This is a genomic window from Proteus mirabilis ATCC 29906, from assembly GCF_000160755.1.
Lineage (GTDB): Bacteria > Pseudomonadota > Gammaproteobacteria > Enterobacterales > Enterobacteriaceae > Proteus > Proteus mirabilis.
In genome coordinates, this window is record NZ_GG668577.1 from 1 (window position 1) to 57,671 (window position 57,671).

Consider the following 57,671-nt stretch of genomic DNA (forward strand, 5'->3'; position numbering starts at 1 on the left):
CCCATGTAGCAACTTTTTATTTTTTTCACTATAAAACACTAACCCTTTATTAAAATACATTCATAAATGTGCTGGTTGTTGTCGTTCAACTTTGGACGCAACAATTGGCATGTTGAGCCGTTCTTTATATGCGACACCTGAAGTAGCCAAATCGACATTGATTTTGTCTTTTTCTTCTTGAGATAAGTTTGCGAGGTTCATAACGGATCCGGTTAGTTTTTGGAGAGTATAGCAGGGTGGGAGAATTTAACAGAAAACACACTCACTAAAACTTGTAATATATTGATTTATTTGTCTGGTATTGTCATGTTTTGTCGTGTTTTTTCTTATTAATTATATCATGGTTAAATTGTAAATAATTGATTTTAAAACAATAGCTTGATTTAAGTCTGCTTATTGGATTATAGTAGGTCAATATGCGTTTTGCTTTGAGGAAAAAATGACCATGAATGAGGCAGATGCCCGCCCAACGAACTTTATTCGTCAAATTATTGACGAAGATCTGGCTACCGGGAAACATAATAGTGTCCATACCCGTTTCCCTCCTGAACCTAATGGCTATCTTCATATTGGCCATGCAAAATCAATTTGCTTAAATTTTGGTATTGCACAAGATTATCAAGGTAAATGTAATTTACGTTTTGATGATACGAATCCAGTAAAAGAAGATGTTGAATATATCAACTCGATTCAAAAAGACGTTCAGTGGTTAGGTTTCCAATGGGATGGTAACGTTCATTACTCCTCTGACTATTTTGATCAACTGTATCAATATGCGATTGAGCTGATTAACAAAGGCTTGGCTTATGTTGATGAGTTGAGTGCTGAAGAAATTCGTGAATATCGTGGCACACTCAAAGAGCCAGGAAAAAATAGCCCTTATCGCTCTCGTAGTGTAGAAGAAAACTTAGCGCTATTTGAAAAAATGCGTGCGGGTGGCTTTGAAGAGGGGAAAGCGTGCCTACGTGCGAAAATTGACATGGCATCACCATTTATTGTCATGCGTGATCCTGTTCTTTACCGGATCAAATTCGCTGAACACCATCAAACAGGTAACAAATGGTGCATTTATCCAATGTATGATTTTACCCATTGTATTTCTGATGCATTGGAAAATATCACACATTCTTTATGTACTTTGGAATTCCAAGATAACCGTCGTTTATATGATTGGGTGTTGGATAATATCACTATTCCTTGCCACCCTCGTCAATATGAGTTCTCACGTCTTAATCTTGAATATACCGTCATGTCTAAGCGCAAGCTAAATCAGCTTGTGACAGAAAATATTGTTGATGGTTGGGATGATCCGCGTATGCCGACAATTTCTGGCTTACGTCGTCGTGGCTATACGGCTGAGTCAATCCGCGAATTCTGTCAACGTATTGGTGTGACCAAACAAGATAACAACGTGGAAATGGCATCATTAGAAGCTTGTATTCGTGATGATTTAAACGAAAATGCACCTCGTGCGATGGCTGTTATCGATCCGGTACGTTTAGTGATTGAAAATATGCCAGAAGGTGAAGAGATTTTAACTGCGCCAAATCACCCAAATAAACCAGAAATGGGAACTCGTGAAGTACCATTTAGCCGTGAAATTTATATTGATCGTGCAGATTTTAAAGAAGAAGCCAATCGTCAATATAAACGTCTGGTATTAGGTAAAGAAGTCCGTCTGCGTAATGCTTATGTCATTAAAGCAGAACGAGTTGAAAAAGATGAACAAGGTGAAATAACCACTATTTATTGTACTTACGATCCACAGACGTTAAATAAAGATCCGGCTGATGGTCGTAAAGTAAAAGGGGTGATCCACTGGGTCAGCATTCCACATGCTATTCCAGCAGAAATTCGTCTTTATGATCGTTTATTTAGCGTACCGAATCCTGGTGCTGAAGAGGATTTCTTATCAACCATTAACCCTGAATCATTAGTGATCCGTCAAGGTTTTGTGGAAGCAAGCTTAAAAGATGCGGCTATTGAAAAAGCGTATCAATTTGAGCGTGAAGGTTACTTCTGTGCTGATAAGCTTTCGACAGCGGATAAACTGGTCTTTAACCGTACTGTTGGTTTACGTGATACTTGGGCGAAGATTTCGAAACAAGGTTAATACGCTCTGTTTTAGTGGCGTGTAATATCACTAAACTCACATCTTAATAAAATGCTCGATAATAATTTATCGAGCATTTTTTATTTATCAAATAAGTTTGTTTTTATTGACCAATAATTATTATTTTTTATTTTTTAATGTGAGTTTCTATAGCTATTATTTGTATCAATTCTTATTTACGTTGTGTTAAATTATTAACTTTTGTCATCATCTTCTTCTTTTATTTCATATGATTATATTGAATTTGTCTATAATAATAAAAATGTGAACCATGACACATATTTTTCTTTTCTAAAAAAGTTTATTAATTAATACGACTAATAATTCTTTTCTATAAAAACGAAACATTATCATATTAGGTGTGATAATTTTCTTTTTTAATATCAATATATTAAAAAATATTTACGTTCTACTTGTCCCTCATTGACTAAAGAAAAAATATGAAACTGTAATTAAGTAATGTGCCCTTGGTCATATTTTGATAAAAATTCTTTTTTTTAGGTTGATAATTCGCGTCGCGAAAAATAAGCTGTTGTTAACCTAATTTTAGGTTTTTTCCCCATTTGGGGTTTTATATTTGGAAATAGGCGTTGGTGCTTATTTCTTTTTTAGTCAAAGTCAAAGAGGAAACAATGCTATGGTTATGCAACATGCTAAACCAGGCAGGGTGGCACTTGCCGTTATGGGCGCATTGCTTGTAACTGCACTACCTGCGAAAATGTCTTATGCTGAAGGATTTATTGATGACTCAACCCTGACAGGGGGGATCTATTACTGGCAACGTGACCGTGATAGAAAAGAGTTAACACCAAACAGTCCTGATTACGGCAAATATAAAGCCAATTTACACCACTCTACCTTTAACGCTAATCTTGATTTTTCTTCTGGTTATCTGGGTGATTTTTTTGGTATTGATTTAGCTGCTTTTGGTGCTGTTGAACTTAACAACAGTGGGCCAGCTGCACCTAATGAAATAGGATTTAGTGATGCAAAAAGTCGCTGGGATGAAAAATGGACAGGTGATCGCAGTGGCGTGAGTATTTATAAAGCTGCTGCTAAATTTAAATTAGGCCATTTCTGGGCTCAAGGTGGATATATTCAACCTAAAGGGCAAACATTATTACGTCCTCATTGGAGTTTCTTACCTGGTACTTATCGCGGTGCAGAAGCGGGCGCTGTATTTGATTTCGATAAAAATGGTGAACTCTCTTTCTCATATATGTGGACTGATGAATATAAAGCGCCGTGGTATCGGAATATGTACAATTTCCGTAAGGCAGACTTAGAGACAAATATCAGTTATTTACACTCTTTTGGTGCCAAATATGATTTTAAAAATAGCTTAGTATTAGAAGCCGCATTTGGCCAAGCTGATGGTTATATTGATCAATATTTTGGCAAAGTTTCTTACGATTTCCCTATCGCAAATAATACATTAAAAACCTCTTATCAATTCTACGGTGCAAAAGATAAAGTCACTGGAGGGGGAATTAACGATGTTTATGATGGTTTGGCATGGTTACAAGCATTCACTTTAGGCTATACCTACAATGTATTTGATTTTAAAGTTGAAGGTACTTGGGTTAAAGCAGAAGGTAACCAAGGCTACTTTTTACAACGTATGACGCCGGGATGGGCAACCTCGAATGGTCGTTTAGATATCTGGTGGGATGGTCGTTCTGATTTTAACGCCAATGGTGAAAAAGCATTATACGCGGGAGTGATGTATGATCTAAAAAATTGGGATCTACCGGGCTGGGCGATTGGTACTTCCTATGTGTATGCTTGGGATGCAAAACCGAGTAGTAACCCTATTTATGACCAAAGTAAACGTATTAGAGAAAGCGCATGGAATGCCGACATCATGTATACCGTTCAAGAGGGGAGAGCGAAAGGTACGTTATTTAAACTCCACTACACTCGTTATGATAACCATTCCGATATACCAAGCTATGAAGGTGGTTTTGGTAATATCTTCCAAGATGAAAAAGACGTTAAATTCAATGTGATCATGCCATTTACGATTTTCTAAATAACAATAAGGATAAAGTGTATTTATTACGCTTTATCCTTAATAGTTTGAGAGTGTGATAGGAGTAAAACATGATTAAAAGCACAAATATCATGATAATAAATGGTCACCCTGCATCTGTTGTTTATGGATCAGAAATAAGTGCATTCCGAGGACAATTTTTAGATGTCAAGGGGTATTGTGACTTTGTTGCTGATAGTATTGAAGGGTTGCAAAAAGAAGGCGCAATTTCCTTAGCTGAATTTATTGAGACTTGTACTGAAGAGGAGATCGCACCTTTTAAAAGTAGAAGATAAGCTGAAAGTATTTACACTACGCTATCCTGCTTGGTTAGAGGCGATATTGAATGCTACGGTTGCTGCCCATGATATTTCAAAATGTAGTAAATCTTTACCAATAAAAAAGGAACTGCAGGCAGTTCCTTTTTTTACTGAGATATTATCCAGAATGATTACTTCTCATCATGTGCGTGGCTATCTTCTTTACAATTACCTGCGGCGCAGTGACCATATAAATACAGGCTATGATTGGAAAGTTTGATGCCATGGCGTTCAGCGATATTTCTTTGACGAACTTCGATAGCATCGTCAGTAAACTCGATAACTTTACCACAATCAAGGCAAATTAAGTGATCATGGTGATGTTGTTGAGTTAATTCAAATACTGATTTACCACCTTCAAAATTATGTCGGGTAACAATACCAGCATCATCAAATTGGTTTAAGACGCGATAGACTGTTGCCAGACCAATCTCTTCGCCGATATCGATCAGTTTTTTATAGAGATCTTCAGCACTGACATGATGGCACTCAGGATCCTGGAGCACTTCCAAGATCTTTAAGCGAGGAAGTGTAACTTTTAACCCAGCATTTTTTAACGCTTTATTATTGTCGGTCATGCGGATTTAATCCTGTTGCTAATGGTGAATTTAATATGTGCTCACAAAATACTGTATATATTCATTAATACATAGGGTATTTAATAACCTTAATGATTATAGGCATGATATTAAAAAATAAACACCCCACCTATCACACTATCTTAGCACACCATTGAATAATTATCATTCTCAATATTAAGAATTTATATTATCCCAGAATTTCGTCAAGGCTCATCTCTTCTTTGATCTGAGCAACCCAAGCGTCAACACGCTCTTCAGTTAATTCTGGTTGGCGATCTTCATCAATCGCAAGGCCGATAAAGTGATTATCATCAGCAAGACCTTTAGATGCTTCAAAATGATAACCTTCAGTAGGCCAATGACCCACAATGACTGCGCCACGAGGTTCAATGATATCACGAATAGTTCCCATTGCGTCACAGAAGTATTCTGCATAGTCTTCTTGGTCACCACAACCAAATAGAGCAACAAGTTTACCGTTGAAATCAATATCTTCTAATGTTGGGAAAAAGTCATCCCAATCGCATTGTGCTTCACCATAATACCAGGTAGGAATACCTAGTAATAGAATATCAAATGCTTCGATGTCTTCTTGACTGGATTTTGCGATATCATGAACTTCGGCATTATCCGCGCCTAATCTTTCTTGAAGCATTTTGGCAATATTTTCAGTGTTGCCGGTATCACTGCCGAAGAATATTCCTATGATTGCCATAAAGTGAGATAACCTCTTTTATTCTCTTTGTCTGTATTTTTGAACAATTACCAGTAAAAGATAAACATCATGTTTTCATAATTGAAAACTAAAGCACTATTTTGACGAAAAGAGCAGGGTAATTCTGTCGAATTTGTGTGATTTTCCTGCTGATTTTTTTAGCTTTGATGTTTTTTTAACGCATAAGTTTGTGCGAGTTGTTCTAGTAATATTTCTTCAATAAGCTCACTACGACTGACATTTTTTGCGCTCGCAAGCTCATTAAGCGCATTGACAGCATCCTCATTTAATTTCAACTCAACCCGACGTAATCCATTGACACGATCGCGTCGTAATTGGTTTCGTTTATTAATTCTAAGCTGTTCATCCCGAGAAAGCGGGTTTGTTTTAGGTCGCCCAGGTCTGCGTTCATTTGCGAACAAATCCAGTGTGGTGCGATCAGTTTGTTCTTTTGCCATAAATTTTGCTGTGAAAGGGCGTATACCAATGACTCAATATGAAGCGCCCAATAATACCCCACATATCGGCGTATCGCTACTGCTTCCTGTGTTTAACCTATTGTCATTTGGTCTTTTTATCAACAATAACAGATTTAAGAGCAATAATTGTACGCTATAAAATAGTATTGCTGGTGATTTATAACCAACAAAGGAACATTATACTGTTTTGGCTAAGAAGCGACGAATGGCCTTAATTACTGTTTCTGGTTTTTCAGAATGCACCCAATGTCCTGTATTGGCGACAACAAAGGCGGTTGCTTGTGGAAATTGGCGAGCAATATTATCGCGATATTCATCTAAAATATATGGGGATAGTCCACCACGTATAAACAAAACAGGATGATGCCAAGCAGGCACCTCTTGCCAACCAATAATATCGGGGTAAGCCTGTTTGATTGCGGGTAAATTAAATAACCATTCACCTTTTTTAAATGATTTAAGCAGAAATTGGATAACGCCGTCTTCCTCAATAAAAGGGCGCATAATAGCAATAGCTTCTGTACGTTGTGTGACGTGAGCTTTAGTGACAGCTTCAAGGGCTGCAAAAATTTTATCATGACGACGAACATTATAAGCAACAGGAGACATATCAATAACTACGATACGTTCAAGGCGAAGAGGTGCGAGAGCGGTCATTGCCATTGCAATTTTCCCTCCCATTGAGTGACCTATAACGATTGCTTTTGCGATATTTAAGCTATCAAGCAGGGTTAATACATCTTGTGCCATATCGTGATAGTGCATACTTTCACTATGAGGAGAATGCCCATGGTTGCGCACATCAATTTGTATCACGGTGTGGTCTTGACGTAGATCGCGACCTAGTACGCCTAGATTATTGAGATCACCAAAAAGCCCATGGATCAACACAATAGGTAAATTGTTTATCGTTGCTGTTTCTGGTTGATGTATTTGATAGTTTAATAATGCATTGAGTTTCATATTGATGACCAAAATTAAGTCTATTTTTTCCTTATGATGACATGTGCAATCATATTAGCCAACTTGTTGTCTTTTTCGGAATATGAGATAAAGTTAATCTAACAAGAGATAGTGTAATTTATTATATTCTGAGAAAATAGAATAATATAGATTATTATTCCAAATTTAACGGGTAAGATAAAATTTTGATATAGCTCAATAAGGATAAGTCAGAGTTTTATATTATTTTAATTGCTGATGTGAAAGGGCATTGAAGAAGATGTCAACTCTATTCTATGGCAATAAATTCAAAGAATAGAAGATGATACAGATAGAAACAATAGGATAAATACCTAGCTTAAAGTTTAAAAAGATTAATTCTTTAATGAATACGCTTTAAGTTATTGAAATTTTACCTATTTTGTTTTTAAAGATTATATCTTATAATCCTAGTCACTTTTTTTTGAAAATAGTACTGGGTAGCAATGAAAAAGATAGAAATTGATGACGAACTTTACCGCTATATCGCTAGCGAAACTAGACATATCGGTGAAAGCGCTTCAGATATTTTAAGGCGTCTATTGAAGCTTGATGCCAAACAGCCCGTACAGCCAGTCGTTGTCACTGAGTCAGTACAAGCGCCTGTCGTTAAACAGGATGCTGATCTTAAGCCTGTCGCACCAGCAAAAAATCCGGTCCGTGAAATGCGTGAACTGCTGTTATCTGATAGTTATGCAGAGAAAACAAAATCAGTTGATCGTTTTTTACAGATCCTGTCTACATTATATAGCTTAGATAGTGCTACTTTTACTCAATCTGCTGAAACAGTACATGGACGCACGCGAATTTATTTTGCCGGTGATGAAAAAACATTGCTCGACAGTGGACGTCATACAAAACCTCGCCATATTCCCGGTACGCCATTTTGGGTTATTACCAACTCAAATACTGAGCGTAAAAGAACTATGGTACAAAGCATCATGCAGGATATGCAATTCCCTGCCAATGAGATTGATAAAGTGTGTGGAACTATCTAAACACTATTGTTAATTGATGCATTGCAAAGGCTTTCGTTTAAAGCATGATTGTGATGTAAAATAGGAGAAGATTTGTGGCAATCCATTCAAGAGCTGGGCAACATACTCGTCAAAGCGATCTGATTAATGTAGCGCAATTAACCGCACAATATTATTCACTAAAACCGCAAGCAAATCAGAATGCTCATCGTGTGAAATTTGGTACATCGGGTCACCGAGGCAGTGCCAAACGTCATAGCTTTAATGAAGCACATATTCTAGCAATTGCTCAAGCTATTGCTGAAGTCCGAGCTAATAATGGTGTAACGGGGCCTTGCTATGTAGGTAAAGATACCCATGCATTATCTGAGCCTGCTTTTATTTCGGTTTTAGAAGTGCTTGCTGCAAATAAAGTTAACGTGATTATTCAAGAGAATAATGGTTATACCCCAACGCCTAGCGTTTCCTTCTCTATTTTAACTTACAATCAAGGGCACCAAGACATTGCTGATGGTATCGTCATTACACCATCACATAATCCTCCAGAAGATGGGGGGATAAAATACAATCCATCAAATGGTGGGCCTGCTGATACTGATTTAACCTCTGTGATTGAAAAACGCGCCAATGAATTATTGGAAAATAATTTATCGGGGGTTAAACGTCTTTCTTATGATGATGCATTAGCGAGTGGTTATATTCACGAGCAAGATTTAATTATGCCTTATGTTAAAGCGTTAGGTGACGTTGTTGATATGAAGGCAATTAAAAAAGCGGGTTTGAAATTAGGTGTCGATCCACTGGGTGGTTCAGGAATTGAATACTGGAAACGCATAGGTGAATATTACGAACTTGATCTTGAGTTGGTAAACGATCAGGTGGATCAAACTTTCCGCTTTATGACATTAGATCATGATGGTGTGATCCGTATGGATTGCTCATCACCTTGGGCAATGGAAGGTTTATTGCAACTGCGTGATAAATTTGACTTAGCTTTCGCCAATGACCCTGATTACGATCGCCATGGTATTGTCACTCCTTCGGGCTTGATGAATCCTAACCACTATTTAGCGGCAGCGATTAATTATCTTTTTCGCCATCGTCCTCAGTGGTCAAATGAGGTAAAAGTGGGTAAAACACTCGTCTCTAGCGCGATGATTGACCGAGTCGTGGCTGATTTAGGTCGTGAACTTGTTGAAGTACCTGTCGGCTTTAAATGGTTTGTGCAAGGTCTATTCAGTGGCGAGTTTGGTTTTGGTGGTGAAGAGAGTGCGGGGGCATCATTCTTACGTTTTAATGGTAAACCGTGGTCAACAGATAAAGATGGTATTATCTTATGTTTACTGGCTGCTGAAATAAAAGCGGTAACAGGTAAAGATCCACAACAACATTATAACGAGTTAGCGCAGCGTTTTGGCTCTCCAAGCTATAATCGTATACAAGCATCTGCAACTCATGAGCAAAAAGCGTTGTTGTCACGATTATCACCAGAAATGGTCACCGCAAATACCTTAGCAGGTGATCCTATTACTGCGCGTTTAACTCACGCATCTGGTAATGGTGCTGCTATTGGTGGTTTAAAAGTGATGACCGATTATGGTTGGTTTGCCGCTCGTCCTTCTGGAACCGAAGAAGCGTACAAAATTTATTGTGAAAGCTTCCGTGGCTCTGAGCATCGCGAATTAATTGAAAAAGAAGCCATTGAAATTGTTAATAATGTTTTTGCCAGTAAACAATAAACTAAATAACTTAGTCGTATAATTTATTTATCACCAAATAGAATACACTCTACCTATAGGTGGAGTGTATTTTTTTAATCATAATAACTTTTAGATCACAACATTGATATCCATCATTGATGATTGATTTAGAATTGAATAAAGAGCGGATAATCAATGCAAAATAATTATGTGTTACGCAGTGTGCGTTATATGTTAGATCTTAGCGATGGTCATATTGTTGATATAATGAAACTGGCGGATTTCACCGCGACTAAAGAGCAAGTCAATCAGTGGTTAAAAAAAGACGATGATCCTGCCTTTGTTGAGTGTGATGATATGGCCTTGGGACATTTTTTAAATGGGCTTATCTTTTATCGTCGTGGTAAAGATGAAAAATATCCTACTCCAGAAGTCGAAAAACGGATAACCAACAATATTATTTTAAAGAAATTACGTGTTGCCTTTGAATTAAAAGACATGGATATGATTAACATTTATGAACTAGCGGATTTTCGCGTTTCTAAGCCTGAACTTAGCGCGATATTTCGTAAGCCAGGACATAAAAACTACCGTAACTGTGGCGATCAACTGGTGAGATACTTTCTGAAAGGGTTAACTGAAACCTTACGTGGCAAAGGTAAAGCGGTGAAGAAATAAAATTAGAGTATTTTATGCTATAAAATTATCTAGTTACTGAATGATACCCCAAAATTGATTTTCTGATTTGGGGTATTTTTTTATGGTATTAACTGGCAAATGAATAAATTTATTGCTAATGTAGTATTACTAAGTAATACAATGTAGGAAGGGTTTATGGCACGAGTAACGAGTGTAACTTTAGGTGAACACTTCAATGATTTTGTGGGCTCAATGATTAATTCAGGGCGTTATGGAAATACCTCTGAGGTTATTAGAGATGCTTTGCGTATGATGGAAATCAGAGAAGAACGACTCCAATTGGTTCGTAAAATGGTACTAGATGGTGTGAATTCACTAGAAAGTAAAAATGACATGGATGATATTTTTGCAAGAGCTGAAAAGGACTTAAATGTATAAACTTTCTCAATTAGCAGAAGAAGATATTTATCAAATTGCTCGTTATACTATTCAACAATTTGGAGTAACTCAGGCAAAAAAATATCATAATGATTTAAAACAGACATTTGAGCTACTAGCTAAAGCACCTTGGATTGGACGAGAATGTAATTGGGTGTGTAATGGTATGAGACGATTTGAGTTTAAAAAACATTCAATTTATTATCTACCAAAAAATGATACCTTATTTATTACTCGTCTTATTCATCATTCAATAGATGTTGATTTTGTTGATTTTCCTAAATAAATATTTCATTACTTATTACCAAATATATTGTCCAGTCATATATCCTTTAGTGCTGATATAGCATTATTGGATACCTTATCTCCCTTTTCTTGTTTTGATTTTCTCTTTTTTATCATTCAATCGCGAAATTATTTACTATAACCGTAATTCAATAAAGTATTAGTTTGCTTTGTTAATAGGTTTTTTGTTTTTGTTTCAATTTTGTTTCATTTTTATTTCTATTGTGAAATTTAATTACACTACAAGCAAAATAAAGGTGATTTTTCGCACAAAATAAGTGGTCTGATCAGTAGTAAAATTTCATCAAATGAGGTAAAATTTCAGCATCAATTCATTTTATGCAGGAGAACACTATGCCAGCTTATAACGAATACACTAAAAAACATGTTTTAGCCCGTCGTACTGGTGCGGTAGCGCTAGGTATTGTGGCATTTCCTGTTATGGTTTTTCATCCTAAACGCGCTCAGTTTTATAGCTATTTACATCGTGTATGGTCTAAAACAAGCAATAAGCCAGTTTGGTTAGCTAAATCAGAAATGGCATTAACTAGCCATAAATAACAGAAAATTCCATTTAACGCCTGTTGAAACAGGCGTTATTTTTTCCCCTTCTTCAAACCCTTTTTAACGTGTTATCACGTGTATTTTTCACTGTTCTATTTATTCTCTTATTTTAAGTTACAATAAAGGTTATTCACTTTGAGAAGTGCTAATTAATCTATTGTTATTTATCACATATGTACACTACGCACTGTGGCGCCGTGATAACAAGGAGAAACAGGATATGAAAAATACTGATCTAGAATTAATTATTAATGAAAAGCTAAGTATTGAGAATTTTCACGACTACGCACCTAATGGTCTTCAAGTAGAAGGGCGCCCTCATATTCAAAAAATAGTGACAGGAGTAACGGCTTGCCAAGCTTTACTTGATGAAGCGGTACGTTTAAATGCAGATGCTGTATTAGTTCACCATGGTTATTTTTGGAAGAATGAGCCAGTTGTTATCCGTTCAATGAAACGCAATCGCTTAAAAACCCTACTATGTAATGATCTCAATCTATATGGTTATCACTTACCTTTAGATGCCCATCCTATTTTAGGTAACAACGCTCAATTAGCGTTAAAAATGGGCGTAAAAGTTGAGGGTGAGATCGAGCCTTTAGTGCCGAAAGGGATTTTTGATCTACCTGTCACAGCCAATGAATTAAAAACACGACTCGAAAAAGCCTTACAGCGTAATGTGCTTCACTGTGGTGACAATGCACCAGATGTTATTCGCCATATTGCTTGGTGTACTGGTGGAGGACAAGGATTTATTCAACAGGCGGCAGAGCAAGGTGTTGATGCATTTGTAACAGGAGAAGTCTCAGAGCAGACGATTCATATAGCAAGAGAAATGGGCGTGCATTTTTTCGCTGCTGGGCATCATGCTACCGAGCGTTATGGTATTAAAGCATTAGGTGAATGGTTAGCACAAACTCACCATTTAGATGTTACTTTTGTCGATATTGATAATCCTGCCTAAACCCAGTTATTGCTATTCTATAAGCTATCTCTCTTATTAACTAAGTGAGATAGCTTTTTATTTAACAACAACCTTGAAATTTATTCATTAAGTTGAATGGGTAGCGGGCTTTGTAATTGTTGCAGATTATCACATAGCCAAATTAACTGTAATAAAGCTTGAGAGTCACGAGCAGTTAAAGCGAGATAACGAGTTAATTGGTTAGCTATTAATGTCATACCTAAATCGTCAGCAATTTGTTTGCTTCTCTCTAATTGCTCTTTTTGCATTGCAGAAAGTTGTTCTCGCCCTGTACATGCTTGGGCTTCCAATACGGATAAAATGGGGCGACAAAATTTTTGTGCAAGGGTTGGTTCACTGTGATGCATTGCCGTTTGTCGCTTACGTTTAGCCATATATTCTTGAATATGACTAATAAAACCAGACTGTTTTTTCTTACGGGGAAATTGGTCAAAATCGAGATAAAACATTTCAATGCCTTGCTCTGTTTTGATCCAAATGGTGGTGGGTAATAAATCGATATTGAAATCACGTCGAACAGGTTGCACGGTGATCGCAACGATTTCTAATTCTCGTTTAGTGAGAAAACGTAATTCTTCTAAATTATTTTGCGTTTCGCCTTCCCAATAAAGGCGCAAAAAGGCCGAATTTCCATTATTATCTACCACTTCCCAAATAACACACTGCTCTACTTCATGCCAAATTAAGGGATTATAGCTTTTGATATGTAAAACCAGAGGGGAAAGAAATCCTTCTGGTTGATCCGTAAAATAATTGGGTAAATCTTGCCAGTTATGAATACCTAATTCTGTTTGTAGTTGATGATAATCTGTGACATCAAGAAAATCGGTTTGATTTTGCGCAAAGCTATCGCCAATAGTAGCTAGTTTCCCTTCATCAGAAATACGAGGCGCTTGTAATAAGAAAGGTCGGCGCATGAGCTTATCTGCAGTTTGTTTCCATAACGATAAACTATGCCAAACACTATAGCGATTAAATAGGGTATCAAGTTGATTAGGGCGAGCTTGTGTCGCTTGTAAAAATTGTTTTGCTTCTTTATCCCAGAAAGTAAAAGTTGTGCCTAATGCGCCACTTTGTGCTGTCCACCAATGTGCATCAATAGGAATAAGCGCGAGACTGGTTTTTTTATCATCATATTGACGGCGAAGTTGTCCTCGTAATGTTTTTAATTGTTCAGGTGTCGCATAAGATAGCTGGAAAAGATAGGCTGAGATATGAGCTAATAGACGTAAGACATTGCTTTCATCCATAGTGAAATGTCTTTCTGCTAACCGCTTGACTTGAGTACTTAATGTTCGTAAATAAGAGGCTAAACGAGGTAAACCCTCGGCACGAGCAGACATATTAAGTAAATGTAATTGCGTTGCGCTACTTAAACTAATGTGTGATAGCCCTTGACGTAATAGATCACCAATAAATTGTTCAATAGTATTAATAAGGGCAATTTCTTCATCATTCAGTGGGCGTTGTGAAGATTTTAAGGGAATTAAATCTTCAGGCCACGTCCAAGGCTGTGTATTTTGCTCAAATATTTTCGCGACAATCGCAAGATGAAAAGCTTTTTTCTGAGAGCTAGAAAAAGGGGATAACATGCCATCGTAACCACTTGCTTGTAAGAAAATGACCGGTTCATCAACATCAGGGAGTTGGATTTTTAGCTGGGTTCCTGTGTCTTCTAGAACTAAGGTTTTATCTTCCCATTGTTCAATTAAGTTAATCGCAGTCCGACAGGCGGGTTTACCTGCTTTTTTGATGAGTAACTCGGGATCAAGCGTAAATAAAGAGGGTAATAAAGGCGGTGTTTCAACAGGCGCTATAATTTTTTCTGCTGATGTTTCAATGGGATTATTAATATCATCAGTCGAATTGTTGTTGGCTTGTAACCATAAAATAGCGGCTAAAATATGTTTGCAACAACCTGCTGCGGAACAATCACAACTGGCTTGCTGAATGCCTGCTTCATGTAAAACGACTTTTTGCCCATCACTGCTAAATTGCCCTGTATTTGCATCAGTAACAGAGACTTTTTCGTTATCAACATCTTTTCTTGCGCGTCTTAATAATCCGGCATTAGCAAAGACGGTAAGCGCATCTTCATCATAATGAAAATAAACGGTCTGCCAACTCATTGCATTACCTCTGCTAGCCACTGTGCGAAATGTTCTGGGGTTAAAGCTGCAACTTGCATACCTCTATCGGCGAGTTTTTGTGCGATAGTTGAGTCATAAACCGGTTGAGCCTCATCATCTAGTGCTGCCAGTCCTAATAACTTAACTTGTTGGCTATTGAGACGTTGTGTGCAATCTAATAATCGGGTTAATGATCCCCCTTCTTCAAAGTCACTGATAAGCGAAATAACAGTACGCTTAGGGTTGTTAACTAAGCTTTCGCAATATTGCATGGCACTAGCAATATCCGTACCTCCTCCCAATTGGACTGTCATTAACACTTCAACGGGATCGTCGGCTAAGTGTGATAAATCGACAACTTGAGTATCAAAAACGATTAAGGAGACATTAACAGCAGGTAATGAAGCTAAAATACTCGCACACACAGCTGCATACATAATGGAACTAGACATTGATGCACTTTGGTCAACACAGAGAATGACATCCCATGGAAAATGCTGTTGCATTCGTGAATTAAAGTAAGGGGTTTCAATCACTAAACGACGATTTTGGGTATCGTAATGTTTTAAATTGGCGGCAATAGTGGCACGCCAATCAAAGTTACGACTATTTGGTACTAACGAGCGTCTAAAGCGATTACGACGGCCGGTTAATGATTGGCGAAAGTTATTACGAATTTGACGCAAAATATCTTCAACCACTTTATGAATAATGGTTTTTACTGCATCTCGCGTTTCTTCGCTCATTCGTCCGCGTAAGCTTAATAGTGTTTTAGCTAACGCTTTAGTCGGCTCCATGGCTTTTAGCGTATTGGGATCTTTAAGAAAGCTACTGATTTGATAACGTTCAATCGCTTGTGATTGCATACGTTCAAATGTGCTATTGGGAAAAAGTTTGCGAGCTTGATTTAGCCAGTTTACGGCAGTAAGTTGCGATGCATCGAGAGAGCCATGGCGACCGCGCTCTTGACGTAATCCTCGGCGCTGATATTCACGGCGATAAAGAAAATCGAGTGTACGTTCAATTTTAAGATCATCAGCATTAAATGTGGCTTGCCCTAAAGCATCATCAGCGTATTGGCCTAAAATCAAGCGCCAACGTTTGGCTTGTTGTATTTTATCTTTAGGCATATCATCATCATGCTTCTCCATGAGTATGGTCTCCTTTCTCTGTTTTCTTCGCCTCAAACCAAGAAATCATGCCTTGTGTCTTAATGCGCTGTTGCAGTTTTTGATTGAGTTTAGTGGCTTCAAGCATTTGCTTGGCACTAAATTCTGATTGCCATAGTGATAAGGCTTGCGTATCTAAACCAATATCATTAGCAATATATTGTGCAAGCTCTGCATTTTGTTTGGGATTAAGTTGGCTAAAGGCAAAACGCAGATCAGGTAAAATCTGAATAAAGCGTTCTTCATCCCATTGCTGTAATAAGCTATTTAAGTGATTGACTAACAACGGCAGGCGAATGACTAGCTCTGGTGCGGTGCGCATTATACCGACAAAATAACCAATGGCATGTTCGGGAGAGCTGCCTGTACTAAAGGTCGCATTTAACACGGCCGCTAAGGTCTTTTCGTCAATATACGAACCTAGATAACGTAATGCATCTACCGCACCTTTTAATAAAGGAACGGTATCTAACTGTCCATCAAGGCGATTAAGTTGCTGATAAAAATCACTTTTATAATCATATTGATGATCCAGTGATGGCATAAACTCAATGAGTTCACGTAAAGAAAGTAGGGCTTGCAGATTGCTTTCTTGTTGTTGCTCATCACCTTGAGCCAATTGCTCTAAGCAAAAGAAGGCTTGAGGGATCACTTGATGTAGCCTATTTTCCAATGTCAGCTCATCGGTAATATCAAGATATTGACGACCTCGCCATAAATGGATCAATTTATGTCCACATTGTGTTAATGACTCAAGGCGAAAATCTTGCTGAATATAGCTATCTAGCAGTTTAAATAGCGTAGGGATACGCTGGTGGAGCCCAATTAATGCCGCTTGAATTAACAAAGTGACCGCACTTTGGCTTGAACGGCTTTGTCCTTGTTCTGCAAGCTGTTTTTCCATTGCTAACAGTTTATTTAAGGCGATAGTTTCAAGTTGAGAGCCTTTTTCTGATAATGAGATCAGTTCACCTTCAACATTGGGGGTCCATGCATATTGCCATTCTTCAAATAATAGATCTAACTGGTGACCAGAAAGAAAATCAGGTCCATTGACACGGTGGGCAAAATGGATTTCTAAAAATGCCAATAAATGTAAAAAACGACTTCTTAAGCGATGTTGGGGGTTGCGATAAACATCACATTTTGTAGTTTTTGCTAATGTATCATCAAGTTTAAAGCGAAACGCTTTGGCACGTTCATAGGTTTCATTGACTAAAGGGGGCGTTGCTGTACCTAATGGAATTTGTCCTAATAGATAACCTGAAAAACAGGTTTTGATTTCGTCCCATAATTCGTTTTGACTGTCATCTAAACTGCCTTTAATAAAGGCGCTTTGTAACCCATCAAGCAAATCATAACGCCCCATACCAGTGTGCTCTCTTAGTAAAGCGAGGCGTAAACTCTGCTCGGCTGCTAGTTTTACGGTTAAATAACTGGGTGGATTATCAAATTGTTGTTCTCTGATAGTCTGAGCCACTGAGCTTAAAAAGGCGATGCCCATTTTATTGCGATAAACTTGCGTTGGCTGTTTTGCCGCCTCATTGTTTTCTAATTTATCATGATGTTGTTGCATTAAGCTTTGCCAAGCTTGTTGGTAAAAAGCCGGAGATGGCATACCAGATGCATAGCCATTAAGTGCATCTAATCTGTCAAAGCTATAGCGAATAAGCCAAGCTTGCTCTTTTTCGCCCATTTTTTGCATTTTAGTAAAGTGCTTTTGTTCTGAGCTAGAAATAGCGAAAGAGTGGGGTTGTGAAGAAGCTAAGCCTTCGATTAGCGCAAGGGTGTGGGCTCCCCCTGTGACGATTAATATTTTGGCATTAGGCTCGTGCTGTTTGATGGTTTTAATATGAGTGAGCATATGTGCTTCACGTTGTGAAGAGCCCTCAGATGCAAGTACTTCAGGTTCATAGTCAAGGCGCGCAAGTGCACACCAAATAAAAATGTCATTAAACAGTGTTTGCCAATCTGCTAATGCCTCAATACTGCGTAACTCAAAAAGATGCTCCCAAACATCATCATGATCACGGCAATGACATTGTTTAGCTAATTGTGCAATAAATTGGCTATGGGCTAAATAACGTTCTTTTTGTAAGCTACGGCTTTGTAGATCGCTATACTCTTCGTTATTGACTTGAGCCGCCCAAGGTAAATCGATAAAACGTGTTGTTGCATTGATGCGTAAACCACCTCGCAAAGCTTGCCACTCAGGGGAATATTCACAAAATGGGAAATAGGCAGAGTGTAGCGATTTTTCACGCTCTTCTAGGCCACTATCATGATGACAATATTCGGCTTGCCCCATAATAGCAACAGGAGGGAGAGTATCTTTATCCGTTAGGCTAGGAATAAGCGAATTAAAGGTATCCGGACCTTCAATTAAGATATAATCAGGTTTTACAGAATCAATTAATGATAAAACTGCATAAGCACAAGCTGGGCTATGGTGGCGTACAGGGGCAAAATAGAGATGTTGTTGCTGTAACGACGTCCATTTCAGTCGGGCTTGGTCAATTCTTGTTGGTAAAGATATTGAAGGTAGCGTCACCGTGTTGATCCCTTTTTTGGGTGAAAAAGCAGAGTAAGTTAACTCTGCCTTTGATAGATAAATAAATAGACTTTAATGCCTCGCTATAGCTCTTTACGTTTTATTGCCAAAAGTCTTTTGATGCATCAAAGAACGCTTTCCACTCTTTACTATTTCTGGCCCTTTCTCTGGCGACGTTGTCCATGTAATAACGAATACGCTTAATATCATCAGGATTATCTTTTAATACAACGCCGATTAATTGACGTGCGATCGCACTGGCATTCATCACGCCATCACCTAAATAATGCGCTTCTAACGCACAAGCATAAGCGATATTTACGGCTTCTGCTGTTGACATAACCGCATCAGGTGTTTTGATATTGCCACCATCTTGGGTATTACCTGAACGTAATTCTTGGAATGTGGTAACCAGTAATTCCACCACATCCATAGGGATGGTGATTTCTGTCGCTAAAGCACCTAACTCATTTTCAAGCTGTGATTGGATCAAACTGATTTCAAAAGCTGGATCACGAATAGGTTTTACTGTTTCAAAATTAAAACGTCGCTTTAATGCGGCAGACATCTCATGTACACCTCGGTCACGCAAGTTTGCGGTACCAATCAAGTTAAATCCGGGTTTTGCACTAATACGCGCACCGTCGCCCATTTCAGGGATCATTAACTGTTTTTCGGACATTAAAGAAACCAGCACATCTTGAATTTCAGGAGGGCAGCGAGTTATCTCTTCAAAACGAACAATCTTACCTTGTAACATGCCTTGATAAATCGGTGAGCCGACTAATGCTCGTTCTGTTGGGCCTTCTGCTAATAGTAACGCATAGTTCCATGAGTATTTGATATGATCTTCTGTCGTCCCTGCAGTACCTTGGATGGTTAATCCTGAATCACCACTGATAGCAGCCGCAAAAAGTTCTGAGAGCATTGATTTTGCTGTACCTGGCTCACCAACCAGCATTAAGCCCTGTTTGCCTAATAATGTAACAATTGCACGATCAACTAAGGCATCATCACCGAAAAACTTAGGTGTGATACCTAAAGTATCATCACCTAAAATAAATTGGCGCACAGCTCGAGGAGAGCGAAGCCATCCTTGGGGCTTCGGATTATTAGCATCCGCTTTTGTTAAGCGTTCTAATTCTTCAGCAAATCGAACCTCGGCACTTTCCCTAATTGCTTGTTGTTCTTTGGGTGCTTTTTTAGCCATATTCTTTCCTAATTATCCCTAAATTTTACCAAGGTGTTTTCTTTTCCCATTCAGGATCAAATCCTGCACAAGCTTCAGCGACTTTTAGATAATCCGCGTAGCTTTCTGCTAATAAAATCGGTGGTACTTGCTTTAACTCAATATTATTGCGATCCCAGTAATTTTGCTGATCTTTCTCAAAACTTAAATCGAATAAAACCGCTGGAATATTTTCTTCTGGTACATAGCTACCACTAAAACCGATATTGACGTAGTAGTTTAAGCTAGAGAAGAATTTGTAATAGTGAGAGAACGAGCCTCCATCTTCAGCAGGGCCTCGCTGATAGCCCATTTTGGTTAAAATACCCCGTAAGGTGAAGGTGTCTGTGATCCAACCTTTTCGGTCTTCAACTTCTGTTTGTGTCAGATCTAAATCAGGGATCCTATGTTCCATTTGTGAAAATAAGAATTTCACTTTGTAATCTTTGAAGTGTGCAATCCATGCTTTACGCTCATCTTCATTAACTAGGGCGGCGTGAGCTAATTGAATCAAAGAATCATTTTGTAAGGTGACTTCGTCATCTTCAAGGTTAAGTAAAGCACCATCATCAGAAGGGCGGAAGGTATTGATAACTTCACCCTCTTTTACTTCTTGCCAAACTAATTGTTCAATCAATTTATGCATAATAGGGTGAGCTAAAATATACTCTTGCCAATCAGCGCTTAGCCATTGGCGTTGCGCGCACATCGCTTCATATAAACGCACACTTTGTAATTCAATAACTTGTTTAAGTTCTTTTTTACTTGAAGTGAAAAGTTTTTTCGCTTCTTTAATCAGCTCTGGATCGTCATTTTTGCGTGCTGCAGGTAATGACTTAACTTCCTTACCTTCAGGATTAAACAGAACAATTTTTTGTTTTGCATCCATTTTGGCGGTGAAAGTACGCTCACCATATTCCAGTACTAATGTTCCTGAATCATCAAAGCCGGCGGTTGGAATGGTTCTATCGGCTAATTCATCAGCACTCCAACCATTGCGTTCAGCTATTTGCGTAACTAAATTACGCGCTTTTTCCTGCACAGATGCTGTGCGATAACGACGTGATAATGAAAGCAGAAGTTGAATGATAATAGGATCATTACTTGAAGCTACTGCATCAATCATCGCTTCTATTTGCGCACGACGCTGATAGTGATCACGCATATAGTTACGTAATACTGATACCGCAATATGTCCCTCAATTCCACAAATAAGCGCGAGCATTCCTTTATCGCTGATTGCCGAACCTAAATAACGACGTAGTACCTCGTTTTTAATTTCTTCGACGACTTGCTCTAAAGTATAGGTTTCATATTTAGCATAATATTCAGGATAACGTTTGGCCCAATCTTTGTATTGTGTTAATCGGGAAGGGGCATTTTGTTGCGCTTCAGCCATCGCTTCTTCAAGTGTTGGTCCTTTAATATCTTGAGCGACAAAAGTGTGCAGGATAAAGCTTGAAAGTTTATGTTGGCTATCAACGCAAAGTAGGCTGATATAACGTTGTAATAACGCATTACCCCCTGGCATTTTTAATTTGACGGCGAGAATAATCCACCAACGAATAATCGCGGGATCAACCGCTTTTTTGTTTTCCCATGTTAATGCAGGGATCGCCTCGAAGTTAAACCAAGCAAGGCTTGCGGGTGGTTTGGCTTTGAGACCTTTTTCAGCTTCTGCTAATAATGTCTTTGGCGATAAATAGCTTGAAATATCCTCACCTAATTGTTCTAACGCAGTGAGCAGAGCGGCTCGTACTACTTCGCGTTTCTCTTTTTTCAGTAAGGCATTAAGGGCAGGTAATGAGTCAGGGTTATTTAAACGTGCTAACCATTCAATCGCGGTGACTCGAATTTCTTGTTTACTTGAAGTTAAGCCTTCTTGTGCACTTAAGTGAATATTCGGTAAGGTTTCTAATAATTTCTGAGCTGAAACTCGGTGTGTTTTATTTTCACCTAGAGCCAATTCCATGATACGCGGAACGAATTGTGCAGGAATGGTTGGAAAACGGCTTAATACTTCAATACCTTGTGAAGTTTCAAATTGGCGATAGCGGTGTTCACTTTGATTTGGCATTAAGTTTAGCGCTTCTGCAATATAATCAGTATGTTGAGAGAAGAAAGGCCAAACTTGTTCTGGTTTACGGAAACGACGTAAGCCATCTTGATAAGATTCTAAGCACAGCGCCGCTGTGATACGCGTTGCACGTTTGAAATGACATCGTTCTAATACATTTTCAACGTGTCGTAATTCAATATCACTCAATAAACGTTCAGGAATATCACTATTAAAATAGTGAGAGGAAAAGTGATCCGCATGTTGGCGGTTATTGGTGAGCACGCGCACGGCATGGAAAAAGGTGTATTCAGGTAAATTAGGAATACGGTTTTTGTGTTTAATTATTTGGATCTCATTGACTTGAATAGTGCCTTGTCCGCTATTGAGTTTATCCACTAATGCGCGACACTGTTTTTCATCAATTTTAGAGAGATCTTTATAATGGCGTTGTGCCCAATTATAAGAGTGTTTAGACGTTTTATTTTCTTCAATTTCACGTTCAGCATTTTCTTTTGCTTTTACTAACATTTCATTGAAGTTATTCACCAGAATATCGCGGGCACTATCGGGTAATGGTGTGTCTTCTAAGGGAGTAAAATCAGGCGCTTTAATGGCTTCAACGGTATTTGCATTATCAGCAACACAAAAACGTTGTAGCGCACTTTCAATGCTCTTGATAACTGCTTTTGAGGTTTCATGTTTTAATGCTTCTGCCAGCACATCACGGTTTTCACCTTGGCGCGCGAATAAATCAGCGGCTTGTGTACGTTGTTTGGGAGTACCATTCATTAAAACATGGGTTAAATTTTCTTTTACGATTTCAGCAGGTAAGGTATTTAAAATAGGTTCAGCCGTTTTTTTGACGGTTCTTAAACTGCTAGTGGCAAGTAAAACAATAATATCTGCAAAAGTATTGCGTAATATCGTATTTTTATTTAGATAATTTATTAGCTCGACTAAGCCATTCGCTGAAAGTTTTTCAACTAATTCTTTTCTAACAAATTCTTGATGTGAAAGTAGATAGTCTTTTAAATCACACAGTTCATAAATACGCTTAAGATTAGCGGCATAATATTCAGAGACATCTTTTCTATCAAAAATTGCAAATAACGCATTTTCACCGGCAATATTGGCCTCTGCTTCGACCATATTGGCGATAAACTCCATACTCCAATGTTTACGATGTTCTAAATTAAGGTTACGTGCATTATCGTAAGTGGTATAAAACGCATCAACTAACAGGTAGATAACCCAAGTGGGGACTTGCGTTGTTGTTACTTTAATATTGATATCTTGACATGCGGCAGCGATGACTTTGGCAAAACGGGCCACTTGCTCTAAGGAAAAACTTTCACCAACCTTTGAGTAGAGTTTATGGCGGGCATTAAGGCCTTGGGTGATAACCTTACCGTACTTTCCTGTATCAACATTACTGGCATACCACCACTCTAATGTTCCCGCACGATGAAAATAAACGGCGGCTTTCGCTGCATCTAGTTTATTTAATTCAAATAGAATTTCAGGGTTTGTACCTGTAAGTACATAATCTAATGCACGCTTAGGTAAACTTTTATCAAATATAGCCAGTAGGACAAGAGAGCCTTGAAGATATTGTTCAGTAATATCGACGTCTTTTTTCCCAAAAATAGGGAGAATATCTAATATTTTTTTTATCACGCCAGTTCCTTAAGCCATGTATGGATAAACAGTTTTTTTTACCATGAAACAGTAAAACGAACAATTTTATTATTACTGGCGAAAATAAAGTCAAGGCATAACATTTGTTAAATATATGGATATAAACACTGAAAAAGCCAATCTAACTTTATTAATATTCAATTCATCATTATATAAAATGCAATCTCAGGAAAAAGTACTAAAAGTTAAGAAGTGATAATAAAGGCGTTTTTTGTGGATTTTAAAAAGATTAAGAATTGTCTGTTTAATTTGCTAAGTATTAACACTTAGTCCTGTAGATAAGTTAATCTTTCTATTCTTGATTTTTTCGAAATGTTACAAAATAAAAAGAGCTTCTTATAAATATAACAAGCTCTTTTAAATATATTATTTTGCTGTTTGGCGAGAGAAAGAGAGTAACAAAGCACCTATACTACAAATCAGCAAGGTAATCGCTAAACTTTGTCCCCATCCAGCCAGTGCTAAACCACCACCAATAAGTAAATAGTAGAATAAACCTAATAGTGCACCCGCTGTGCCTAAGCGATCTTTATATTGCGCTAAAGCCGTCGCTAAGATATTTGGAATAGCAATGCCATAGGCAACGACACTTGTCATCATTGGAATAATAAAACTAATGTGATTGCGTAATAAATAAACACCTACAGCACTAATTACTGCAATAATACTTGCAAGTAATACTAATTTCTCACATTGCCAATGATGGCTTAATAATGCTTTATTAATGTAAGAACCAATACCGACACCTATTGCTAATACAATACCACTATAGCCAAAAGTACTTGCACTATAACCTTGATTATCAAACATAAAAGGTGCTAGTTGGTAATAAGCAAATAGACTGATATTAAAAAAAGCAATTAAAAGTATAGTCTTGGCAATTTGCTTATCTTTCAGCATTTTTATCGCTGTTTCCGCTAGTGGTGCGGTTTTTATTGTTGCAGGGCGACTTTCTGGTAATGCAATAGTACTCCACAGCAATAAAACGACGGCGAGAAGAGCAAGACCACTAAATACCCCTTGATAACCTGCATAGCTCACCAGTAAAGAACCACTTAACATACCAATAGCCGGACTTAATGCGATTGCCGCTCCCATAACGGAAAATACTTTGGCTAATTCTTCACCACTATAAACATCACGCATAATAGTTTGTGTTCCTACAGAGCCAACTGCGGCACCAAAAGCAGAAAGCATACGTAATATCAGTAATACAGAAAAATTATCGGTCATAAAGACACCAATACAAGCAATGGCATAAATAAATAACCCTGCTAACATTGTTGGGCGCCGGCCAATGACATCACATAAACGACCCCATATAATGACACCGAGTGCAAAAGCAAAAAAGTAGAGCGAAAGTGTTTGCCCTGCTTCATTGGCACTGACTCTAAAACCATTTGAAATATCAGTAAGTGCTGGGCTATAAATGGTTTCTGCAATTTGTGGAAACATCATTAACGCAATTGCTAACCATAGAGAGAGTTTTCTGTTCATTCTTTGTTTTCCTAAAGCTTGATACTTTGATGACAGAATACAGTGATAATAATTGTCTTGTTATATATATAAAGACATAATATTTACCAAATAGGACAAGTGATGGCTTGGCTTAATCAATACGACCACTTTGTGCCAGAAGAACACCTTGCATCAGTTGTGGGTATTGCCGCAGAGATGGGAAAACATGATTCAGGTTTTCACTCACATGATAGGGGGCAGTTACTGTTTACTCAATCGGGTTGTATGAGAATTACTTTAGCCTCTCGTGTATCTGTTTTGCCACCCATGAGAATTGCTTGGATCCCGCCAAAACTGGAACATCGAGTCGAGATGTATGCGGCTGTAGGTTATCGTTCAGTTTATATTGCCGATAAATTTCATCATCGTTTCCCAACTGAAAGCGAAATACTGACTATTTCACCTTTACTTAGAGAGATATTAGAGCGTATTGCCATTGCTGATTTTGACACCCAGTGGGAAGTAGGGCGTTATGCAAATTTATTAGCTGTTTTTTTAGATGAAATTCAGCAAGCTAAACGTCAACCTAATCATTTATCAATGCCCAGTGATAGACGGTTAAGAAAATTATCTTTCGATGAATTACCTCCGCCACTACAAGAATTAGCGCAATATATTGGCGCTAGTGAAAAAACCATTACTCGATTATTTTATAAAGAAACAGGATTAAGCTATCAACAATGGCGTCAGCAATGGCGATTAATGAAAGCGATAGAGTTATTAGCCACACATCATCGTTATTTAGAAATTAGTCAATTATTAGGGTTTGCCAGCGATAGTGCCTTTATCACTTTTTTTAAAAAAATGACCGGGCAAACACCACAAGAGTATTTAAGAAATTGATCCATACTAATAGCATAAAGCCCCGCAAAAACGGGGCTTAGCCAGTCAATAAATCGTGTTTAAATCGATTTATTTATTTTTAAGTTCACTGTGGAATTTACGCTCGTTATAACCAGTATATAACTGACGAGGACGTGCAATTTTCAGTCCATCTTCATGCATTTCATTCCAGTGAGCAATCCAACCGATAGTACGTGCAATAGCGAAAATGACCGTAAACATATTTGATGGAATACCTAGCGCTTTTAGAATAATACCTGAATAGAAATCGACGTTAGGATAGAGTTTTTTCTCAATAAAATACGGGTCATTTAAGGCGATGCGTTCTAATTCCATTGCCACTTCAAGTAAACTGTCATTGAGATTCAGTTCTTTTAACACTTCGTGACAAGTTTCGCGCATGACTGTTGCACGCGGATCGTAGTTTTTATATACACGGTGACCAAAGCCCATTAAACGGAAAGAGTCATTCTTGTCTTTTGCGCGTTTAATAAATTCAGGAATATGTTCAACGGTTTTGATCTCTTCCAACATACGTAAACAAGCTTCGTTAGCACCACCATGAGCAGGTCCCCATAGTGAAGCAATACCCGCAGCAATACAGGCAAATGGATTTGCACCTGAAGAGCCTGCAGTACGTACAGTAGATGTTGAAGCATTTTGTTCATGGTCGGCATGAAGAATAAAGATCCTATCCATCGCACGTTCAAGAACTGGGTTAACCACGTACTCTTCACAAGGTGTGGCAAACATCATATGTAGGAAGTTACCTGCATAAGACAGATCGTTTCTTGGATAAACAAAAGGTTGTCCTATGGAGTACTTGTAACACATTGCGGCTACAGTAGGCATCTTAGACAGTAAACGATATGCTGTGATATCACGGTGAACTGGATTAGAGACATCAAGCGCATCATGGTAAAAGGCAGCTAAAGCTCCTGTCACACCACAAAGTACAGCCATCGGGTGTGAGTCACGACGGAAACCATGGAACAGGCGGGTGATTTGCTCATGGATCATGGTATGGCGAGTGACGGTTGTTTTAAATTTATCGTATTGCTCTTGGGTCGGTGCTTCGCCATAAAGCAGGATATAACATACTTCTAAGTAGGTTGACTCAGTAGCCAATTGCCCAATTGGGAAACCGCGGTGCAGTAAAATCCCGTTATTACCGTCGATATAGGTAATTTTCGATTCACAAGATGCCGTTGAGGTAAAGCCTGGATCATAGGTGTAATAACCTTTGGAGCCGAGAGTACGAATATCAATGACTTTGGAACCGAGTGTAGGGGAGAGAACGTCCAAGTCCACAGAAGTTTCACCAATCGTTAACTTAGCTTTGTTATCAGCCATTTATAATCTCCTTAGCGCTTATTATGTCTCCTAACAAAGTCGAGGGTATCTTCATAAAGATGCACTTCGATAGTGAAACTATAGTTGATAAAAAGTACCTAGCGAGTTTTATTTTATGGCTTAACACGAGTAAAACCGTAGGTCTATAGTGTGTCACTTTTGTTAAGGAGCTTTTGATGTTATGTTTTTTAGGTGCTTTTTTATGCAAGGCACTTAGAATGTGTTCTGCTTACACTTTTACATAAGTTTTCGATTTCTGGAAGCGTGTTTGCGCACAAAAAAAACATAAACATTAAAAATATGCACCAAATGTAAGAAAAATGTTGTACATGTGTCAAAAATGATAACGATTATTACATTGGATGTTTGAAAAAGTGATCCCTCTCACTGTTCGAACCAAATGTCTAGCACACAAGTTGTGTGGTAATTGTAATAAGTTTGTGAAGCACTTATACTGCGCCCAGGTCTCCGGAACCTTTGTTGTATGGAGAACCAGCGTAACGAATCCACAATTTTTGTAAAATAGACGGATTTAACATTTTACTTAAAGTGTGCCTTTGTACCCCATTCGCTGCTTAATTTCCATCCAGGTCCGGAGGAAGGAAAAATTATAAAAGCTGTGTGGGCATAAATTGTGAAAAAACAAAGACCTGTCAATCTGGATTTACAGACGATACAGTTTCCACTCCCTGCTATCGCATCGATCTTGCATCGTGTCTCAGGGGTTATCATGTTAGTCGCAGTTGGTATTTTACTGTGGTTACTTGGCACCTCTCTCTCATCTCCCGAAGGTTTTCAGCAAGCCGCTGATATCATGACTGGCTTCTTCGCGAAGTTTATTTTATGGGGCATCCTAACAGCATTGGCATACCACATTTGTGGTGGTATTCGTCATATGTTAATGGACTTCGGCTTTATTGATGAAACATTGGTTGTTGGTCGTCGTTCTGCGGCAATTTCAATGATTATTACCGTTATTTTATCAATATTGGCGGGGGTATTAGTATGGTAAGTAATTCTTCTACTTTAGGCCGTACAGGCATACAGGATTGGTTATTCCTACGTGCAACTGCCATCATTATTTTCTTATATGTTTTATATTTTGTTGGTTTTGTTGCAACAACTGATATTACCTATGAAGTTTGGCGTGGATTCTTTAGCTCCTCTCTAACCAAAGTTTTTACCCTATTAACGCTACTTTCTATTCTAATTCATGCATGGATTGGAATGTGGCAAGTGTTAACGGACTATATTAAGCCAATAGCATTACGCTTGACGTTACAACTTATTATTGTCGTTGCGCTGTTGGTTTATCTTATTTATGGAACAATTGTGGTGTGGGGTGTGTAATGAATCTGCCAGTTAGAGAATTTGACGCAGTTGTAATTGGTGCTGGTGGTGCAGGTATGCGCGCCGCTTTACAGATTTCTCAAATGGGTCTGTCATGTGCACTAATCTCAAAAGTTTTTCCTACTCGTTCTCATACTGTTTCCGCTCAAGGTGGTATTACAGTTGCTTTAGGCAATACCCATGAGGATAACTGGGAATGGCATATGTACGATACTGTTAAAGGTTCCGACTATATCGGTGACCAAGATGCTATCGAATATATGTGTAAAACCGGTCCAGAAGCTATTTTAGAGCTGGAACATATGGGACTTCCTTTCTCTCGTCTTGATGATGGACGGATATACCAACGCCCATTTGGTGGTCAGTCGAAAAATTTTGGTGGTGAACAAGCTGCCCGTACTGCTGCCGCTGCTGACCGTACAGGTCATGCACTATTACATACTTTGTATCAACAAAATTTAAAAAATCATACCACTATCTTTTCTGAATGGTATTCGCTGGATTTAGTTAAAAACCAAGACGGTGATGTTGTTGGTTGTACCGCTATTTGCATTGAAACAGGTGAAGTTGTTTATTTTAAAGCTAATGCCACCATTTTAGCGACAGGTGGTGCGGGGCGTATTTACCAATCAACAACCAATGCGCATATCAATACGGGTGATGGTGTTGGTATGGCAGTTCGTGCGGGTGTGCCTTTACAAGATATGGAAATGTGGCAATTCCACCCAACAGGTATCGCAGGGGCTGGGGTGTTAGTGACGGAAGGTTGCCGTGGTGAAGGTGGCTATTTACTGAATAAAGACGGTGAACGCTTTATGGAACGTTATGCACCAAATGCTAAAGACTTAGCAGGTCGTGACGTAGTTGCACGTTCTATTATGATTGAAATCCGTGAAGGCCGTGGTTGCGATGGACCATGGGGACCTCATGCCAAACTGAAACTCGACCACTTAGGTAAAGAAGTTCTGGAATCTCGTCTACCGGGTATCCTTGATCTCTCTCGTACCTTTGCTCATGTTGACCCAGTTAAAGAACCTATTCCGGTTATTCCTACTTGTCACTATATGATGGGGGGGATCCCAACTAAAGTTACCGGACAAGCTATTCGCATGAATGAGAAAGGCGAAGATGAAGTGATCCCAGGATTATTTGCTGTGGGTGAAATTGCTTGTGTATCTGTCCATGGTGCTAACCGATTAGGTGGTAACTCACTGCTTGACCTTGTGGTATTTGGTCGTTCTGCGGGTGTTCACTTAAAAGAGTCTTTGATGGAGCAGGGCACGATGCGTGATGCCAGCGATTCTGATGTTGAAGCTGCATTAACACGCTTACATCGTTGGGAAAATAATCGTTCAGGCGAAGATCCGGTTGAGATCCGTAAAGCATTACAATCTTGTATGCAACATAACTTCTCGGTCTTCCGTGAAGGGGATGCAATGGCGAAGGGCTTAGAAGAGCTGAAAGTGATCCGTGAACGCCTGCAAAATGCCCGACTCGATGATAATTCAAGTGAATTTAATACACAGCGTATTGAGTGCTTAGAGTTAGATAACTTGATGGAAACAGCTTATGCCACAGCGGTATCTGCTAATTTCCGTACGGAAAGTCGTGGTGCACATAGCCGTTTCGATTTCCCTGATCGTGATGATGAAAACTGGTTATGCCATACATTATATCAACCGCAAACCGAAACAATGACACGACGTAAAGTCAATATGCAGCCGAAACTGCGTGAGGCTTTCCCTCCAAAAGTGCGTACATATTAATTAGCGGTGTTATTGAAGTTGCGGAGACTGAATTATGAAACTTGAATTTTCAATTTATCGTTATAATCCCGACGTTGATAATGCGCCGCGTATGCAAGATTACACGCTTGAAGTACCCGAAGGGCGTGACATGATGTTGCTAGATGCATTAATTCAATTAAAGGAAAAAGATCCTACATTATCATTCCGTCGTTCTTGCCGTGAAGGTGTATGTGGCTCCGATGGAGTGAACATGAATGGTAAAAATGGTTTGGCATGTATCACACCTATTTCATCTTTACAGAAAGGAAGTAAGAAAATTGTGATCAGACCGTTACCAGGTCTACCGGTTATTCGTGATTTAATAGTGGATATGACTCAATTCTATACGCAGTACGAGAAGATCCGTCCATATGTGATTAACGACGACAAAAATCCTCCGGCTCGTGAGAATCTACAGTCACCAGAACAACGTGAAAAACTTGACGGACTTTATGAGTGTATTCTTTGTGCTTGTTGTTCAACATCTTGCCCGTCATTCTGGTGGAATCCAGATAAGTTTATCGGACCTGCTGGACTGTTAGCAGCGTATCGTTTCTTGATTGATAGTCGTGATACTGAAACAGAATCTCGTCTTGATGATTTAAGTGATGCGTTTAGTGTATTCCGTTGTCACGGTATTATGAACTGTGTCAGCGTATGTCCAAAAGGGTTAAATCCGACTAAAGCAATTGGTCATATTAAATCAATGTTGCTAAAACATAGTGCATAAATTAATAACCGCCCTAAAATAGTTAGGGCGGTTAATGAAAAAATTAAGTTAGACGTTTGCAATAAGTAGTCTGTGTATTTGTATAAGTTTGTCTTGATAGCGGTTTTTGGAGGCACCTTTAAACACTGTTAGACAGTTTTTAAAGGTTCCTTGAGAGTGAAAAACTCCAATATTTTAAGAACCTGCGAGATAGCGGGTCATAAGAGAACCTTGCAATCGACACCGTTTAATAACGGTACTAGTTATCCACGGCGAACTAAAGCTGTATAGCTTAAGGGATCATAATGCAGAACGGCGCAATGAAGGACTGGCTAGATTCCACATTTCTAGCAGGAGAGAATCAGTCTTACATAGAAGAAATCTATGAAGATTACCTAACTGACCCAAACTCTGTTGACGAAAGTTGGAGAGAAATCTTTCAACAACTACCCGTAAGTCAAGGCGCAGAACAGTCGCATTCTCAAACCCGCGACTACTTCAGACGCCTCGCAAAAGAATCCACTCGATATCATACCTCGGTAAGCGATCCTGCAATGGACTCAAAACAAGTTAAAGTTTTGCAGCTCATTAATGCGTTTCGTTTTCGTGGTCACCAAAATGCTAATCTCGATCCGCTTGGTTTATGGAAAAGAGAATCTGTTCCAGATTTAGATCCTGCTTTCCATAATCTCACCAAAGAAGATTTTGAAGAAACCTTTAATGTTGGTTCTTTTGCTATCGGCAAAGAAACCATGAAACTCGGTGATATCTATGAAGCACTGAAACGTATTTACTGCGGTTCTATCGGTGCTGAATATATGCATATTACCAATACAGAAGAAAAACGTTGGATCCAACAACGTTTAGAATCTGTCAATGTTGCAGACCAATTTACTAAAGAAGAAAAAATTCGCTTTTTAGCAGAACTGACTGCAGCTGAAGGGTTAGAACGTTACTTAGGGGCTAAATTCCCAGGAGCAAAACGTTTCTCTTTAGAAGGTGGGGATGCTCTGATCCCAATGTTAAAAGACTTAATTCGTCATGCAGGGAAACAAGATACCCGTGAAGTGGTACTTGGCATGGCTCACCGCGGACGTTTAAACGTTCTGGTTAATATTTTAGGGAAAAAACCGGCAGATTTATTTGATGAATTTGCGGGTATACACAAAGAGCATTTGGGAACTGGTGACGTTAAATATCACCAAGGCTTTTCATCTGATTTTGCAACAGAAGGTGCTCAAGTTCACCTTGCTTTAGCCTTTAACCCATCTCACTTAGAAATTGTGAGTCCGGTTGTTATCGGTTCTGTCCGTGCTCGTCGTGACCGCTTAGATGAAGCGCGCAGTAATATGGTTCTTCCGATCACCATTCATGGTGACGCAGCAGTGACAGGGCAAGGTGTTGTTCAAGAAACACTGAACATGTCACAAGCTCGCGGTTATGAAGTTGGTGGTACGGTTCGTATTGTTATTAATAACCAAGTTGGTTTTACCACATCAAATCCTAAAGATGCCCGTTCAACAGAATACTGCACTGATATTGTGAAAATGGTTCAAGCACCTATTTTCCATGTAAATGCAGATGATCCTGAAGCGGTAGCTTTCGTCACCCGTTTAGCGTTGGATTTCCGTAATACCTTTAAGCGTGATGTGATGATTGACCTTGTTTGTTATCGTCGTCATGGACATAACGAGGCGGATGAGCCAAATGCAACTCAGCCATTGATGTATCAAAAAATCAAAAAACATCCAACACCTCGTAAGATCTATGCTGATAAGTTAGTAGAGCAAGGTTTAATCGAAGCTAATGATGTTACTGAGTTAGTTAATCTCTATCGTGATGCTCTCGATCGTGGTGATTGTGTCGTTGAAGAGTATCGTCCTATGGGGCTACATTCTTATACATGGGAACCTTACTTAAACCATGAATGGAATGAAGAGTATCCGCATAAAGTCGAAAAATCACGCTTACAAGATTTAGCGCGTCGTGTCAGCACAGTACCTTCTGAAATCGCAATGCAATCTCGCGTCGAGAAAATTTATGCCGATCGTGCTGTTATGGCTGAAGGCGAAAAATTACTCGATTGGGGGGCGGCTGAAACCTTAGCGTATGCCACTTTAGTGGATCAAGGTATTACTATTCGCCTCTCTGGTGAAGATGCAGGCCGTGGCACATTCTTCCATCGTCACGCGGTTATTCACAATCAAACCAATGGTTCAGTTTATGTACCATTAGCCAATATTCATAACGCCCAAGGTCAATTTAATGTTTGGGATTCTGTCTTAACAGAAGAAGCGGTATTAGCATTTGAATATGGTTATGCTACTACTGAGCCTCGCGGGCTGACTATTTGGGAAGCGCAATTTGGTGACTTTGCTAACGTAGCACAAGTGGTTATCGACCAATTTATTAGCTCTGGTGAGCAAAAATGGGGTCGTATGTGTGGCTTAGTCATGCTGTTACCTCATGGTTATGAAGGCCAAGGTCCAGAGCACTCATCTGCACGTTTGGAACGCTATCTGCAATTATGTGCAGAGCAAAACATGCAAGTTTGTGTGCCTTCCACACCGGCGCAGGTTTACCATATGTTACGTCGCCAAGCGTTACGTGGTATGCGTCGCCCATTAATCGTTATGTCACCTAAATCACTGTTACGTCATCCATTAGCGGTATCGAGCTTAGATGAATTAGCGGATGGTAAATTCTTACCTGTAATTGGTGAGTTAGATGAATTAAATCCAGCGGATGTGAAACGTGTCGTGATGTGTTCAGGGAAAGTTTACTACGATTTATTAGAACAACGTCGTGCTAATGGGCAAACAGATGTTGCGATTATTCGTATTGAACAGCTATATCCATTCCCTCATGATGATATGGCACAGATTTTGGCACCTTATGCTCATGTGAAAGATTTTATTTGGTGTCAAGAAGAACCGCTAAATCAGGGCGCTTGGTATTGTAGTCAGCATAACTTCCGTGATGCTATTCCTACTGGCGCAACATTACGTTATGCAGGTCGTCCTGCATCAGCTTCTCCAGCTGTTGGTTATACCTCTGTTCATCAGGAGCAACAAAAAGCTCTGGTTGAAGATGCACTGAAAGTTGAATAAATAAGGATAGAAAATGAGTAGTGTAGATATTCTAGTACCGGATCTCCCTGAATCAGTTGCTGACGCGACAGTCGCAACTTGGCATAAAAAACCTGGTGATAGCATTCAACGCGATGAAGTGCTGGTTGAAATTGAAACAGATAAAGTTGTGTTAGAAGTACCGGCGAGTGAAGCTGGGGTGCTGGATAGCATTCTTGAAGAAGAAGGCGCTACGGTAGGTTCACGTCAATTATTAGGACGTATTCGTCTTGGTGATAGCACTGGTATTCCTGCGGATGTGAAACCTGCACAAGATACGACGCCTGCGCAACGTCAAAGTGCAGATATTGTTGCGAAAGAAAGCAATGATGCTCTTAGCCCGACAGCACGTCGTTTAGTCGCTGAACATGATATTAATCCAGCAGATGTAAAAGGCAGTGGTGTTGGTGGACGTTTAACTCGTCAAGATATTGAAAGCCATGTTGCTAATAATAAATCAGCAACAGCAGCCACCGCTGAAGTTTCTCAAGCTCCATTATCGCATCGTAGTGAGAAACGTGTACCAATGACGCGTTTACGCAAACGTGTTGCAGAGCGTTTATTAGAAGCGAAAAATACTACCGCCATGTTGACAACGTTTAACGAAATCAACATGCAGCCTATTAAAAATTTACGTGCTCAATATGGTGAAGCATTCGAAAAACGCCACGGTGTACGTTTAGGCTTTATGTCTTTCTACATTAAAGCGGTAGTGGAAGCGTTAAAACGTTATCCAGAAGTCAATGCGTCTATTGATGGTACTGATGTGGTTTACCACAACTATTTTGATATCAGTATTGCCGTATCAACACCTCGTGGTCTGGTAACACCGGTATTACGTGATGCAGATGCGATGAGCATGGCGGATATTGAGAAAAATATCAAAGCATTAGCAGTGAAAGGTCGTGATGGTAAATTAACCGTTGAAGATTTAACGGGCGGTAATTTTACTATTACTAACGGTGGTGTTTTTGGCTCATTAATGTCAACACCGATTATCAACCCACCACAAAGTGCTATTTTGGGTATGCATGCGATTAAAGATCGCCCAATGGCAGTTGATGGTCAGGTTGTTATTCTACCTATGATGTATCTAGCACTTTCTTATGACCATCGTTTAATTGATGGCCGTGAGTCTGTCGGTTTCTTAGTGACCGTTAAAGAAATGCTAGAAGATCCTGCCCGTTTATTACTGGATGTGTAGGTAATAAATATCGCTTTTAGGCAGGAGATGCTCCTCCTGCCTCTACAGCAACATACACAAGCATCAAAGAAGTACAGTGTGTTCGTGAAGCCAGATTTTTCTGGCTTATAGTCAAAAAAATAAGAAAGTCCGACTTTCAACAAGATTATGGATAGAACATCATGAATTTACACGAGTATCAGGCAAAACAGCTTTTCTCACGGTATGGATTACCAGCACCTGCTGGTTTCGCCTGCTCCACGCCGCGCGAGGCAGAAGAAGCTGCATCAAAAATTGGCCAAGGCCCTTGGGTTGTTAAATGTCAAGTTCACGCGGGTGGACGTGGTAAAGCGGGTGGCGTAAAAGTCGTCAACTCAAAAGAAGAGATCCGCGCATTTGCTGAACAATGGTTAGGCAAACGTTTAGTAACTTATCAAACAGATGCTAATGGCCAACCAGTAACACAAATCTTGGTTGAAGCGGCAACAGATATTGCTAAAGAACTTTATCTTGGTGCTGTTGTTGACCGTGGTACCCGTCGTGTTGTCTTTATGGCTTCCACTGAAGGTGGCGTTGAAATTGAAAAAGTGGCGGAAGAAACGCCAGAGCTTATTCATCGTGCCATTATTGATCCGCTGACAGGACCTATGCCTTATCAGGGACGAGAATTAGCCTTCAAACTCGGTTTAAAAGGCAAACAAGTTAGTCAATTTGCTAAAATATTTATGGGATTAGCGACGATCTTCTTAGAGCGTGATTTAGCGCTTATTGAGATCAACCCATTAGTGATCACCAAAGATGATGATTTGATTTGTCTTGATGGTAAATTAGGTGTGGACAGTAATGCGTTATTCCGTCAACCGGAAATGCGTGAAATGCATGATCCATCACAAGAAGATCCACGTGAAGCGCAAGCGGCACAATGGGAATTAAATTATGTAGCACTCGATGGCAATATCGGTTGTATGGTTAATGGTGCTGGTTTAGCTATGGGAACCATGGATATCGTTAAACTGCATGGCGGTGAACCTGCTAACTTCCTTGATGTTGGGGGAGGGGCAACCAAAGAGCGTGTTACAGAAGCATTTAAGATTATTTTGTCAGATGAAAATGTCAGTGCTGTATTAGTCAACATTTTCGGTGGCATTGTACGTTGTGACCTTATTGCAGACGGTATTATTGGTGCAGTTGAAGAAGTCGGTGTTAACGTACCAGTTGTTGTTCGTCTTGAAGGAAACAATGCAGAGTTAGGCACTAAAAAATTAGCAGATAGCGGTTTAAATATTATTGCTGCTAAGAGCTTAACGGATGCCGCTAAACAAGTTGTTGCAGCAGCGGAGGCAAAATAATGTCTATTTTAATCGATAAAAACACTAAAGTTATTTGCCAAGGTTTCACTGGAAGCCAAGGAACTTTCCACTCCGAACAAGCTATTGCTTACGGTACTCAAATGGTGGGTGGTGTTACACCGGGTAAAGGTGGTACAACACATTTAGGCTTACCAGTATTTAATACTGTACGTGAAGCAGTGGAAGCAACGGGGGCGACGGCGACGGTTATTTATGTACCAGCACCATTTTGCAAAGACTCTATTTTAGAAGCTATTGATGCAGGTATTAAACTAATTATTACAATTACAGAAGGTATTCCTACGCTGGATATGCTGACTGTAAAAGTAAAATTAGATGAAGCTGGTGTTCGCATGATTGGCCCTAACTGTCCGGGTGTTATTACTCCAGGTGAGTGCAAAATTGGTATTATGCCTGGTCACATTCACTTACCTGGCAAAGTAGGTATTGTCTCTCGTTCAGGTACTTTAACTTATGAAGCAGTAAAACAAACTACTGACGTTGGTTTAGGTCAATCAACCTGTGTTGGTATCGGTGGTGACCCAATTCCGGGATCGAACTTTATTGATATTCTGAAGCTATTCCAAGAAGATCCGCAAACAGAAGCAATTGTTATGATTGGTGAAATTGGTGGTACAGCGGAAGAAGAAGCAGCTGCTTATATCAAAGATCACGTTACCAAACCTGTTGTAGGCTATATTGCTGGTGTTACAGCACCTAAAGGTAAGCGTATGGGGCATGCTGGCGCCATTATTGCGGGTGGTAAAGGTACTGCTGACGAGAAATTTGCCGCATTAGAAGCCGCTGGCGTTAAAACAGTACGTAGTTTAGCTGATATCGGTGATGCTGTTAAATCGCTATTAAATAAGTAACATTTTTGTTAATTACCTCTAGTTAAAACTACATATCATGCCAATCTCTGATCAAACTGGAGATTGGCATTTTTTATTGTTCTATTTTATGGCGCCTTTAGGTGCTGTCAGCAAGTAGTCACGTGTATCTTTGTTCGATTTTATCTCATCTTATTGTTTTTAAATATATTTTTATTTCATTTTTTGTGTGCTAAATAGTGATTTAAACACAGCAATAACGAAAATATGGCGCTAAACAAGAATACCTGAGCCCTGGTTTGCTAAAAAATGCGGAATTTATTTTGCTCAGCCTAACTGATATGAAGAGTAGGGGAAGGCAAAAAAAGGGATACTTTTAGTATAATTTTTATTCATTAATACTATGTGTATAAGATTTACTATAGTTAATTTATATTGTTTAACGATACCTTATTAGCAGATAACCCCCCTCAATTATTATCATTTGTTAGTATTATTGGAAGGGCACAATCTTGCCCTATTGCAGTATGGTGAAGGTTTCATAGTGAAAAATGTATTATAGATACAATAATGCTCGAAAGAGAAGTTTAATGAGTAGCAGAGCAACCATGCTAAAAAACCGACCTTCTAAAATAACATTAAACTATCAACTATCAGCTAAACTTTAGAGATAAAGCTTACAAATAATCATTCTTCAATACAGTTATGCCATTTGGCTATCCATGTTTTAAAAATAAAATGATTGTATATTGTTGTTTTACAAGGGAATATTATTTATTTTTATGGCTTAAGGTATGATTGCTATAGAGTGCATGAGTTATTTCTATTCAATGGATAGATACATTATTTATCCTAAATTAAACTTTGTATTAAAAAAAGATTATCATTATAAGAGTTTATTTATGTTTTAGGTTCGCTCGATAAAACTAAATTAAAAAAGATAAAAAATTAAAAATTTATTTTCAACTTATTAATTAATAGATTATTTTTTTTAAATATCCCTTTTTTACCTGAAAAAAAATGTTTTTAATATTAGAATTAATGAAATACAGCTAAATATGACTATTTAAATGTATTTATGAAAATAAAAAGTTAATTTTATTATGGAAATTAATGGGAGGTAAATTATACTTAAAAATAAAACCAACAGTAAATTAACATTACGGTAACTATTGGGTAATTTATTCGCAACTAGTTAACATTAAAGTGTTTTTTTGATGTGGGTCAAGTTATTAATTGTGGAAAAATTTTCTAAATATGCTTAAATTGGCACACGATCAAATATGCTGTTACTAACCTAAAAGTCGTATTGTTGACCTAAGCTCAGAATTCAAATCTGGGTCACGCAAAATATATTTATTATATGTAAATATAGGCGTACTATTTGTAAGGTATTGTGTTTTTGGTCTTTAATATTCGTTGTTGTTTTTAGAGGCATTTATTGCTGGTAGTTATGAGGCTTTATTTATTAATTAAAGTCGGGTTGCCGCAAGTCGGTGTCTTCCTGCTAGGAGCAAGGAGTCAAGATGTTTGATATTGTCGAACTGTCACGGTTACAGTTTGCCTTAACAGCGATGTATCACTTCCTGTTTGTCCCATTAACGCTCGGTATGGCGTTTATGTTGGCAATCATGGAAACGATATATGTCCTGTCAGGTAAACAAGTTTACAAAGATATGACAAAGTTCTGGGGTAAGTTATTCGGTATTAACTTTGCTCTGGGTGTCGCAACTGGTTTGACCATGGAGTTCCAATTTGGTACTAACTGGTCATATTTCTCTCATTACGTTGGTGATATCTTCGGTGCGCCTTTAGCAATCGAAGGTCTGATGGCATTCTTCTTAGAATCAACTTTCGTCGGATTATTCTTCTTCGGTTGGGATCGTTTAGGCAAGAAGCAACACTTAATGGTAACTTGGTTAGTTGCCTTTGGTTCTAACTTCTCTGCGCTGTGGATCTTAGTCGCAAATGGTTGGATGCAAAACCCTGTTGCTGCAGACTTCAACTTTGAAACCATGCGAATGGAAATGTTGAGTTTTGCTGATCTGGTCTTAAACCCAGTCGCTCAGGTGAAATTTGTTCACACCGTTGCTGCAGGTTACTGTACTGGTGCATTCTTTGTTTTAGGTATCAGCTCTTACTACCTACTCAAAGGTCGTGATATCGGTTTTGCAAAACGTTCTTTCGCTGTTGCGGCAACCTTTGGTATCGCTGCGGTATTATCTGTTATCGTACTGGGTGATGAATCTGGTTATGAAATGGGTGACGTACAAAAAACCAAATTGGCTGCTATTGAAGGTGAGTGGCATACAGAGCCAGCACCAGCTTCCTTTAACTTGATTGCATTCCCTAATCAAGAAAAAATGGAAAACACGTTTGCTCTACAAATTCCATATGTCATGGGTATTATAGCAACACGTTCTTTTGATACGCCGGTATTAGGTCTGCATGATCTGATGAGCCAGCATGAAGTGCGTATTCGTAATGGTATGAAAGCGTATGACCTGTTAACTGAACTACGTTCAGGTAACACTGATCCTGCCGTACGAGCTGCATTTAATGAGTCTAAAAAAGACTTAGGCTACGGTCTATTATTGAAGCGTTATACTGAAAATGTTTCTGATGCAACTGAAGAGCAAATTAAGTCAGCTGTAAAAGATTCTATTCCTAACGTCGCACCACTTTTCTGGTCATTCCGTATCATGGTCGCTGCCGGCTTCCTGATGTTATTGGTTGTTGCGATCTCCTTCTGGACTGTTCTGTCTAACCGTATCGGTAACTACAAATGGTTACTGCGTGCTGCGCTATTTAGTATTCCATTACCATGGATTGCTGTTGAAGCGGGCTGGTTTGTTGCAGAATATGGACGTCAACCATGGGCGATTGGTGAAATCTTGCCTACGGCTGTAGCAACTTCTTCACTGACACAGGCTGATATTCTCGTTTCTATGGGACTTATCTGCGGTCTGTATACTCTGTTCCTCGTTGCCGAAATGTTCCTGATGTTCAAATTTGGTCGCCTTGGCCCAAGTAGTCTGAAAACGGGTCGCTATCACTTTGAACAGAAGACAGCTTCTTCTGCACAAAGTAAGTAACACAGGAGTCCACTATGTTTGATTATGAAGTATTGCGGTTTGTTTGGTGGCTACTGATTGGTATCTTACTGATCGGCTTTGCGGTCACCGATGGTTTTGATATGGGTGTCGGTGTGTTATTACGCGTAATTGCAAAAGATGACACAGAACGCCGTATTTTAATTAACTCTGTAGCACCTCACTGGGATGGTAACCAAGTTTGGTTAATCACTGCTGGTGGTGCATTATTCGCTGCATGGCCAATGGTATATGCTGCGGCATTCTCTGGTTTCTATTTTGGTATGATCTTCGTACTGGCGGCATTATTCTTCCGCCCAGTAGGTTTTGACTACCGTTCTAAATTAGAATCACCAAAATGGCGTGGTATGTGGGATTGGGGTATCTTTATTGGTAGCTTTGTTCCACCATTAGTTATCGGTGTTGCTTTTGGTAACCTGTTACAAGGTGTTCCATTAGAAGTCGATAGCATGCAACGTGTATCTTATAATGGTACAACTAACGCACTAATTAACCTGTTAAGCCTATTAAACCCATATGGTCTATTAGCAGGTGTTATTAGCTTAATGATGATTGTGGCACAGGGTGCTAGCTATCTTCAAATGCGTACTACCGGTGAGCTGCATGAGCGTACTCGTAAAGCAACTTACATTACCTCTTTAATCACTTTTATTGCTTTTGCATTAGCAGGCGTGTGGTTAATCTACGGTATTGATGGCTTTATTATCACTAGTGCGGTTGATACTGCGGGTCCTTCTTCTCCGTTGTTGAAAACAGTTTCTCACGAAGCTGGCGCTTGGATGACGAACTACAACAACTATCCTATTTTATGGATCTTACCGGCATTAGGTCTGTTAAGTCCTTTATTAGCGGTTGTTGCAACTAAAGCAAACAAAGGAGCTTGGGCATTCCTGTTCACTTCACTGACTATTGCTTGTGTTATCCTAACGTTTGGTGTAACCCTGTTCCCATTCATTATGCCATCAAGCACATTCCCTGATGTAAGCTTGACAATTTGGGATGCAACTTCAAGCCTGTTCACTTTACAAGTGATGACAGTAGTCGCGATTATCTTTGTACCTATCGTTCTCCTCTACACTATCTGGTGTTACTGGAAAATGCATGGTCGCCTCGATAAGAAATTTATCGAAGGCAATAATCATACTCTTTACTAAGGAGCATAGAGAATGTGGTATTTTGCATGGCTTCTCGGCACACTCTTCGCTTGTAGTATTGCGGTGATCGCAGGACTGGCTTATGAGCACGCTGAAGCGAAAAAAACTTCAGAAAGTGAAGAATAATGTTGGATAAAAGTTACCAACTACTTAACAAGGGCCCAATTAGGGCTCTTGTTTTAATCATGGCTCTAGCAATGGCATTTTGTGTTATGTGGGATCCGAGTCGATTCGCGGCTAATACAAGCTCATTAGCGATTTGGCAAGGAATATTACTGATTTGGGCTGTATGTGCAGGGGCAGTTTTTGGCTTAGCCTATCGTCCTAAACATGTTGTAGCGCAATATCTATTACATCCCATTCCCGCCATTATTATTTTAGTTGTAGGGCTATATTATTTCTTCTTCTAATCAAAATGCCTTATTTTAACCTCTAGTAAGTGGCGTAAAATAAGGCATTCACTTCTTGTATATGGGTTATGCAATATTCCCCCTCACCTTTTAGGGCATAGAATTAATTCTCTCTTTTAAAAAATCAATAAATAGACGGGTTTTTCTTGGCATATGTTCACCATGTGGAAAAATGACACTAATAGATTGATTTAATAAGGTAAGTTCAGGAATAGGGCTAACAAGTTCACCCTGTGTTATTTCTTGTTGAATGTACCACTCTGGTAATATAGTCATTCCCATTTGTTTGAGTGCCATCTGTTTTAATGCACTAATAGTATTCGTTTCGAAAAGTGCCATTGAGTGCAATTGTGAAAATAGTTGATTGATTTTATCTTGTTGGCTGAGTTTGCTATGGCGTAAATTGCTGTTTGCAAGATAGGGAACTGCCGCTAAATCTGCAATTTCTTGGATAGGATATTTTTTCAATAAATGTGGTGATACCACTAATTTGATTGTGTAATCTGCTAATTTGCGATAGCGATAATTACTGTCTTTTAATGCGCCAAGGCGTATCGCCAAATCTAACTTATGATTGATAAGATCATCAATAGAAGAATTGAATATATATTGCACTTTTAGTTGAGGGTGTAAACACATAAATTGATGTAAAAGTGGCAATATATAATGTTCACCAAATTCAGCCGTTGAAGTTAATCGTAAAGTTCCCTGTAAGTTTTGTTGTCCTAACCGTGCCTTATCTAATGTTTGTTCGAGTTGAACTAAAACTTGACGAAAATCTTGATAAAGGATTTCTCCCGTTTCAGTTAATGTGAAGCGCCGAGTATTCCGATTAAGAAGAGATACATTTAATTCCGTTTCTAATGCTTTAATATGAATACTCACCATTGATTTACTTAAGCGTAAATACTTTGCTGCTTGTGTAAAAGAGCCTGTATCTACTACGGCGATAAAAGAACGAATTCGGTCTATTTGATTTTGCATGATTGTTTACTCTGATTAAACAATAAGTTCTATTTTGTCAGATAGACGATATTCGTCAATCTTTCGTACCCTATAGGGCGGAGGATTGCTATGTCTTATCGTTATCAAATAGCCATTATTTTTTTACTGGGTTTTTTTATTGATTGTATAAATATTTTTATGTCGGCAATTGCATTACCAGCAATTGCAGCGGATATGAAGGTATCTATCGTCTCCATTACATGGGTATCAAATAGTTATATTTTAGGTTTAACACTGATTATTCCATTGAGTCACTGGTTATCTCAACGTTTTGGCGTGAGAGTATTAATGGTCAGCTCGATGTTGATATTTAGTGCTTCTGTGGCGTTAGTAGGCTATTCACACTCATTTTTTGAGCTGATTTTATGGCGTTTTATTCAAGGTCTTAGTGGTGGATTATTAATTCCCATCGGCCAAGCTCTAACATTTCAGTATTTTCAAGGGCATGAAAGAAGCAAAGTCTCAACTTTAATTATGGCTGTTGCTCTTATTGCACCTGCAATTTCTCCCACAATAGGTGGGTTTATCGTTGATGCTGTATCTTGGCGTTGGGTTTTTTATAGTAATGTGCCTTTTTCATTACTTACTGCGTTTTTGGCTTTTATTTGGGTAAAAGAGTCTAAATCACAAGAAAATATAATACCAGATCTTAAAGGGATCTTATTAATCAGTATTATTATCGTATCAGGGTTATGTGCATTATCTGCTTACGGTGAGTATCACTCTACACAATTAGCATTAGTCATCAGTTTTTTTGCTGCATTATTTTCTCTTCTTTATTATCGTCATTATAAACAGAGTTTATCACCGGTAATTAATCTAAATTTATTAAAAAATAGAAACTTATCACTTTCCATTTTTCTCTATTACTGTATTCCAGGTGTTTTTACTGGTGTAAATATTCTGGCGATTTTTTATTTACAACAATATCTCCATTTTTCGGGGCAGGGTACAGGCAGTTTTATGCTGCTATATGCTATAGGTGCATTTATTTCCATTATTGTTGGTGGTGCACTTTATAATAAATTGGGTATGAAGCGCTTAGCTATATTCGCTTTAATTCTGCACAGTATTGGTATTGTATTATTAGCATTAGTAAATAAAGAGAGCGATCTGCCTTTATTAATACTGGCTTATTTAATGATGGGAATTGGTGGAGGGATCGGTGCAAATACAGCACAAACAACGGCCCTTTATGACTTTGATAAACAAAGGCTTATTCAAGCTAGTGTTATTTGGAATATAAATCGTCAAGTTGTATTTAGTGTTGGCGCGACACTTGTTGCAATGATCTTCAACACATTATCTCTTTTTGTATCGTCACAAATGGCTTATAGCACGACATTTTTTATCTGTGCAACCATAGGATTATTTCCGCTATTTCTTTTCATATTGTTAAAGCAAAAAACAAACTTACAGGAAACAAATCATGAGCATTAAAATAGACCCATTAATAGAAAGTGTGCAAGTGTTGCATAATGAGATTGAAACTGTTTTTACTCAAACCCCTATTGCTACACAGGCATTAAAAAATATAGAAATGTTACTTGCCAACACGTTTTCTATGATTGGTATAACAGGAAAGAAAATAAATTATGATGATGTAATGGCAATGTTTTCTCGTAATGCAGGGAAAAGGCCAGAATTGAGGATTGAAACAGATAGTTATAACATTATTTACCAATCTGAACATTGGGCAACGGTGAGCTATCGTGAAACGCATTATGAAAATAAGAAGATTCTCACCCGTCAATCTGTGGTGGTTTTGAGACGCACGTCTCTAGATTGTCAATGGCAGTGGTATTACTTGCATGAAACACCTGTATTAGATAATTAATTGATTTTAATAAAAAACCAGTAATAAGACTGGTTTTTTTATTGGTTGGGAAAAAGTTTGAATCAGAGTGCTAAACTATTAATTGTTAATTAGCAAGCATTTTAATGCTGAACTAATAAAAATATTTTTTCTATTCAGGCGCTAAAGCATATTGCGTGTTGCAAAGAAGAGTTTATGATTGGCGTCTGAAAACGGTGTTTTCTATTCTTTACGTTACTATGATTCCCTTAGAGGCACCTCTTAAGTATAGTTAACAAATCTATAGCTTAATTATTTATGGGATTACTCAAGGAGTGTAAGGACGGAATTATGCGGTTTCTTTGGCCAGTTCGTGTCTATTACGAAGATACTGATGCCGGTGGTGTGGTCTATCATGCCAGTTATTTAAAATATTTTGAACGTGCAAGAACAGAATTACTCAGAGAAAAAGGTTTTTATCAGCATGATTTACGGGAGTATGATCATGTTGCGTTTGTTGTGCGTAAATTAACCATTGACTATATTGCGCCAGCACGGCTCGATGAGCTTCTGAAAGTAGAAAGTGAAATTACTACATTACGTGGTGCATCAATGACATTTTCTCAAAAGCTTATCAATCAAGATGGTGTGGTACTGTGTAGGGCAGATGTATTAGTTGTCTGCGTTGATTCATTAAAAATGAAGCCTGTAGGGCTTCCTAAGTCCATTATCGCGGAGTTTAAGTAGTGGCTGACATGAATGTTATCGATCTCTTTCTAAAAGCGGGGCTTTTAGTTAAGTTGATCATGTTGTTATTAATCGGATTTTCTATTGCCTCATGGGCGATCATTATTCAACGTACGAAAGTATTGAATGCAGCAGATCGTGAAGCGGCAGATTTTGAAGATAAATTCTGGTCAGGCACTGATTTGGCTCGTCTATATAAAGAAAGCCAAGCTCGTCGTGACGAGTTATCAGGGGCAGAACAAATTTTTCATTCTGGTTTTAAAGAGTTTGCACGACTACATCAAGCGAATGTTCATGCACCCGATGCCGTTGTTAATGGGGCTTCCCGTGCAATGCGTGTTTCATTTAATCGTGAATTAGAGTCCTTAGAAACGCATATTCCTTTTTTAGGTACGGTGGGGTCAATTAGTCCTTATATTGGCTTATTCGGTACGGTATGGGGGATTATGCATGCATTTATCGCTTTAGGTAGCGTTAAACAGGCAACTTTACAGATGGTGGCACCCGGTATTGCTGAAGCGTTGATTGCAACAGCCATTGGTTTATTTGCGGCCATCCCCGCAGTTATGGCTTATAACCGCTTTACGCAACGTGTAAATAAGTTGGAACAAAGTTACGATAACTTTATGGAAGAGTTCCTGACGATTTTACATCGCCAAGCTTTTGTCTCCGCAGAAAAGAAATAGTTAACGCAAAAGGAGAGAGCTGATGGCACGAGGTCGCAGTAGCCGCCGAGGCGTAAAATCAGAAATTAATATAGTACCTTTGCTTGATGTGTTATTGGTGCTTTTGCTGATTTTTATGGCAACAGCGCCAATTATTTCACAAAGTGTTGAGGTTGATCTTCCACAAGCAACAGAAACACAGACTGTTTCAACCAGTGATAACCCGCCTGTAATTGTCGAAGTTGCTGGAGTGGGGCAATATAATATCCGTGTTGAACAAGAGGTTTTAGAGCTTTTACCTCAAGAACAGATTATGGCTGAAGCAAAACGACAATTAGAAAAAAACCCGAAAGCGGTCTTTCTTATTGGTGGCGCTAAAGATGTTCCTTATGATGAGATAATTAAAGCACTCAACATGTTACGTCAAGCGGGTGTTAAGTCTGTCGGTTTAATGACTCAGCCTCTTTAGTAGGCTGAAATAAGTTTGGATAATAGCGTGGGAAAGAAGACGAAACCAATCCGAAGTAAATTGAGCGGTTCAGTTATCTTGTCTACTGTCTTGCATTTACTGATCATCGCTTTGCTTATCTGGGGATCGTTAACTCAGAAATGGAATTTAGGCGGTGGCGGTGGATCTGATGGGCAAGTTATTGATGCTATTATGGTTGACCCTAATGCGGTAGTACAAGAGTATAATCAGCAAAAGGCGCAACAAGCTAATGTCCAAAAAGCAGAACAAGAACGTAAAGCGCGGGCGCAGCAACAAGAAGAAGAGCTACGCCAACAACAAATTAAAGAACAAGAACGTTTAAAAGCGTTAGAAGTGGAACGTTTGCAAGCAAAAGAGGCTGCAGAAGCTCAACGTCGTGAAGCAGCCACCGCCGCTGCTAAAGCGAAAGAAGAGCAAAAGCAGGCTGAAGAAGCTGCCGCACAAGCTAAAGCTGAACGCGATCGTATTTTAAAAGAGCAAGCTGATGCGAAAGCCAAAGCAGAGGCAGAAGCGAAGAAACAAGCAGAATTAGCAGCAAAACAGAAAGCAGAAGAAGCGAAGGCAAAAGCAGAAGCTGAGGCAAAAGCGAAGGCTGAAGCCGATGCTAAAGCGAAAGCAGAGGCTGATGCAAAAGCGAAGGCAGCCGCAGAAGCTAAAGCCAAAGCAGCAGCGGAAGCTAAAGCGAAAGCCGCTGCACAGCAACAAAGTAAAGCGGTTGATAGTCTACTCGATGGATTAGTTGCTCAAGGCGATAAACAATCGGGGGCTTCTGCAGCAGGTCAAGGTGGTGGTAATCGCTCTGGGGCAAATGCTGCGGGCATTGATCGCTATACTGGGCAAGTAAAAGTTGCCATCGAACAGAAGTTTTTTGATTCTGATTTATATAAAGGTCGTAAATGTGACCTTAAAATAAGTATTGCACCAGACGGTATGTTAGTAAGTGCAAAAGCGGTAGGTGGTGATCCGGCTTTATGCCAAGTTGCATTACAAGCGGCTAAAATGGCAACATTGCCTAAGCCACCGAAAGATATTTACGAACAAGTAAAATCACCAACAATTGAGTTTAAGCCATAAAACTGTCTGATAGTAGGAAAACATACATTAATTTATCTCTATTTTAGAATGTTATTGATGTGTTGTATGGTGTTGTTTAAAAGCGTTTGTTACTATTCTGTGCGTTATTGCGCAATAACCGCAATAATAAAAGGGAGACATGATGAAGCAGGCATTAAATGTTATTTTCGGACTTTTGATATTATGCGTTACAACGCTCGCTAATGCAGAAGTTCGCATTGAAATTACACAAGGGGTGAATACTGCACGCCCTATTGGTGTTGTTCCTTTTAAATGGGAAGGCACAGGTCAAATGCCAGAAGATATTGCTGGAGTGATTGCGGCTGATTTACGAAATAGTGGTAAATTTAACCCTATTGATATGAATCGTTTGCCTCAACAACCCGTTACCGCTTCTGAGGTTCAACCTGCACTCTGGACAGCATTAGGTATTGATTCAGTGGTTGTAGGGCGTGTTCAGCCCTCGGCAGATGGTCAATATGTTGTTAGCTATCAATTAGTTGATGTTGCTGGCTCTCCGGGAGCGGTTTTAGCGCAAAGTGAGTATAAAATCAGCAATAAATGGTTACGATATGCTGCTCATACCGCCAGTGATGAAATCTTTGAAAAATTAACTGGCATTCGTGGTGCGTTCCGTACCCGTATTGCTTATGTCGTTGTGACTAATGGTGGCGCTTATCCATATGAATTACGTGTATCTGACTATGATGGATTTAATCAAGATCGCGTTTATCGTTCATCACAGCCATTAATGTCACCCGCTTGGTCTCCTGATGGTGCTAAACTAGCATATGTTACATTTGAAAGTGGTCAATCTGCTTTAGTTGTACAGACATTAGCAACGGGGGAAGTGCGTCAAATCGCTTCTTTCCCTCGACATAATGGTGCACCTGCTTTTTCTCCAGATGGCTCTAAATTAGCCTTTGCACTGTCAAAAAGCGGTAGTCTAAATCTTTATGTAATGGATTTAGCCAGTGGCAATATGACACAGGTAACCAACGGTAGAAGTAATAATACAGAACCGACTTGGATGCCTGATGGACAGACTTTGGTCTATACTTCGGATCAAGGCGGACGTCCTCAAATTTATAAAATTAATATTAACGGAGGAACGCCAGAACGTATTACTTGGGAAGGAAAACAAAACCAAAATCCTGCAGTAAGTCCTGATGGTAGTTTCTTAGTTATGGTGAGTTCTGAAAGCGGTAGGCAACATATCGCTAAGCAGGATCTAGAAACGAATGCTGTTCAATATTTAACAGATACGTTTCTGGATGAAACGCCAAGCATCGCGCCTAACGGCACTATGGTTATTTATAGCTCTACTCAAGGCTTAGGAACCATTTTGCGACTAGTATCGACTGATGGACGTTTCAAAGCGCGTCTTCCGGCGACTGATGGTCAGGTTAAATCACCTGCCTGGTCTCCGTTTATGTGATGCATAAGAATTATGTATGGCAAACAAATAAAGGAACAATTAGAGATGCAATTAAACAAAGTGTTTAAAGGGTTGATGTTAGCATTACCACTCGTTGCTGTTGCAGCATGTAGCTCAAACAAAAACGACGATCAAACAGATACAAGCAACAATGTACCTGTTACTGAGCAAGGCCCTACAGCTGAAGAATTAGCACGTCAGCAATTAGAACAACTGAAACAAACTAACATTGTTTACTTCGGTTTTGATAAATATGACGTTACTTCAGAATATGCTCAACTGTTAGATGCTCACGCTGCATTCCTGCGTGCTAACCCTTCAGTACGCATTACTATCGAAGGTCATGCTGACGAACGTGGTACTCCAGAATACAACATCGCGTTAGGCGAACGTCGTGCAAACGCAGTTAAAATGTATCTGCAAGGTAAAGGCGTATCAGCTGATCAATTATCAATCGTATCTTACGGTAAAGAAAAACCTGCTGTACTGGGTCATGACGAAGCCGCTTATGCGAAAAACCGTCGTGCAGTACTGGTTTACTAAGAGAACGGCATGAACAACAGTAACTTCAGACCTTTATTGATGAGTCTGTTGTTACTGGTTGGCGTAGCGGCTCCTGTAGCCGCTATTGCCCAAGCGCCAATCAGTAATATCGGTTCAGGCTCTACTGATGAACGACTCGCCCAACTTGAGCGTATCTCTAATGCTCATAGTCAGCTTTTGACCCAATTACAGCAACAACTCGTAGATTCTCAACGCGATATTGATATGTTGCGTGGTCAAATTCAGGAAAATCAATACCAGTTAAACCAAGTTGTAGAGCGTCAACGTAATATCTATCAACAATTAGATAGCCTAAATGGTGGCAACTCAGCACCAACAACGGATGAGGCTTCAACGGGTGGCAATGTACCTTCAACATCTGATACAAGTACGAGTTCGTCGTCAACAGGTGATGAAAAAGCCGATTATAACGCGGCAATTGATATTGTATTGAATTCAAAAGATTACGATAAGGCAATTGTTGCATTAAACAACTTTATTAAAAGTTATCCGAAGTCTAGCTATCAATCAAATGCTCAATTTTGGTTGGGGCAAATGTATTATCTAAAAGGTAATAAAGATCAGGCTGCGAGTACTTTTGCTATTGTTGTGAAAAATTATCCAAAATCTCAAAAAGCAAGTGAGGCCTTTTATAAGATAGGGCTTATTATGCAAGAGAAAGGGCAAAAGGATAATGCGAAAGCTATTTATCAACAAGTGGTTAAGCAATATCCAAACAGTGCTGGTGCAAAATTAGCACAAAAGCAGTTAGCAGCACTATAATTATTGGCCCCGTAATGTGAATGTTACATTTTCGGGGTTAACTGATTGTTTTTTCAGCGTTTGAATGTTTTTTTGAAAAAAAACGTTGCACAATAACATTAAATCAGTATTATTACCCGCCGTTGCCACAGAGAATGTGGCGAGTTCGAAAAGGGTCGTTAGCTCAGTCGGTAGAGCAGTTGACTTTTAATCAATTGGTCGGGCGTTCGAGTCGCCCACGACCCACCATTTTCGAATTTATATACCATTTTATGAAATGGGTCGTTAGCTCAGTCGGTAGAGCAGTTGACTTTTAATCAATTGGTCGGGCGTTCGAGTCGCCCACGACCCACCATTTCAATATGCTTTTCTAGTCTTTTATCACACGCCATTCTCATTCTATCTAAAAATGCTCTCTATAACTCGTTTTTGTATTTATTACTCGAGTTACTCAAATAGAGGATGTAAATAGATAGCTTCTCCATTGCTGAAAAAACTATCTGATCTCACTTAAGTTGGATAATGACAAATAATGGAAGTGGTTATTTGGTAATATTCATTTTCAGTTAATAGTTCATTATCAATAAACCAATCGCTAATAAGTGTTTGAGCTTGTGTTGCCTTTTCTATCGACAAACCAAAACGCTTTGATGCATCAATAAAAAAAGCCATGATAATACTTAATGCAGCCGCTGCTTCATAAGGGGTACTCATAGCCAGTGTGCTTTCTAATGAACGTAATGAGTAAAACTTAGGTAACCACTCCCGTAAGTTTTTGCCTTGATACCAGACATCTTGTGTTGATGTTTGCAGAGCAACTTGCTCTAGTAAACGGATCAACCATTCCCTTATATCACTCATACGATATTCAGCGAACCAAAATTCATTACGTAAGATAGCTATAGCGATTTGTGTGGCTTCAAACCAAAACTCTTGAGCCAAGGCATCAGCTTGCTCTATGGAAAGGGCTGGGGGTGTCACAGTGCTAATTTCTGGAAGTTGGTCACATAAACCTGTTTTATCAAGTAAAACACGATAGCCTCGTTGATAAACTGGACTTAGACCATTTTGTTTCATATTGATAATTCTTTCAGGCTCTGCCATCAAAATATCCATTTTTCGGCCTTGAGCTAATACGTGCAAATAGATTGGCCAGCGAATGCCGTTCGGATCTTCACATTCTGTTGCTAAAGAGACGAGGTGTTTACCAAATTGTGATAGCCAATGTTGGTTTTTTGCTAGCTCAGTCGCACCGTGACCAATAAGCTCTATATCAATATCAGAATAGCTGTCTATCTTCTTATTACGACCCACTGAGCCTGTTAATACCACAGCCTCAATTCGAGGATCAAGTAATGCAAAAGATAACATGCGATCGATTAAGCGGGTGATTGGCTCCATATTTCTCTCTAGTTGTTATAGTAGATAAAGTTATTTGTTGTAAGTATGAATAAAAAAATAGCATATTTATTATATAAAACACTTTTTGTTTTTTATGGTAAATAAATGGCATTTTGTTTAATATTTTAAACTAAGTGCTATCATTGATAGGAATGTATATATATCTTTATCACTTTGCAACAATGTCGCAATAACCCATATTTTATTTGTTTTTTCTATGATTAAGTCGGGGTTGTCAAATGGATGTCATTAGTTGGTTTAGTATCAATAATATTTTAGTCAATATTCCATTAGGAAAAGAAGGCTATCCACTCTCATGGATTGAAGCTATAGGGACTATTGCTGGATTATTATGTATATGGCTTGCGAGCCAGGAAAAGATCATTAACTATTTATTTGGGTTAATTAATGTCACTTTATTCGCCATTATTTTTTTCCAGATCCAGTTATATGCCAGTCTACTGCTACAAATTTTCTTCTTTGCTGCCAATATTTATGGTTGGTATGCATGGAGTAGAGTGAATGATTTTGAACAAGCAGAATTGAAAATACGTTGGTTAAAGCCGGGCCAACAAATCGTATTAATCATTGTCTCCATTGCTGCCATTATTGCGCTAACGTTTAATATTGATACCGTTTTTGGCTATTTAGCAGTTATTGCTGTTGATATCTTAAATGTCTTCGGGGCAAATTTAGCCACACCTGCTATCGAGCCAGATGCTTACCCATTCTGGGATTCAACAATGACGGTACTCTCCATTGTGGCTATGATCTTAATGACACGCAAATTGGTAGAAAACTGGTTAATTTGGTCTGTTATTAATGTCATTAGTATTGTTATATTTTATAAACAGGGTGTTTATGCCATGTCTATTGAATATATCATCTTATTGGCTATCGCTATTAATGGCTCTCGTTTGTGGATCAAATCAGCAAAGCATTCAAATAAAAATAATTATCTCTCATAATAAAAAAGGCTGGTAGAGTTATATTTCTCTCCAGCCTTGCTATTCGTTGTGTTTATTCTTCTATTCTAGGCAATTTCAAATCATTATTTTACTTAATGGTGCTATTACTTGTTTTCGATGTTTTTGTTATCTACCGTCATGGGCTGTTTAGGCTCTTAAGGGTGTTTACAGAGAGAAAACGAATGGTTAGATTGAAGAAACAGAAATCATATTGACTAGATAATAATAGAGTGGAACACGGGAATGAATTACCAGAATGATGATCTTAAAATAACACAAATCAATGAACTTTTACCGCCAGTGGCATTATTGGAAAAGTTTCCAGCCACTGACAATGCGGCGTTTACAGTTCGTCATGCCCGTGAAGCTATTCATCAAATCCTTGCTGGAAAAGATGATCGCCTATTAGTGGTGATTGGGCCTTGCTCTATTCATGATCCTAACGCGGCACTGGAATATGCTCAGCGTTTAAATTTATTAAGAGAAGAGCTGAAAGATAAACTTGAAATTGTGATGCGAGTTTATTTTGAAAAACCACGTACCACAGTCGGTTGGAAAGGGCTGATAAATGATCCACATATGGATTGTACCTTTGATATTAATGAAGGATTACGCATTGCTCGTCGTTTGCTATTAACCATCAATGATAGTGGATTACCAACGGCTGGCGAGTTTTTAGATATGATAACCCCACAATATGTCGCTGATTTGATGAGTTGGGGAGCCATTGGTGCTCGAACAACAGAATCTCAAGTGCATAGAGAATTATCCTCCGGACTATCTTGTCCTGTTGGTTTTAAAAATGGCACAGATGGCACAATTAAAGTGGCGATTGATGCCATCAATGCTGCAGGCTCTCCACACTGTTTCTTATCGGTAACTAAATGGGGTCACTCAGCGATAGTTCGTACTGCAGGGAATAAAGATTGCCATATTATTTTACGGGGCGGTAAAGAGCCTAATTACAGTGCAGAACATGTTGCTGCCGTAAAAGAAGGTCTGAAAAAAGCAGGATTACCCCAAAATGTTATGGTTGATTTTAGCCACGCCAATAGCTGTAAACAATTTAAGAAACAAATGGAGGTTGGTGCCGATATTTGCCAACAAATTAGCGCAGGAGAAAAAGCTTTAATTGGTGTAATGGTTGAAAGTCATTTAGAAGAGGGCAATCAATCATTAGAAAGTGGTGAACCTTTGGTATACGGTAAAAGTGTCACAGATGCTTGTATTGGGTGGGATGATACAGAAACGTTATTACGCCAATTAGCCGATGCAGTCGCTACTCGTCGTAATAAATCATAATAGTCTGTTTTTATTAATAAAAATGCCACTCAAAAGTGGCATTTTTTTTATCTAATTCAAAGTAAAAGTAAAATTATTTTGCTTTACCTTGGTTAGCAACAGCCGCGGCTTTTGCTGCGATTTCTTCTGCATTACCTAAGTAGTAACGTTTGATTGGTTTCATATTTTCATCAAATTCGTAAACTAAAGGTACTGCTGTTGGGATATTCAGTTCAAGAATTTCTTCTTCACTCATATTGTCTAGGTATTTAACCAGAGCGCGCAGTGAGTTACCGTGAGCGGCAATAATCACTTTATCACCTGAAGCAACGCGAGGTTTAATGACTTCTTCCCAATATGGTGTTACACGGTCGATAGTTAACGCTAAGCTTTCTGTTAATGGCAGTTCAGCTTCAGTTAAAGATGCATAACGTGGATCTTTACCTGGGAAGCGATCATCATCTTTAGTTAACTCTGGTGGGGTAACCGCAAAACCACGACGCCATTGTTTAACTTGCTCGTCACCGTATTTTTCAGCTGTTTCAGCTTTGTTTAAGCCTTGTAATGCACCGTAGTGACGTTCGTTTAGTTTCCAGCTTTTCTCTACTGGCAGCCATTGTTGATCAACTTCATCAAGAATGTTCCACAGAGTGTGGATTGCACGTTTTAGTACAGAAGTATATGCGTAGTCAAAAGTAAAACCTTCAGCCTTCAGCAGTTTACCTGCTTCTTGCGCTTCATTACGGCCTTTATCTGACAATTCAACGTCAGTCCAGCCTGTAAAACGGTTTTCTTTGTTCCATACACTTTCACCGTGTCGAACTAGCACAAGCTTAGTTACTGCCATAGTTTAGACTCCTATAATTACTTTCTTAATATAAGTTTAAAATCAGGACTGCAATCATTATATGGATCATCAACAAGAACGCCAAACATAACTAACAAAACTAGGGGGATTATGTCAAAAATGACGATTGTTTGATGAAATATTACACAGTTATTACACCTTTTGCTTAATCGATAAAGCTATTAATTTAACGGGATCGGTGAAAAGAAACGAAAAGCCGATTCTGGATAATTATCAGTAAAAAATATGCTCTCTAAATCTATCGTTAAAATCATCGCCATCTATCGATAACAAATACCCTTTTCTTCAGTGTGATGATGTATCTTACCTTAAAAATAGCCTATATCTAGTTAACAGGGTTGTTGTTGGTAACGATAGATATCTCCTTCTTTAATAAAAATCAGTCGATGGGTAATACAGTGAGGTGCATCTTCTTGATGATGACTGACAAACAGTAGTTGAGTATTGCTATGGCTTATCATGATATCAATAAAGCGCTGTACTAATAGTCTATTGGTTGTATCTAATCCTTGTAGTGGTTCATCGAGGATCAATAATGTCGGGTGTTTAACCAATGCTCTTACAATTAATACTAGACGCTGTTGTCCCCATGAAAGTGAGTGAAAAGGATGGTTAGCGAGTGCAGTTAAACCAATTAGTGTTAGCCATTCATCCGCTAATTTTTGCTGTTTATCGGTAACGGCTTGATAAATACCAATAGAGTCATGAAAACCAGAAATAATCACATTTTTCACACTTGAAGAGACGCGATAGCTTTGATGTAAGGCATTACTAACATAACCAATATGGCGTTTGATCTCCCAAATGGTTTCACCACTGCCTCTTTTACGACCAAATAGTGTTAAATCATTGCTATAGCCTTGAGGATGATCTCCTGTGATTAAGCTTAATAAGGTCGATTTTCCTGCGCCATTAGGACCTAATATTTGCCAATGTTGTTGTGGTTTAACTTCCCAGGTTAAGTGATGGAGCACAGGTTTATCATTATAACTGACCACGCCATCCTTAAGTATAATAGGGGAAAGCGTTGGTGGTAAGGTAGGAACTGCATCAACGGAGTCTGAGGCGGGTAAGATCAGATTTTCAAGTGTTTCACTGTGAGATAATTGCGCAATTACTGAGTCTGATAAAATATCACTTTTTTTACCTTGTGCCACGAGTTTACAGTCAATCAATAAGCCAGCATTTTGCACAAAATCAGGAATATCATTAAAGCGATTTAAAATAAGAACAATCGTTAGCTTTTGTTGATGTAGTGATGAAAGTAACTCACTTAATGTACGACGAGAGTCAATATCTAAACCATCAAAAGGCTCATCTAAAATTAATAGATCAGGTTTATTCATCAATAACTGAATAAGCAGTACCTTACGAGACTCTCCCGTTGAAAGATATTTAAAACGCCTTGATAAAAGTGCATCAATACCAAATTGTTTTGCTAATAACAGGCAGCGATCATTATCTTTTACCTGCATTTGGATCACCTGAGCCACGGTTAATCCCGTATCATCCTCATCTTCACTTAATAAGTCTGTATTGTTACGCAGCCACTCTTCCTCTATCATTTTTTGTAATTTTTCAAAAGAGAGATTAATCGGACGAGTAAACCTATTAATAAGCTCACCCGATAATAAAATCCCCTCTTGGCATAATGTATTAGCGAGCGCCGTTTTACCACTACCATTGCTACCAACGAATGCCCAACTTTCTCCTTCATTGATAGTTAAATCATCGATATGCAAGCAGAGTGTATCACTTAAGCGAAACAGTGTTTTTGTGAGTTGCAAGTACTTCATTATTATTATCCTTGTTTTTATTACAAGTAGAATACTTACCAATATCGGTTTAATTAAAACTTGTCAATATTTGTTGCTGATCGCTTAAGTAAAAATAGTGCAGAGAGAATAAAAAAGATAAAAGATGGGCAAGATTATTTATGTTATTTTAATAAAAACATAAGGACTCGTTTATATGAATAACATTAAAAGGGAATGTGTTAACTATTTATTAGGATTAATGGCGCTATTTTTATTAACGATAAGTAAGATAACTTTTGCAGAAATAAATAATAATGTAAATAATTGCTTCTTAATTAATGAAATAAAAATAGAAAGGAATGGTTTATTAACTAATAAGGCACAAAAAGAATTAATATCTAAATATATAAATAAATGTTTAACATTAAGTGATATGCAACATATCATTAAATCAATGACTAATGCGTATATTGAAAAAGGCTATATTACTTCACAAGCTTTTATTGC

50 protein-coding genes, 2 tRNA genes and 1 pseudogene (1 of these 53 running past the window's edge) are annotated in these 57,671 nt (G+C 38.7%); 37 read left to right on the top strand and 16 right to left on the bottom strand.

Annotation, left to right across the window (positions count from 1 at the left end; genetic code table 11):
* Nucleotides 1-63: 63 nt before the first annotated feature.
* Nucleotides 64-201 (bottom strand): annotated as a pseudogene (locus HMPREF0693_RS06590) (DNA polymerase III subunit theta); the annotation flags it as partial.
* A gap of 244 nt (nt 202-445) precedes the next feature.
* Between HMPREF0693_RS06590 and glnS the strand changes: the two are divergent.
* From glnS to HMPREF0693_RS06605, 3 genes are all read left to right on the top strand, one after another.
* Nucleotides 446-2,113, top strand: a complete 1,668-nt coding sequence (glnS, locus tag HMPREF0693_RS06595) for a glutamine--tRNA ligase (RefSeq protein WP_012367653.1) — start codon at nt 446-448, stop codon at nt 2,111-2,113.
* Nucleotides 2,114-2,750: 637 nt separating this feature from the next.
* Nucleotides 2,751-4,145: a chitoporin ChiP gene (chiP, locus tag HMPREF0693_RS06600; RefSeq protein ID WP_004247531.1), complete on the top strand. Its 1,395-nt coding sequence runs from the start codon at nt 2,751-2,753 to the stop codon at nt 4,143-4,145.
* 71 nt (nt 4,146-4,216) lie between these two features.
* On the top strand, nt 4,217-4,441 hold the full coding sequence (locus tag HMPREF0693_RS06605; protein ID WP_004244380.1) for a type II toxin-antitoxin system HicB family antitoxin: 225 nt from the start codon (nt 4,217-4,219) through the stop codon (nt 4,439-4,441).
* A 155-nt stretch (nt 4,442-4,596) separates the two neighbouring features.
* Here HMPREF0693_RS06605 and fur read toward each other — a convergent pair whose 3' ends face one another.
* The 4 genes from fur to ybfF form a co-directional block, all read right to left on the bottom strand.
* Nucleotides 4,597-5,043 (bottom strand): ferric iron uptake transcriptional regulator, encoded by a 447-nt coding sequence (gene fur, locus HMPREF0693_RS06610; RefSeq protein ID WP_004244382.1) that lies wholly within the window; start codon nt 5,041-5,043, stop codon nt 4,597-4,599.
* A gap of 190 nt (nt 5,044-5,233) precedes the next feature.
* A complete protein-coding gene (gene fldA, locus HMPREF0693_RS06615) occupies nt 5,234-5,761 on the bottom strand; it encodes a flavodoxin FldA (RefSeq protein WP_004244384.1) in 528 nt (175 codons plus the stop codon).
* 158 nt (nt 5,762-5,919) lie between these two features.
* Nucleotides 5,920-6,219: a LexA regulated protein gene (gene ybfE, locus HMPREF0693_RS06620; RefSeq protein WP_004244385.1), complete on the bottom strand. Its 300-nt coding sequence runs from the start codon at nt 6,217-6,219 to the stop codon at nt 5,920-5,922.
* A gap of 198 nt (nt 6,220-6,417) precedes the next feature.
* Nucleotides 6,418-7,203, bottom strand: a complete 786-nt coding sequence (gene ybfF, locus HMPREF0693_RS06625) for an esterase (RefSeq protein WP_004244388.1) — start codon at nt 7,201-7,203, stop codon at nt 6,418-6,420.
* Between the two features lie 464 nt (nt 7,204-7,667).
* Here ybfF and seqA point away from each other — a divergent pair, with 464 nt between their 5' ends.
* The 7 genes from seqA to HMPREF0693_RS06660 all read left to right on the top strand — a co-directional run bounded on the left by seqA (nt 7,668) and on the right by HMPREF0693_RS06660 (nt 12,788).
* A complete protein-coding gene (seqA, locus tag HMPREF0693_RS06630) occupies nt 7,668-8,219 on the top strand; it encodes a replication initiation negative regulator SeqA (protein WP_004244392.1) in 552 nt (183 codons plus the stop codon).
* Nucleotides 8,220-8,293: 74 nt separating this feature from the next.
* The gene (pgm, locus tag HMPREF0693_RS06635; protein ID WP_004244393.1) at nt 8,294-9,937 is read left to right on the top strand and encodes a phosphoglucomutase (alpha-D-glucose-1,6-bisphosphate-dependent); all 1,644 of its coding nucleotides are present in this window, start codon (nt 8,294-8,296) and stop codon (nt 9,935-9,937) included.
* A 156-nt stretch (nt 9,938-10,093) separates the two neighbouring features.
* The gene (locus HMPREF0693_RS06640) at nt 10,094-10,576 is read left to right on the top strand and encodes a YehS family protein (protein ID WP_012367657.1); all 483 of its coding nucleotides are present in this window, start codon (nt 10,094-10,096) and stop codon (nt 10,574-10,576) included.
* Nucleotides 10,577-10,732: 156 nt separating this feature from the next.
* Entirely contained in the window at nt 10,733-10,975 is a 243-nt protein-coding gene (locus HMPREF0693_RS06645) for a type II toxin-antitoxin system ParD family antitoxin (protein ID WP_004244397.1), read from the top strand.
* Nucleotides 10,968-11,261, top strand: coding sequence for a type II toxin-antitoxin system RelE/ParE family toxin (locus tag HMPREF0693_RS06650; protein WP_004244399.1), 294 nt, complete (start codon nt 10,968-10,970; stop codon nt 11,259-11,261). Before HMPREF0693_RS06645 ends, HMPREF0693_RS06650 begins: the two co-directional genes overlap by 8 nt.
* A 353-nt stretch (nt 11,262-11,614) precedes the next feature.
* Nucleotides 11,615-11,821 carry a YbfA family protein gene (locus HMPREF0693_RS06655; protein ID WP_004247539.1) on the top strand — a complete coding sequence of 69 codons (207 nt, stop codon included), beginning with the start codon at nt 11,615-11,617 and terminating at the stop codon, nt 11,819-11,821.
* 223 nt (nt 11,822-12,044) lie between these two features.
* A complete protein-coding gene (locus HMPREF0693_RS06660; protein WP_004247540.1) occupies nt 12,045-12,788 on the top strand; it encodes a type 2 GTP cyclohydrolase I in 744 nt (247 codons plus the stop codon).
* A gap of 80 nt (nt 12,789-12,868) precedes the next feature.
* Here HMPREF0693_RS06660 and HMPREF0693_RS06665 read toward each other — a convergent pair whose 3' ends face one another.
* The 6 genes from HMPREF0693_RS06665 to HMPREF0693_RS06690 form a co-directional block, all read right to left on the bottom strand.
* On the bottom strand, nt 12,869-14,938 hold the full coding sequence (locus HMPREF0693_RS06665; RefSeq protein WP_004244402.1) for an SWIM zinc finger family protein: 2,070 nt from the start codon (nt 14,936-14,938) through the stop codon (nt 12,869-12,871).
* The gene (locus tag HMPREF0693_RS06670) at nt 14,935-16,089 is read right to left on the bottom strand and encodes a VWA domain-containing protein (RefSeq protein WP_004244403.1); all 1,155 of its coding nucleotides are present in this window, start codon (nt 16,087-16,089) and stop codon (nt 14,935-14,937) included. Before HMPREF0693_RS06670 ends, HMPREF0693_RS06665 begins: the two co-directional genes overlap by 4 nt.
* Complete coding sequence (locus HMPREF0693_RS06675) at nt 16,076-18,658, bottom strand: DUF5682 family protein (protein ID WP_004244404.1); 2,583 nt, start codon at nt 18,656-18,658, stop codon at nt 16,076-16,078. Before HMPREF0693_RS06675 ends, HMPREF0693_RS06670 begins: the two co-directional genes overlap by 14 nt.
* Before the next feature lie 100 nt (nt 18,659-18,758).
* Complete coding sequence (locus HMPREF0693_RS06680; RefSeq protein WP_004244405.1) at nt 18,759-19,868, bottom strand: ATP-binding protein; 1,110 nt, start codon at nt 19,866-19,868, stop codon at nt 18,759-18,761.
* Nucleotides 19,869-19,893: 25 nt separating this feature from the next.
* Nucleotides 19,894-23,622: a DUF4132 domain-containing protein gene (locus HMPREF0693_RS06685; RefSeq protein WP_004244406.1), complete on the bottom strand. Its 3,729-nt coding sequence runs from the start codon at nt 23,620-23,622 to the stop codon at nt 19,894-19,896.
* Between the two features lie 387 nt (nt 23,623-24,009).
* Nucleotides 24,010-25,140 (bottom strand): multidrug effflux MFS transporter, encoded by a 1,131-nt coding sequence (locus HMPREF0693_RS06690; RefSeq protein WP_004244407.1) that lies wholly within the window; start codon nt 25,138-25,140, stop codon nt 24,010-24,012.
* Between the two features lie 102 nt (nt 25,141-25,242).
* Between HMPREF0693_RS06690 and HMPREF0693_RS06695 the strand changes: the two genes are divergently transcribed.
* Entirely contained in the window at nt 25,243-26,004 is a 762-nt protein-coding gene (locus tag HMPREF0693_RS06695; protein ID WP_004244408.1) for an AraC family transcriptional regulator, read from the top strand.
* A 69-nt stretch (nt 26,005-26,073) separates the two neighbouring features.
* Here the strand turns inward: HMPREF0693_RS06695 and HMPREF0693_RS06700 are convergent, their stop codons facing one another.
* A complete protein-coding gene (locus HMPREF0693_RS06700; RefSeq protein WP_004244410.1) occupies nt 26,074-27,357 on the bottom strand; it encodes a citrate synthase in 1,284 nt (427 codons plus the stop codon).
* A 631-nt stretch (nt 27,358-27,988) separates the two neighbouring features.
* On the opposite strand from HMPREF0693_RS06700, the gene sdhC reads away from it, so the two are divergent.
* From sdhC to ybgE, 12 genes are all read left to right on the top strand, one after another.
* Nucleotides 27,989-28,369, top strand: a complete 381-nt coding sequence (gene sdhC / locus HMPREF0693_RS06705; protein ID WP_123059542.1) for a succinate dehydrogenase cytochrome b556 subunit — start codon at nt 27,989-27,991, stop codon at nt 28,367-28,369.
* A complete protein-coding gene (gene sdhD / locus HMPREF0693_RS06710) occupies nt 28,363-28,707 on the top strand; it encodes a succinate dehydrogenase membrane anchor subunit (RefSeq protein WP_004244415.1) in 345 nt (114 codons plus the stop codon). Before sdhC ends, sdhD begins: the two co-directional genes overlap by 7 nt.
* Nucleotides 28,707-30,473, top strand: coding sequence for a succinate dehydrogenase flavoprotein subunit (sdhA, locus tag HMPREF0693_RS06715; RefSeq protein WP_004244416.1), 1,767 nt, complete (start codon nt 28,707-28,709; stop codon nt 30,471-30,473). The genes sdhD and sdhA overlap by 1 nt, the downstream gene beginning before the upstream one ends.
* 34 nt (nt 30,474-30,507) lie before the next feature.
* Nucleotides 30,508-31,224, top strand: coding sequence for a succinate dehydrogenase iron-sulfur subunit (locus tag HMPREF0693_RS06720; protein ID WP_004244417.1), 717 nt, complete (start codon nt 30,508-30,510; stop codon nt 31,222-31,224).
* Between the two features lie 284 nt (nt 31,225-31,508).
* On the top strand, nt 31,509-34,313 hold the full coding sequence (gene sucA / locus HMPREF0693_RS06725; RefSeq protein ID WP_004244418.1) for a 2-oxoglutarate dehydrogenase E1 component: 2,805 nt from the start codon (nt 31,509-31,511) through the stop codon (nt 34,311-34,313).
* 13 nt (nt 34,314-34,326) lie between these two features.
* Nucleotides 34,327-35,535 (top strand): 2-oxoglutarate dehydrogenase complex dihydrolipoyllysine-residue succinyltransferase, encoded by a 1,209-nt coding sequence (gene odhB / locus HMPREF0693_RS06730; protein WP_004244419.1) that lies wholly within the window; start codon nt 34,327-34,329, stop codon nt 35,533-35,535.
* A 161-nt stretch (nt 35,536-35,696) separates the two neighbouring features.
* Entirely contained in the window at nt 35,697-36,863 is a 1,167-nt protein-coding gene (gene sucC / locus HMPREF0693_RS06735; protein ID WP_004244420.1) for an ADP-forming succinate--CoA ligase subunit beta, read from the top strand.
* Complete coding sequence (gene sucD, locus HMPREF0693_RS06740) at nt 36,863-37,735, top strand: succinate--CoA ligase subunit alpha (RefSeq protein ID WP_004244421.1); 873 nt, start codon at nt 36,863-36,865, stop codon at nt 37,733-37,735. Before sucC ends, sucD begins: the two co-directional genes overlap by 1 nt.
* Nucleotides 37,736-39,219: 1,484 nt before the next feature.
* The gene (gene cydA, locus HMPREF0693_RS06745) at nt 39,220-40,788 is read left to right on the top strand and encodes a cytochrome ubiquinol oxidase subunit I (RefSeq protein WP_004244422.1); all 1,569 of its coding nucleotides are present in this window, start codon (nt 39,220-39,222) and stop codon (nt 40,786-40,788) included.
* A 14-nt stretch (nt 40,789-40,802) separates the two neighbouring features.
* Nucleotides 40,803-41,960: a cytochrome d ubiquinol oxidase subunit II gene (gene cydB / locus HMPREF0693_RS06750; protein ID WP_004244423.1), complete on the top strand. Its 1,158-nt coding sequence runs from the start codon at nt 40,803-40,805 to the stop codon at nt 41,958-41,960.
* A 12-nt stretch (nt 41,961-41,972) separates the two neighbouring features.
* Complete coding sequence (gene cydX / locus HMPREF0693_RS18535) at nt 41,973-42,086, top strand: cytochrome bd-I oxidase subunit CydX (RefSeq protein ID WP_004244425.1); 114 nt, start codon at nt 41,973-41,975, stop codon at nt 42,084-42,086.
* Complete coding sequence (ybgE, locus tag HMPREF0693_RS06755; protein ID WP_004244426.1) at nt 42,086-42,370, top strand: cyd operon protein YbgE; 285 nt, start codon at nt 42,086-42,088, stop codon at nt 42,368-42,370. The genes cydX and ybgE overlap by 1 nt, the downstream gene beginning before the upstream one ends.
* A gap of 90 nt (nt 42,371-42,460) precedes the next feature.
* On the opposite strand, the gene HMPREF0693_RS06760 is transcribed toward ybgE, so the two are convergent.
* On the bottom strand, nt 42,461-43,354 hold the full coding sequence (locus HMPREF0693_RS06760; RefSeq protein WP_004244427.1) for a LysR family transcriptional regulator: 894 nt from the start codon (nt 43,352-43,354) through the stop codon (nt 42,461-42,463).
* A gap of 90 nt (nt 43,355-43,444) precedes the next feature.
* On the opposite strand from HMPREF0693_RS06760, the gene HMPREF0693_RS06765 reads away from it, so the two are divergent.
* The 11 genes from HMPREF0693_RS06765 to HMPREF0693_RS06815 all read left to right on the top strand — a co-directional run bounded on the left by HMPREF0693_RS06765 (nt 43,445) and on the right by HMPREF0693_RS06815 (nt 51,244).
* Nucleotides 43,445-44,815: an MFS transporter gene (locus HMPREF0693_RS06765; protein WP_004244429.1), complete on the top strand. Its 1,371-nt coding sequence runs from the start codon at nt 43,445-43,447 to the stop codon at nt 44,813-44,815.
* Nucleotides 44,805-45,212, top strand: a complete 408-nt coding sequence (locus HMPREF0693_RS06770) for a hypothetical protein (protein ID WP_004244431.1) — start codon at nt 44,805-44,807, stop codon at nt 45,210-45,212. Before HMPREF0693_RS06765 ends, HMPREF0693_RS06770 begins: the two co-directional genes overlap by 11 nt.
* Before the next feature lie 309 nt (nt 45,213-45,521).
* Nucleotides 45,522-45,917, top strand: coding sequence for a tol-pal system-associated acyl-CoA thioesterase (gene ybgC / locus HMPREF0693_RS06775; RefSeq protein WP_004247549.1), 396 nt, complete (start codon nt 45,522-45,524; stop codon nt 45,915-45,917).
* Entirely contained in the window at nt 45,917-46,603 is a 687-nt protein-coding gene (tolQ, locus tag HMPREF0693_RS06780; RefSeq protein WP_004244434.1) for a Tol-Pal system protein TolQ, read from the top strand. The genes ybgC and tolQ overlap by 1 nt, the downstream gene beginning before the upstream one ends.
* A 22-nt stretch (nt 46,604-46,625) precedes the next feature.
* Complete coding sequence (gene tolR / locus HMPREF0693_RS06785) at nt 46,626-47,051, top strand: colicin uptake protein TolR (protein ID WP_004244435.1); 426 nt, start codon at nt 46,626-46,628, stop codon at nt 47,049-47,051.
* 27 nt (nt 47,052-47,078) lie between these two features.
* On the top strand, nt 47,079-48,146 hold the full coding sequence (gene tolA / locus HMPREF0693_RS06790; RefSeq protein ID WP_004244436.1) for a cell envelope integrity protein TolA: 1,068 nt from the start codon (nt 47,079-47,081) through the stop codon (nt 48,144-48,146).
* 142 nt (nt 48,147-48,288) lie between these two features.
* Nucleotides 48,289-49,584, top strand: a complete 1,296-nt coding sequence (tolB, locus tag HMPREF0693_RS06795) for a Tol-Pal system beta propeller repeat protein TolB (RefSeq protein WP_004244437.1) — start codon at nt 48,289-48,291, stop codon at nt 49,582-49,584.
* Between the two features lie 45 nt (nt 49,585-49,629).
* Nucleotides 49,630-50,127 (top strand): peptidoglycan-associated lipoprotein Pal, encoded by a 498-nt coding sequence (gene pal / locus HMPREF0693_RS06800; protein ID WP_004247551.1) that lies wholly within the window; start codon nt 49,630-49,632, stop codon nt 50,125-50,127.
* A gap of 9 nt (nt 50,128-50,136) precedes the next feature.
* Nucleotides 50,137-50,910: a cell division protein CpoB gene (cpoB, locus tag HMPREF0693_RS06805; RefSeq protein ID WP_036932255.1), complete on the top strand. Its 774-nt coding sequence runs from the start codon at nt 50,137-50,139 to the stop codon at nt 50,908-50,910.
* Between the two features lie 152 nt (nt 50,911-51,062).
* Nucleotides 51,063-51,138 (top strand) — tRNA-Lys (locus HMPREF0693_RS06810).
* Between the two features lie 30 nt (nt 51,139-51,168).
* Nucleotides 51,169-51,244, top strand: a tRNA-Lys gene (locus HMPREF0693_RS06815).
* 155 nt (nt 51,245-51,399) lie between these two features.
* Here HMPREF0693_RS06815 and HMPREF0693_RS06820 read toward each other — a convergent pair.
* On the bottom strand, nt 51,400-52,290 hold the full coding sequence (locus tag HMPREF0693_RS06820) for an aminoglycoside 6-adenylyltransferase (protein WP_004244440.1): 891 nt from the start codon (nt 52,288-52,290) through the stop codon (nt 51,400-51,402).
* A gap of 239 nt (nt 52,291-52,529) precedes the next feature.
* Between HMPREF0693_RS06820 and pnuC the strand changes: the two genes are divergently transcribed.
* Together pnuC and aroG are read left to right on the top strand one after the other, a co-directional pair.
* Complete coding sequence (gene pnuC, locus HMPREF0693_RS06825) at nt 52,530-53,258, top strand: nicotinamide riboside transporter PnuC (RefSeq protein WP_004244441.1); 729 nt, start codon at nt 52,530-52,532, stop codon at nt 53,256-53,258.
* A gap of 243 nt (nt 53,259-53,501) precedes the next feature.
* On the top strand, nt 53,502-54,560 hold the full coding sequence (gene aroG / locus HMPREF0693_RS06830) for a 3-deoxy-7-phosphoheptulonate synthase AroG (protein WP_004244442.1): 1,059 nt from the start codon (nt 53,502-53,504) through the stop codon (nt 54,558-54,560).
* Between the two features lie 73 nt (nt 54,561-54,633).
* On the opposite strand, the gene gpmA is transcribed toward aroG, so the two are convergent.
* Both gpmA and modF read right to left on the bottom strand, forming a co-directional pair.
* A complete protein-coding gene (gpmA, locus tag HMPREF0693_RS06835; RefSeq protein ID WP_004244443.1) occupies nt 54,634-55,386 on the bottom strand; it encodes a 2,3-diphosphoglycerate-dependent phosphoglycerate mutase in 753 nt (250 codons plus the stop codon).
* A gap of 350 nt (nt 55,387-55,736) precedes the next feature.
* Nucleotides 55,737-57,203 (bottom strand): molybdate ABC transporter ATP-binding protein ModF, encoded by a 1,467-nt coding sequence (gene modF, locus HMPREF0693_RS06840; RefSeq protein WP_004244444.1) that lies wholly within the window; start codon nt 57,201-57,203, stop codon nt 55,737-55,739.
* A gap of 175 nt (nt 57,204-57,378) precedes the next feature.
* On the opposite strand from modF, the gene HMPREF0693_RS06845 reads away from it, so the two are divergent.
* Nucleotides 57,379-57,671: the 5' end (the start) of a ShlB/FhaC/HecB family hemolysin secretion/activation protein gene (locus HMPREF0693_RS06845; RefSeq protein WP_004244446.1), read on the top strand. The gene runs 1,267 nt beyond the window's last position; 293 of the gene's 1,560 nt are visible here — the first part of the coding sequence; it begins with the start codon at nt 57,379-57,381; the stop codon falls past the right edge of the window.

Coding starts and splice junctions, on each gene's coding strand:
- HMPREF0693_RS06665 (WP_004244402.1), bottom strand. CDS start 14,938: ATGAGTTGGCAGACCGTTTATTTTCATTATGATGAAGATGCGCTTACC.
- HMPREF0693_RS06760 (WP_004244427.1), bottom strand. CDS start 43,354: ATGCAAAATCAAATAGACCGAATTCGTTCTTTTATCGCCGTAGTAGAT.
- cydB (WP_004244423.1), top strand. CDS start 40,803: ATGTTTGATTATGAAGTATTGCGGTTTGTTTGGTGGCTACTGATTGGT.
- HMPREF0693_RS06690 (WP_004244407.1), bottom strand. CDS start 25,140: ATGAACAGAAAACTCTCTCTATGGTTAGCAATTGCGTTAATGATGTTT.
- sucD (WP_004244421.1), top strand. CDS start 36,863: ATGTCTATTTTAATCGATAAAAACACTAAAGTTATTTGCCAAGGTTTC.
- HMPREF0693_RS06680 (WP_004244405.1), bottom strand. CDS start 19,868: ATGGCTAAAAAAGCACCCAAAGAACAACAAGCAATTAGGGAAAGTGCC.
- HMPREF0693_RS06605 (WP_004244380.1), top strand. CDS start 4,217: ATGATTAAAAGCACAAATATCATGATAATAAATGGTCACCCTGCATCT.
- HMPREF0693_RS06640 (WP_012367657.1), top strand. CDS start 10,094: ATGCAAAATAATTATGTGTTACGCAGTGTGCGTTATATGTTAGATCTT.
- cydA (WP_004244422.1), top strand. CDS start 39,220: ATGTTTGATATTGTCGAACTGTCACGGTTACAGTTTGCCTTAACAGCG.
- HMPREF0693_RS06645 (WP_004244397.1), top strand. CDS start 10,733: ATGGCACGAGTAACGAGTGTAACTTTAGGTGAACACTTCAATGATTTT.
- glnS (WP_012367653.1), top strand. CDS start 446: ATGAATGAGGCAGATGCCCGCCCAACGAACTTTATTCGTCAAATTATT.
- HMPREF0693_RS06650 (WP_004244399.1), top strand. CDS start 10,968: ATGTATAAACTTTCTCAATTAGCAGAAGAAGATATTTATCAAATTGCT.
- sucA (WP_004244418.1), top strand. CDS start 31,509: ATGCAGAACGGCGCAATGAAGGACTGGCTAGATTCCACATTTCTAGCA.
- seqA (WP_004244392.1), top strand. CDS start 7,668: ATGAAAAAGATAGAAATTGATGACGAACTTTACCGCTATATCGCTAGC.
- odhB (WP_004244419.1), top strand. CDS start 34,327: ATGAGTAGTGTAGATATTCTAGTACCGGATCTCCCTGAATCAGTTGCT.
- sucC (WP_004244420.1), top strand. CDS start 35,697: ATGAATTTACACGAGTATCAGGCAAAACAGCTTTTCTCACGGTATGGA.
- cydX (WP_004244425.1), top strand. CDS start 41,973: ATGTGGTATTTTGCATGGCTTCTCGGCACACTCTTCGCTTGTAGTATT.
- HMPREF0693_RS06770 (WP_004244431.1), top strand. CDS start 44,805: ATGAGCATTAAAATAGACCCATTAATAGAAAGTGTGCAAGTGTTGCAT.
- tolR (WP_004244435.1), top strand. CDS start 46,626: ATGGCACGAGGTCGCAGTAGCCGCCGAGGCGTAAAATCAGAAATTAAT.
- modF (WP_004244444.1), bottom strand. CDS start 57,203: ATGAAGTACTTGCAACTCACAAAAACACTGTTTCGCTTAAGTGATACA.
- pal (WP_004247551.1), top strand. CDS start 49,630: ATGCAATTAAACAAAGTGTTTAAAGGGTTGATGTTAGCATTACCACTC.
- tolB (WP_004244437.1), top strand. CDS start 48,289: ATGAAGCAGGCATTAAATGTTATTTTCGGACTTTTGATATTATGCGTT.
- HMPREF0693_RS06660 (WP_004247540.1), top strand. CDS start 12,045: ATGAAAAATACTGATCTAGAATTAATTATTAATGAAAAGCTAAGTATT.
- HMPREF0693_RS06720 (WP_004244417.1), top strand. CDS start 30,508: ATGAAACTTGAATTTTCAATTTATCGTTATAATCCCGACGTTGATAAT.
- HMPREF0693_RS06765 (WP_004244429.1), top strand. CDS start 43,445: ATGTCTTATCGTTATCAAATAGCCATTATTTTTTTACTGGGTTTTTTT.
- HMPREF0693_RS06700 (WP_004244410.1), bottom strand. CDS start 27,357: ATGGCTGATAACAAAGCTAAGTTAACGATTGGTGAAACTTCTGTGGAC.
- pnuC (WP_004244441.1), top strand. CDS start 52,530: ATGGATGTCATTAGTTGGTTTAGTATCAATAATATTTTAGTCAATATT.
- HMPREF0693_RS06695 (WP_004244408.1), top strand. CDS start 25,243: ATGGCTTGGCTTAATCAATACGACCACTTTGTGCCAGAAGAACACCTT.
- ybgE (WP_004244426.1), top strand. CDS start 42,086: ATGTTGGATAAAAGTTACCAACTACTTAACAAGGGCCCAATTAGGGCT.
- gpmA (WP_004244443.1), bottom strand. CDS start 55,386: ATGGCAGTAACTAAGCTTGTGCTAGTTCGACACGGTGAAAGTGTATGG.
- ybgC (WP_004247549.1), top strand. CDS start 45,522: ATGCGGTTTCTTTGGCCAGTTCGTGTCTATTACGAAGATACTGATGCC.
- fur (WP_004244382.1), bottom strand. CDS start 5,043: ATGACCGACAATAATAAAGCGTTAAAAAATGCTGGGTTAAAAGTTACA.
- sdhD (WP_004244415.1), top strand. CDS start 28,363: ATGGTAAGTAATTCTTCTACTTTAGGCCGTACAGGCATACAGGATTGG.
- sdhA (WP_004244416.1), top strand. CDS start 28,707: ATGAATCTGCCAGTTAGAGAATTTGACGCAGTTGTAATTGGTGCTGGT.
- chiP (WP_004247531.1), top strand. CDS start 2,751: ATGGTTATGCAACATGCTAAACCAGGCAGGGTGGCACTTGCCGTTATG.
- aroG (WP_004244442.1), top strand. CDS start 53,502: ATGAATTACCAGAATGATGATCTTAAAATAACACAAATCAATGAACTT.
- ybfE (WP_004244385.1), bottom strand. CDS start 6,219: ATGGCAAAAGAACAAACTGATCGCACCACACTGGATTTGTTCGCAAAT.
- HMPREF0693_RS06820 (WP_004244440.1), bottom strand. CDS start 52,290: ATGGAGCCAATCACCCGCTTAATCGATCGCATGTTATCTTTTGCATTA.
- HMPREF0693_RS06655 (WP_004247539.1), top strand. CDS start 11,615: ATGCCAGCTTATAACGAATACACTAAAAAACATGTTTTAGCCCGTCGT.
- HMPREF0693_RS06670 (WP_004244403.1), bottom strand. CDS start 16,089: ATGGAGAAGCATGATGATGATATGCCTAAAGATAAAATACAACAAGCC.
- fldA (WP_004244384.1), bottom strand. CDS start 5,761: ATGGCAATCATAGGAATATTCTTCGGCAGTGATACCGGCAACACTGAA.
- cpoB (WP_036932255.1), top strand. CDS start 50,137: ATGAACAACAGTAACTTCAGACCTTTATTGATGAGTCTGTTGTTACTG.
- ybfF (WP_004244388.1), bottom strand. CDS start 7,203: ATGAAACTCAATGCATTATTAAACTATCAAATACATCAACCAGAAACA.